Source organism: Nitrosomonas sp. sh817 (assembly GCF_030908545.1).
Lineage (GTDB): Bacteria > Pseudomonadota > Gammaproteobacteria > Burkholderiales > Nitrosomonadaceae > Nitrosomonas.
Genome location: NZ_CP133083.1, coordinates 2,017,731 through 2,075,401, shown reverse-complemented (window position 1 = coordinate 2,075,401; position 57,671 = coordinate 2,017,731). Strand labels below are relative to the sequence as shown.

50 protein-coding genes, 4 tRNA genes and 1 other RNA gene (1 of these 55 only partly in view) are annotated in these 57,671 nt (G+C 49.6%); 27 read left to right on the top strand and 28 right to left on the bottom strand.

Annotated features, from left to right (window positions below; genetic code table 11):
* Window positions 1-44 precede the first annotated feature (44 nt).
* The 3 genes from RBH92_RS09735 to aroC form a co-directional block, all read right to left on the bottom strand.
* Window positions 45-120, bottom strand: a tRNA-Phe gene (locus RBH92_RS09735).
* A gap of 64 nt (window positions 121-184) precedes the next feature.
* Window positions 185-261: transfer RNA gene (locus tag RBH92_RS09730), tRNA-Arg, on the bottom strand.
* A gap of 223 nt (window positions 262-484) precedes the next feature.
* Window positions 485-1,654, bottom strand: coding sequence for a chorismate synthase (aroC, locus tag RBH92_RS09725; protein ID WP_307931875.1), 1,170 nt, complete (start codon window positions 1,652-1,654; stop codon window positions 485-487).
* 226 nt (window positions 1,655-1,880) lie between these two features.
* On the opposite strand from aroC, the gene hemF reads away from it, so the two are divergent.
* Both hemF and RBH92_RS09715 read left to right on the top strand, forming a co-directional pair.
* Window positions 1,881-2,777 carry an oxygen-dependent coproporphyrinogen oxidase gene (gene hemF, locus RBH92_RS09720; protein WP_307931874.1) on the top strand — a complete coding sequence of 299 codons (897 nt, stop codon included), beginning with the start codon at window positions 1,881-1,883 and terminating at the stop codon, window positions 2,775-2,777.
* A 7-nt stretch (window positions 2,778-2,784) separates the two neighbouring features.
* Complete coding sequence (locus RBH92_RS09715) at window positions 2,785-4,032, top strand: dicarboxylate/amino acid:cation symporter (protein ID WP_307931873.1); 1,248 nt, start codon at window positions 2,785-2,787, stop codon at window positions 4,030-4,032.
* Window positions 4,033-4,051: 19 nt separating this feature from the next.
* Here RBH92_RS09715 and RBH92_RS09710 read toward each other — a convergent pair whose 3' ends face one another.
* The gene (locus RBH92_RS09710) at window positions 4,052-5,200 is read right to left on the bottom strand and encodes an HD domain-containing phosphohydrolase (RefSeq protein ID WP_307931872.1); all 1,149 of its coding nucleotides are present in this window, start codon (window positions 5,198-5,200) and stop codon (window positions 4,052-4,054) included.
* A 347-nt stretch (window positions 5,201-5,547) separates the two neighbouring features.
* Here RBH92_RS09710 and RBH92_RS09705 point away from each other — a divergent pair, with 347 nt between their 5' ends.
* The 3 genes from RBH92_RS09705 (at window position 5,548) to RBH92_RS09695 (ending at window position 8,618) form a co-directional block, all read left to right on the top strand.
* Window positions 5,548-6,414: a PA4780 family RIO1-like protein kinase gene (locus tag RBH92_RS09705; protein ID WP_307931871.1), complete on the top strand. Its 867-nt coding sequence runs from the start codon at window positions 5,548-5,550 to the stop codon at window positions 6,412-6,414.
* Between the two features lie 78 nt (window positions 6,415-6,492).
* Window positions 6,493-6,569: transfer RNA gene (locus RBH92_RS09700), tRNA-Met, on the top strand.
* A gap of 735 nt (window positions 6,570-7,304) precedes the next feature.
* The gene (locus RBH92_RS09695; protein WP_307933954.1) at window positions 7,305-8,618 is read left to right on the top strand and encodes a putative bifunctional diguanylate cyclase/phosphodiesterase; all 1,314 of its coding nucleotides are present in this window, start codon (window positions 7,305-7,307) and stop codon (window positions 8,616-8,618) included.
* 46 nt (window positions 8,619-8,664) lie between these two features.
* Here RBH92_RS09695 and hpnA read toward each other — a convergent pair whose 3' ends face one another.
* The 10 genes from hpnA to tsaE form a co-directional block, all read right to left on the bottom strand.
* On the bottom strand, window positions 8,665-9,654 hold the full coding sequence (gene hpnA, locus RBH92_RS09690) for a hopanoid-associated sugar epimerase (protein ID WP_292925101.1): 990 nt from the start codon (window positions 9,652-9,654) through the stop codon (window positions 8,665-8,667).
* Between the two features lie 58 nt (window positions 9,655-9,712).
* On the bottom strand, window positions 9,713-10,771 hold the full coding sequence (locus RBH92_RS09685; protein ID WP_307931870.1) for a phytoene/squalene synthase family protein: 1,059 nt from the start codon (window positions 10,769-10,771) through the stop codon (window positions 9,713-9,715).
* A 66-nt stretch (window positions 10,772-10,837) separates the two neighbouring features.
* On the bottom strand, window positions 10,838-12,094 hold the full coding sequence (lysA, locus tag RBH92_RS09680) for a diaminopimelate decarboxylase (protein ID WP_307931869.1): 1,257 nt from the start codon (window positions 12,092-12,094) through the stop codon (window positions 10,838-10,840).
* Window positions 12,091-12,219: an LPS translocon maturation chaperone LptM gene (lptM, locus tag RBH92_RS09675; protein WP_307931868.1), complete on the bottom strand. Its 129-nt coding sequence runs from the start codon at window positions 12,217-12,219 to the stop codon at window positions 12,091-12,093. The genes lysA and lptM overlap by 4 nt, the downstream gene beginning before the upstream one ends.
* Before the next feature lie 75 nt (window positions 12,220-12,294).
* Window positions 12,295-12,936, bottom strand: a complete 642-nt coding sequence (locus RBH92_RS09670; RefSeq protein WP_307931867.1) for an ABC-type transport auxiliary lipoprotein family protein — start codon at window positions 12,934-12,936, stop codon at window positions 12,295-12,297.
* Window positions 12,933-13,832, bottom strand: a complete 900-nt coding sequence (locus tag RBH92_RS09665) for an MlaD family protein (RefSeq protein WP_307931866.1) — start codon at window positions 13,830-13,832, stop codon at window positions 12,933-12,935. The genes RBH92_RS09670 and RBH92_RS09665 overlap by 4 nt, the downstream gene beginning before the upstream one ends.
* Window positions 13,805-14,614, bottom strand: a complete 810-nt coding sequence (locus RBH92_RS09660) for an ABC transporter ATP-binding protein (RefSeq protein ID WP_307931865.1) — start codon at window positions 14,612-14,614, stop codon at window positions 13,805-13,807. The genes RBH92_RS09665 and RBH92_RS09660 overlap by 28 nt, the downstream gene beginning before the upstream one ends.
* Window positions 14,615-14,618: 4 nt before the next feature.
* Window positions 14,619-15,758 (bottom strand): MlaE family ABC transporter permease, encoded by a 1,140-nt coding sequence (locus RBH92_RS09655; protein WP_307931864.1) that lies wholly within the window; start codon window positions 15,756-15,758, stop codon window positions 14,619-14,621.
* Window positions 15,759-15,934: 176 nt separating this feature from the next.
* Window positions 15,935-17,395, bottom strand: a complete 1,461-nt coding sequence (locus RBH92_RS09650) for an N-acetylmuramoyl-L-alanine amidase (protein WP_307931863.1) — start codon at window positions 17,393-17,395, stop codon at window positions 15,935-15,937.
* Entirely contained in the window at window positions 17,362-17,865 is a 504-nt protein-coding gene (tsaE, locus tag RBH92_RS09645; protein WP_307931862.1) for a tRNA (adenosine(37)-N6)-threonylcarbamoyltransferase complex ATPase subunit type 1 TsaE, read from the bottom strand. The genes RBH92_RS09650 and tsaE overlap by 34 nt, the downstream gene beginning before the upstream one ends.
* Here tsaE and queG point away from each other — a divergent pair.
* The 5 genes from queG (at window position 17,860) to RBH92_RS09620 (ending at window position 22,887) form a co-directional block, all read left to right on the top strand.
* Complete coding sequence (gene queG, locus RBH92_RS09640) at window positions 17,860-18,975, top strand: tRNA epoxyqueuosine(34) reductase QueG (protein ID WP_307931861.1); 1,116 nt, start codon at window positions 17,860-17,862, stop codon at window positions 18,973-18,975. The genes tsaE and queG overlap by 6 nt on opposite strands.
* Window positions 18,972-20,183 (top strand): formate-dependent phosphoribosylglycinamide formyltransferase, encoded by a 1,212-nt coding sequence (gene purT, locus RBH92_RS09635; protein ID WP_307931860.1) that lies wholly within the window; start codon window positions 18,972-18,974, stop codon window positions 20,181-20,183. Before queG ends, purT begins: the two co-directional genes overlap by 4 nt.
* 47 nt (window positions 20,184-20,230) lie before the next feature.
* On the top strand, window positions 20,231-21,139 hold the full coding sequence (locus tag RBH92_RS09630; RefSeq protein ID WP_307931859.1) for a D-hexose-6-phosphate mutarotase: 909 nt from the start codon (window positions 20,231-20,233) through the stop codon (window positions 21,137-21,139).
* A gap of 85 nt (window positions 21,140-21,224) precedes the next feature.
* Complete coding sequence (locus tag RBH92_RS09625; protein WP_307931858.1) at window positions 21,225-21,461, top strand: hypothetical protein; 237 nt, start codon at window positions 21,225-21,227, stop codon at window positions 21,459-21,461.
* 442 nt (window positions 21,462-21,903) lie between these two features.
* Window positions 21,904-22,887 (top strand): IS5 family transposase, encoded by a 984-nt coding sequence (locus RBH92_RS09620; RefSeq protein WP_307931813.1) that lies wholly within the window; start codon window positions 21,904-21,906, stop codon window positions 22,885-22,887.
* A 179-nt stretch (window positions 22,888-23,066) separates the two neighbouring features.
* On the opposite strand, the gene RBH92_RS09615 is transcribed toward RBH92_RS09620, so the two are convergent.
* From RBH92_RS09615 to RBH92_RS09600, 4 genes are all read right to left on the bottom strand, one after another.
* Complete coding sequence (locus RBH92_RS09615) at window positions 23,067-24,260, bottom strand: IS4 family transposase (RefSeq protein ID WP_307931857.1); 1,194 nt, start codon at window positions 24,258-24,260, stop codon at window positions 23,067-23,069.
* A gap of 370 nt (window positions 24,261-24,630) precedes the next feature.
* Window positions 24,631-25,824, bottom strand: coding sequence for a response regulator transcription factor (locus RBH92_RS09610; RefSeq protein ID WP_307931856.1), 1,194 nt, complete (start codon window positions 25,822-25,824; stop codon window positions 24,631-24,633).
* Window positions 25,825-26,228: 404 nt separating this feature from the next.
* Window positions 26,229-26,660, bottom strand: a complete 432-nt coding sequence (gene tnpA / locus RBH92_RS09605) for an IS200/IS605 family transposase (RefSeq protein WP_307931855.1) — start codon at window positions 26,658-26,660, stop codon at window positions 26,229-26,231.
* Between the two features lie 713 nt (window positions 26,661-27,373).
* Window positions 27,374-27,784, bottom strand: a complete 411-nt coding sequence (locus RBH92_RS09600; protein WP_307931854.1) for a hypothetical protein — start codon at window positions 27,782-27,784, stop codon at window positions 27,374-27,376.
* Window positions 27,785-27,978: 194 nt separating this feature from the next.
* On the opposite strand from RBH92_RS09600, the gene RBH92_RS09595 reads away from it, so the two are divergent.
* Window positions 27,979-29,343, top strand: coding sequence for an NAD-dependent succinate-semialdehyde dehydrogenase (locus tag RBH92_RS09595; protein ID WP_307931853.1), 1,365 nt, complete (start codon window positions 27,979-27,981; stop codon window positions 29,341-29,343).
* A gap of 63 nt (window positions 29,344-29,406) precedes the next feature.
* Here RBH92_RS09595 and RBH92_RS09590 read toward each other — a convergent pair whose 3' ends face one another.
* The 6 genes from RBH92_RS09590 to RBH92_RS09565 all read right to left on the bottom strand — a co-directional run bounded on the left by RBH92_RS09590 (window position 29,407) and on the right by RBH92_RS09565 (window position 34,838).
* Entirely contained in the window at window positions 29,407-30,402 is a 996-nt protein-coding gene (locus tag RBH92_RS09590) for an IS30 family transposase (RefSeq protein WP_307931565.1), read from the bottom strand.
* A gap of 335 nt (window positions 30,403-30,737) precedes the next feature.
* Complete coding sequence (tnpA, locus tag RBH92_RS09585) at window positions 30,738-31,169, bottom strand: IS200/IS605 family transposase (RefSeq protein WP_307931618.1); 432 nt, start codon at window positions 31,167-31,169, stop codon at window positions 30,738-30,740.
* Between the two features lie 31 nt (window positions 31,170-31,200).
* A complete protein-coding gene (locus RBH92_RS09580) occupies window positions 31,201-32,046 on the bottom strand; it encodes a type IIL restriction-modification enzyme MmeI (RefSeq protein ID WP_307931852.1) in 846 nt (281 codons plus the stop codon).
* A 15-nt stretch (window positions 32,047-32,061) separates the two neighbouring features.
* Window positions 32,062-33,276 carry a tyrosine-type recombinase/integrase gene (locus RBH92_RS09575; protein ID WP_307931851.1) on the bottom strand — a complete coding sequence of 405 codons (1,215 nt, stop codon included), beginning with the start codon at window positions 33,274-33,276 and terminating at the stop codon, window positions 32,062-32,064.
* A gap of 198 nt (window positions 33,277-33,474) precedes the next feature.
* Window positions 33,475-33,567 (bottom strand) — tRNA-Ser (locus RBH92_RS09570).
* A gap of 41 nt (window positions 33,568-33,608) precedes the next feature.
* Window positions 33,609-34,838, bottom strand: coding sequence for an aspartate kinase (locus RBH92_RS09565; protein WP_307931850.1), 1,230 nt, complete (start codon window positions 34,836-34,838; stop codon window positions 33,609-33,611).
* A 205-nt stretch (window positions 34,839-35,043) separates the two neighbouring features.
* Between RBH92_RS09565 and RBH92_RS09560 the strand changes: the two genes are divergently transcribed.
* Window positions 35,044-35,658, top strand: coding sequence for a DsbA family protein (locus RBH92_RS09560; protein WP_307931849.1), 615 nt, complete (start codon window positions 35,044-35,046; stop codon window positions 35,656-35,658).
* Window positions 35,659-35,683: 25 nt separating this feature from the next.
* On the opposite strand, the gene dapE is transcribed toward RBH92_RS09560, so the two are convergent.
* On the bottom strand, window positions 35,684-36,886 hold the full coding sequence (gene dapE / locus RBH92_RS09555) for a succinyl-diaminopimelate desuccinylase (RefSeq protein WP_307931848.1): 1,203 nt from the start codon (window positions 36,884-36,886) through the stop codon (window positions 35,684-35,686).
* Window positions 36,887-37,061: 175 nt separating this feature from the next.
* Here dapE and RBH92_RS09550 point away from each other — a divergent pair, with 175 nt between their 5' ends.
* Complete coding sequence (locus RBH92_RS09550; RefSeq protein ID WP_307931847.1) at window positions 37,062-37,355, top strand: hypothetical protein; 294 nt, start codon at window positions 37,062-37,064, stop codon at window positions 37,353-37,355.
* Window positions 37,356-37,457: 102 nt separating this feature from the next.
* Here RBH92_RS09550 and RBH92_RS09545 read toward each other — a convergent pair whose 3' ends face one another.
* A complete protein-coding gene (locus RBH92_RS09545; RefSeq protein WP_307931846.1) occupies window positions 37,458-38,897 on the bottom strand; it encodes a TM0106 family RecB-like putative nuclease in 1,440 nt (479 codons plus the stop codon).
* A gap of 91 nt (window positions 38,898-38,988) precedes the next feature.
* A complete protein-coding gene (locus RBH92_RS09540) occupies window positions 38,989-40,983 on the bottom strand; it encodes a metallophosphoesterase family protein (protein ID WP_307931845.1) in 1,995 nt (664 codons plus the stop codon).
* Between the two features lie 132 nt (window positions 40,984-41,115).
* Here RBH92_RS09540 and RBH92_RS09535 point away from each other — a divergent pair, with 132 nt between their 5' ends.
* On the top strand, window positions 41,116-41,331 hold the full coding sequence (locus RBH92_RS09535; RefSeq protein ID WP_307931844.1) for a hypothetical protein: 216 nt from the start codon (window positions 41,116-41,118) through the stop codon (window positions 41,329-41,331).
* On the opposite strand, the gene RBH92_RS09530 is transcribed toward RBH92_RS09535, so the two are convergent.
* Window positions 41,322-42,449 carry an HD domain-containing phosphohydrolase gene (locus RBH92_RS09530; protein WP_307931843.1) on the bottom strand — a complete coding sequence of 376 codons (1,128 nt, stop codon included), beginning with the start codon at window positions 42,447-42,449 and terminating at the stop codon, window positions 41,322-41,324. The genes RBH92_RS09535 and RBH92_RS09530 overlap by 10 nt on opposite strands.
* A gap of 144 nt (window positions 42,450-42,593) precedes the next feature.
* Between RBH92_RS09530 and ffs the strand changes: the two genes are divergently transcribed.
* From ffs to RBH92_RS09465, 13 genes are all read left to right on the top strand, one after another.
* Window positions 42,594-42,692: signal recognition particle sRNA small type (ffs, locus tag RBH92_RS09525), an RNA gene on the top strand.
* 75 nt (window positions 42,693-42,767) lie between these two features.
* Window positions 42,768-44,375: a DNA polymerase III subunit gamma/tau gene (gene dnaX, locus RBH92_RS09520; RefSeq protein ID WP_307931842.1), complete on the top strand. Its 1,608-nt coding sequence runs from the start codon at window positions 42,768-42,770 to the stop codon at window positions 44,373-44,375.
* Between the two features lie 14 nt (window positions 44,376-44,389).
* Window positions 44,390-44,713, top strand: coding sequence for a YbaB/EbfC family nucleoid-associated protein (locus RBH92_RS09515; RefSeq protein WP_307931841.1), 324 nt, complete (start codon window positions 44,390-44,392; stop codon window positions 44,711-44,713).
* A gap of 185 nt (window positions 44,714-44,898) precedes the next feature.
* Window positions 44,899-45,195, top strand: a complete 297-nt coding sequence (locus RBH92_RS09510) for a hypothetical protein (protein ID WP_307931840.1) — start codon at window positions 44,899-44,901, stop codon at window positions 45,193-45,195.
* Window positions 45,196-45,281: 86 nt separating this feature from the next.
* Window positions 45,282-45,800: a DUF2939 domain-containing protein gene (locus RBH92_RS09505; RefSeq protein ID WP_307931839.1), complete on the top strand. Its 519-nt coding sequence runs from the start codon at window positions 45,282-45,284 to the stop codon at window positions 45,798-45,800.
* Window positions 45,801-46,123: 323 nt separating this feature from the next.
* Entirely contained in the window at window positions 46,124-51,616 is a 5,493-nt protein-coding gene (locus RBH92_RS09500; protein ID WP_307931838.1) for a beta strand repeat-containing protein, read from the top strand.
* A gap of 113 nt (window positions 51,617-51,729) precedes the next feature.
* Window positions 51,730-52,605, top strand: a complete 876-nt coding sequence (gene rluB, locus RBH92_RS09495; RefSeq protein WP_307931837.1) for a 23S rRNA pseudouridine(2605) synthase RluB — start codon at window positions 51,730-51,732, stop codon at window positions 52,603-52,605.
* A gap of 95 nt (window positions 52,606-52,700) precedes the next feature.
* A complete protein-coding gene (gene rpsT, locus RBH92_RS09490; protein WP_292923557.1) occupies window positions 52,701-52,964 on the top strand; it encodes a 30S ribosomal protein S20 in 264 nt (87 codons plus the stop codon).
* A 118-nt stretch (window positions 52,965-53,082) separates the two neighbouring features.
* The gene (locus RBH92_RS09485; RefSeq protein ID WP_374049933.1) at window positions 53,083-54,798 is read left to right on the top strand and encodes a multiheme c-type cytochrome; all 1,716 of its coding nucleotides are present in this window, start codon (window positions 53,083-53,085) and stop codon (window positions 54,796-54,798) included.
* On the top strand, window positions 54,795-55,826 hold the full coding sequence (gene haoB / locus RBH92_RS09480; protein ID WP_307931835.1) for a hydroxylamine oxidation protein HaoB: 1,032 nt from the start codon (window positions 54,795-54,797) through the stop codon (window positions 55,824-55,826). Before RBH92_RS09485 ends, haoB begins: the two co-directional genes overlap by 4 nt.
* Window positions 55,827-55,994: 168 nt before the next feature.
* On the top strand, window positions 55,995-56,708 hold the full coding sequence (cycA, locus tag RBH92_RS09475) for a cytochrome c-550 CycA (RefSeq protein ID WP_307931834.1): 714 nt from the start codon (window positions 55,995-55,997) through the stop codon (window positions 56,706-56,708).
* Window positions 56,708-57,397: a NapC/NirT family cytochrome c gene (locus tag RBH92_RS09470; RefSeq protein WP_307931833.1), complete on the top strand. Its 690-nt coding sequence runs from the start codon at window positions 56,708-56,710 to the stop codon at window positions 57,395-57,397. The genes cycA and RBH92_RS09470 overlap by 1 nt, the downstream gene beginning before the upstream one ends.
* A 130-nt stretch (window positions 57,398-57,527) precedes the next feature.
* Window positions 57,528-57,671, top strand: the beginning of a protein-coding gene (locus RBH92_RS09465; protein WP_307931832.1) for a hypothetical protein. It continues 612 nt past the right edge of the window; the window shows 144 of its 756 coding nt (coding positions 1-144); the start codon lies at window positions 57,528-57,530; its stop codon lies beyond the right edge, outside the window.

Here is a 57,671-nt window from a genome sequence, read left to right as displayed (position 1 = left end):
GATTCAGAAAATCGCTGAGAACAGCTTAAATCCGGATTTTAGAATGGTGGCCAAGGGCGGAATCGAACCACCGACACAAGGATTTTCAGTCCTCTGCTCTACCGACTGAGCTACTTGGCCATTTTTGAAACTGCTGATAAACGGACAATCCGTAAAATTCCAACGTAAAGATTATCCGGTGAAGTGGCGCGCCCGGCAGGATTCGAACCCACGACCCCTTGGTTCGTAGCCAAGTACTCTATCCAACTGAGCTACGGGCGCAAAGTACAATCTCTTTACTAGCAGCTTGTAAGCAACCGGGGGATTATATCAGATTGAAGCTAATGCGGGATTCGAAGTTACGCTTTTGTTACGGTATTCGATCTCTTCAAGCTGTAATCGACCAAGTCGACTCGAGTTGCCAACCATCACATTTATTTTGCGGGGGCGATGATGGTCGATTTAGCCGATCTTGTCAAGGCTAACTGCTGCCGATCTGTTCGTTTTAGACGTCTTCTTCGGGTTCCGGATCTTCCTTATGCGGTATCGGCGCGGTTATCCCCGAGCTGTGCGATGCATCGATTTTTCCAGGTATTTTCGGTGTTTTACAAACCACATCGGCATTTTGAGCGCGATGCCGTAAGGCGTGATCGATCAGTACGAGGGCCAGCATCGCTTCGACGATCGGCGTTGCGCGGATGCCGACGCATGGATCATGGCGGCCGTGTGTTTCGACAATGGCCGGGTTGCCGTCTTTGTCGATGGAGCGTCGTTCCAAGCGGATGCTGGAGGTTGGTTTAATGGCCACATTAACGGTGATGTCCTGGCCGGTAGAGATACCGCCCAGAATGCCACCGGCATTGTTGCTTATAAAACCTTCCGGCGTCATCTCGTCGGAATGCTCCGTGCCGCGTTGCGCCACGCTGGCGAATCCGGCGCCGATTTCAACGCCTTTGACGGCGTTGATGTTCATCATGGCATAGGCGATTTCGGCGTCGAGGCGGTCATAAACCGGTTCGCCCCAGCCGACCGGCACACCTTGGGCAACCGCGCTGATCCTGGCACCGACCGAATCACCGGATTTGCGCAATTGATCCATGAATTTTTCCAATTGCTCGACGGCGTTGTTGTCGGCGACGAAGAAAGGATTAGTGCCGACATCTTCCCAGCGTTTGAAGGGAACAGGAATGGGGCCGAGTTGCGCGAGGTAGCCGCGGATGACGATGCCGTATTTTTCATGCAGCCATTTTTTTGCAATGGCGCCGGCGGCAACACGCACCGCCGTTTCGCGCGCCGAGGCGCGCCCGCCGCCGCGGTAATCGCGGATACCGTATTTTTGCCAATAGGTGTAATCGGCATGGCCCGGGCGGAAAACGTCCATGATTTTGCTGTAATCCTTGCTGCGCTGATCTTCATTGCGGATTAACAGGGCAATTGGTGTGCCGGTGGTTTGTCCTTCGAATACTCCGGAAAGAATTTCGACGGTATCGGATTCGCGCCGTTGTGTCACATGCCGCGAGGTGCCGGGTTTGCGCCGGTCCAGTTCGAGCTGAATATCTTCCGTGCTGATTGCGAGTCCCGGCGGACAGCCGTCAACAATGCAGCCAATGGCGGGGCCATGCGATTCGCCAAATGAGGTGACGGTAAAGAGCGTACCAAGTGTGTTTCCAGACATACAGTTGCATTTTCGGATGAGTTTATGATGCATGAGTCTATCATACGCACACGGGTTTTCGACAGTTTGAATATTGCTTTGCCATGCCGGTCAAGCTGCCAAAGATTGAGACACATCAACAATCAAATTCGGTCATCGTGTTATACCTGCGCTAAAATGCGAGGTATCGCAAATGGGTCTTGAAATTTGAAGCCCTTGTCATAAAAAATTAATCCTGGGAGTTTGCATGAATACACCACGAGTCAAAGAATTTCTTTTGAACCTGCAAGATAGCATTGTGAAAGGGCTGGAGCAGGTCGACGGTAAAACCTTCAGGCGCGATCAATGGGATCGCCCGGAGGGGGGCGGCGGCATGAGCAGCGTGATCGAAGAAGGCAATGTGCTGGAGCGCGGCGGCGTTAATTTCTCCCATGTATATGGTGCGGGATTGCCCGCGTCGGCGACGGCAGCACGGCCGGAATTGGCCGGACGCTCGTTTGAGGCGATGGGGGTGTCGCTGGTGCTGCATCCGCGTAATCCTTACGCGCCAACCGTGCATATGAACGTACGCTACTTTGAAGCGCGCAAAGAGGGTGCGGAGCCGGTGTGGTGGTTCGGCGGCGGCATGGATCTGACGCCTTATTACGGTTATGCCGAAGACGCGGTGCATTTTCATCAAACTTGCAAGGATGCGCTTAAGCCTTTTGGCGATGATTGTTATCCGCGTTTGAAAAAGTGGTGTGATGACTATTTCTATTTAAAACATCGCAAAGAGCCGCGCGGTGTCGGCGGTGTGTTTTTCGACGATTTGAACCAGCCGGATTTTGAGAGCTGTTTTCAGTTGACGCGCAACGTTGGGGAGAATTTCCTCAATGCCTACCGGCCGATTTTGGAGCGTCGCAAGGACGAAGCCTATGGCGAACGCGAGCGCGATTTTCAAGCGTACCGGCGCGGGCGTTACGTGGAGTTTAATTTGGTTTGGGATCGCGGCACGTTGTTCGGATTGCAAACCGGCGGGCGCACCGAATCGATTCTGATGTCTTTGCCGCCCATCGTAAAATGGCGGTACGACTGGAAACCGGAAACAGGTACTCCGGAATCGAAATTGTATACGGATTTTCTGATCGGTAAGGATTGGGTGTGACTGGCCGGTGAGCAAAGTGTCGCTCAATAACCAGATCTTGCTGGGGGTGATTTCCGGTGCGTTCCTCGGTTTCTGGCTGGCGGGACTGGAACAACAATCCGCGGTTGCGCAAAGCGGTTTATATGCCGCAAAGCTGATCGGTTCGCTGTTTACCGATCTGCTGCGGATGGTGCTGATTCCGCTGGTGTTTACTTCGATCGTGGTGGGCGTTGCCAATCTGCGTTCGCACCGGCAAATGAATCGCGTTTGGCAAGTGACGCTGGTTTTTTTTGTGTCGACGATGGCCTTTGCGGTGTTGCTGGGCTTGACGGCTGCCAATCTGCTGCAGCCGGGCGGCGGTTTGCAGATCGCTATGTTTCAGGATGCAATACAAGGTTTTCAAGCGACGCAGATGTCACTCGCCGATTTCTTTGCGCAATTCTTGCGATCGTTGTTTCAGAATCCAATCGCGGCGCTGGCGCAAGGCAATGTGCTGGCGGTGGTGATTTTTGCTTTGTTGCTGGGTATTGCTCTGGTCATAGGTGGTGAACGCTACCGCAATATCCTGGTGTTGATGCAGGAATTTTTAGAATTGATCCTGATGCTGGTCGGCTGGATTATGCGTTTGGCGCCGCTCGGGATTATGGCATTGGTATTGCAATTAGTGGCTTCGCAAGACGCCGGATTGTTGTCGACATTGATTAAATTCGTCGGAATCGTCATTGGGACCACATTGCTGCACGGGCTGGTGGTGTTGCCGCTGATTTTATTTTTGATGGCGGGCATGACGCCGCTCCGGTTCTGGCGTGGCGCGCGTGAAGCATTAATTACTGCCTTTGCAACCAGTTCGAGTGCTGCGACCCTGCCGGTGACGCTGCGTTGCGCCGAGCAGCACTTGCATGTCAAACGCGATGTGGCTGGTTTTGTCATTCCGGTCGGAGCGACCATGAATATGGATGGTACGGCGCTTTATGAAGCGGTGGCTGCGTTATTTATCGCCAATTTGGTGGGCATTGAGCTCAGTTTGACGCAACAGCTGATCGTGTTCATGACGGCCATGCTGGCCGCCATCGGTGCGCCGGGTATTCCCAGTGCCGGCATGGTGACGATGGTCGTGGTATTACAGTCGGTCGGATTGCCGGTGGAAGCCATCGCAATTTTATTACCGGTCGACCGCCTGCTCGATACATTTCGCACGACAGTCAATGTCGAAGGTGATCTGGTGGGAAGCCTGGTCGTACAGCATTGGACCCGGAGTGACGGTCCGGGCACATAGAATTTGTAAAACTCTATTATTAAATCAGATCATTATCGCGGAAGCGTTGTTGAATTTCCAACACCTTGTCGGCGTTATTGATCAGAGCTTCAACGCAATCACGGTCCAGCTTGGAATTGGACATTTGCCGGAGCAATGCAAAAGCTTGTTCATTACTCCACGCCGCTTTATACGAACGGCGTGATGTCAATGCATCGAATACATCGGCAACGGCGCTGATGCGCGCTTCAATCGGTATTTCATCGCCTTTCAGGCCGCTCGGATAACCGCTGCCGTCAACCGCTTCATGGTGAAATTCGGCGATATTGCGCAGGATATTCGTATGCCCCAATGCACCCAACCCAAAGTCTTGCAATACCGAGTCGATGATCTCGCGGCCTTTGACCGGATGCGTTTTCATGACATCGAATTCGGTATCGTCGAGCTTGCTCGGCTTGCGCAGGATGTTGTCCGGAATGCCGATTTTGCCGACATCGTGCATCGGCGAAAACAGGAAAATATGTTCAATTTGTTCATCGCTGATGCCGTAGCCGGCCGCCAGTTTTCGAGCGATTAACCGGGCGTAGTGCGCGGTGCGGTCGATATGCGATCCGGTCTCGAGGTCGCGATAATGCGTCATGCTGCGAGCGGCCCGGACCGCCGCCAGCAAGGTTCGAATCGCGGCCAATTCGTTGATGACCATCAGCGCGATCAGGTGGCCGTAAATGTCAATTTGCCGCAATGACTTCGGGTCAAACGGGTGTTCTTGCAGCGAATTAAAAAACAAAAAGCCGATAAAAATACCGCTTTGATACAGCGGCATGGTATAGCTGGACTTGTAGCCTTTGGCGGCAACGCGCTGGGTATGCTCGTGTGTGCCTTTGGAAAAAATATTGAGGTCTTGCACCAGGCGCGGACGGCGATGCTCAATAATGGCATGCAGCGATGGCGCGGCGCTCAACGGCGCTTCGTAAGTCGTGACCGGACTATCGCTGCCTTCGGTGCTGTGCGTGTACGTTTTCAGCATCTCGGTTTTTTCATCGTATAGGGCGATTGCCAGGCGATCGATGAAGGGGAAATCCTGACGGATAATTTGATGCAAGAAACGTAGTTTTTCCGTTAAGGGTATATTTTCATGCAAGTTAGCCAGGGTATCCTGGTGGGTAAAAAGATCTTCTTCCGATTGCATAAAATTCCTTTGGGCAAATTGCGGCGATATCGACAAGCGGTTTCTCAATAGGCTTGACTGCACTGTACATCTATTGCAGACGATTGCTTTATTTTTTCCACATTCTAAACGATTTGCCGCTGTCACGGCATGAAGGTCTATCAATCCATTCAGCCGGCAATATCGTCATGTGACAATTTGCCGCGCGACAATTTGTCACATTCCCAAACGAAATCATTCTTTTTACAATTTTGGCAACGTGAATCGATCGAGTTAGAGCAGTTTGTGATTATCACGGCGAATCCACATAGATTGTAACGCCTACGGAGGGTGATGAACGGACAACAACGTTCGTGCGCATAAAACTTATGAAGATACCAGCAAGACTTGAACCATTAATTGAAGAAGGTTTGATCGATAGTGTCATATGCCAGCTCATGAGCGGTAAAGAAGCGATGGTGTATATGGTCCGCAGTGGCGAGCACGCGCTATGTGCCAAGGTGTATAAGGATCGGAATAAACGGAACTTTCAGCATTTTGCAAGCTACACCGAAGGCCGCCGTATCAAAAACAGCCGCCGTGCCCGGGCGATTGAGAAGGGGAGTCATTACGGACGTATTGCACGTGAGGAAGGCTGGCAGAATACCGAAGTTGACATGTTGTGCCGGCTTGGGATGGCCGGAATCCGGGTGCCGAAATTCTATAACTTTTTTTCCGGTGTTTTGTTGATGGAGCTGATTACCGATGCCGAAGGGAATGTTGCGCCGCGATTGAACGATATGTCCCTGACACCGCAACAAGCACGGTCTTATCATAAAACTTTGATTAGCCATGTGGTGCAGATGCTGTGCTTGGGAATTGTGCATGGAGATTTGTCGCCCTACAACGTTCTGGTGGATCGCGAAGGGCCGGTTATTATCGATTTACCCCAAGCCGTCAATGCTGCGGGCAATCAGCAAGCCCGCATGATGATCAAGCGCGACATTGATAATCTGACAAGTTTTTTTAACCGGTTTGCTCCGGATCTTGCGCAATCCGACTACGCCTCTGAGATTTGGAGTTATTATCAGCGTGGTAAATTGCCGCAAGCGCATCTAACCGGTCTGGTCAAGTCCCAGAACAAACCGGTTAATGTAGGCAACATTTTGCAGGCAATCGATAGTGCAAACCGGAAAGAGCTTGCCTGGCAGCGGCACAAACAGGCAAAATTGAACGGATATTCAGCGCACTACTGAAATCGAATACATATTATCATCCACCCAGGAAGTTCATTGACCTGAGCGTGCAGGCTTATGCTATAATCCCCCTTCTGACGCGGGGTGGAGCAGTCTGGCAGCTCGTCGGGCTCATAACCCGAAGGTCGTAGGTTCAAATCCTGCCCCCGCAACCAAGTAAATTGATTGATTGTCGTGCTCAATTCAGTTTGCTGCAATGTTGTAAGTTTTGTGCAATTCCTTTCTTTGGCTGATCGGTAACGTAAAATAGGACTCAACCGAATCAGACGCTCTATTTCCCGGTTTTAAGCGCAACCATCCATTCTTTTTATTAATTCCTTTGTTCTTCTAAAGGGTTAATTGAATACCCAATTAGTCGTTAGAAAACTGCGATTAAATCAGGTGAAAACCGATTCTCAAGTAAATCCATCGATCTTCCGTAGATATCAATCTCCCGAAAATGAAGAGTTTTGGGTAAATACAAAAGAATAATTAATTTTTAAGGGTATTGGGTTGCGGTCGAGCAAAGCCAATATTGTTTCTGTCATAAATAAATTATCGGTTTACTTAGGAGGCCTTTTCTTGTGAAACAGAATGGTCCATTTGGTTTACTCTCAACGATCAGTGATTTCGTCGTTTGTATTGATCCGCAGGGCATAATTCAGCGAACATCTACATCCTCGCAAACGTTTCTACAAGTATCGACGGGACTGTTAAAAGAATCGATTGAAAGGTTCGTTCAGCCGGAAGATCTGGTACTTCTTACTGAAGCCCGGAAAAACGCAAAAGAAAGTGGTGAGAAGCAAGTTTTTGTGTGCCGTTTGTTACGCCAAAGGGTACTGCCGGTTTGGGTCAACTGTTATTTGTTTTATTTGTCCGACGATTCCTTTCTGGTTGCAGCGTTTGATGCCATGCATTGGAAAGAAAATGAAGATCGGTTAATTTATTTATCGACCCACGATGAATTGACAGGCTTGCCTGGAAGAGTGTTGTTGGACGATCGTGTCACAATGAACATTGAAATGGCGCGACGGGAGAAACAATTTTTGTCGTTAATCGTTTTGAGTTTGGATGGTTATAGAAAGATTAATGACTTGCTTGGACATGCTGTCGGTAACGAACTCATCAAATCCGTTGCTGAACGCTTGCAGATTTGTGTACGTCGCAGCGATACGGTGGCGCGTGTAGGTGAGGATGAATTTGCCATGATCATGATGGGTGTTGGTCAGGGCAATATCGAGATGATCGCTAAAAAGATAATGACCGCCATGCAACGGTCGTTTCGTATTCAAGAACATACGTTGCATATCCGCACTAATCTCGGGGTTTCGATCTATCCTGAGCATGGCGAAAATTTCCTGCAGTTATTCCGCAACGCGGAAACGGCAATGTATCGTTCGAGATCATTCGGCAAAAATCATTGGGGTATCTATTGCGATCAGATCAGTGACATCGAAAGAAGTGATTTGTCGCTTGAGTCCGCAATGTATGAAGGGATTGAAAAAGGCGAATTCATGCTGCATTATCAGCCGATATTTTGCGCGCGAACTGGTCAGTTGAAAGGTGCTGAAGCTTTGATGCGTTGGTTAAGTCCTAAGCAAGGATTCATTTCACCGATGAAGTTTATTCCATTGGCGGAAAGTAGTGGTTTAATAAAGGTTCTTGGCGCTTGGGCATTACGAAGTGCATGTCTCCAAGCAAAGCAATGGCAGGATTCAGGTCTCAGAGAATTTTATATTTCCGTAAACGTATCACCGCATCAATTTGTGCAAGATGATTTTCTCGAGTTGACTAACAGGACGCTGCATGAAACGGGTTTGTTACCATCGAGTTTGGTATTGGAAATTACAGAAACGATGCTGATGGATAACCCGCAGAAATCAAGAGATACTTTGTCTAAACTGCATGCGGCGGGGATCAAAATCGCTATTGATGATTTTGGTACCGGTTATTCCTCGCTAGCTTACTTAAAAAAATTTCCATTATCAGTTTTGAAAATCGATAAGACTTTTGTGGATGATGTAGTCAATAGTTTAGAAGACATGGCAATTATCGGCGCCATTCTTAGCTTGGCCGATGGCCTGAATTTGCAGGTAGTAGCGGAAGGTGTAGAAAATGATGCACAGTTGGGTTTCTTGCGGGAGGAAGGTTGCGATTTGATCCAAGGGTATCTGACTGGTAGGCCGATCAATGCCGAAGCCTTTAAAGAGCAACACATCGCATGACTATGAAAATCCGGGAAAATTCTTTTCCTTCACATTCTTTTGTCACTCAATTGCAGTAATCGTTGTCCTTAAACCATTTAACCGCATCTTTGAGCGCCTCGACTGCGGGGCGATACCGGTAACCTAATTCGCGTTCGGCTTTTTCACTGGAGAAAAACATTAATTTCTTTGCCATGCGGATGCTATCGAGTGTTGCGCGAGGTTCGGTATGTGTCAGAAGAGCAATCTTCTCCATGCACCAAGCCATCGGAAGCATTACGCTGATCGGGATATTGACGCGGTAATGCCGGGTGTTATTAATCTCATCGATGGTTTGCAGGATTTGCAGAAGCGTCATGTTATCGCCACCCAGGATATAGCGTTCTTGGGGTTTTCCATGTTGATAGGCCAATAAATGACCGTATGCGATGTCATCTACATGTGCGATATTGAGACCGGTATTGACATAGGCCGGCATGCGGCCAGCGATTGTATCCAAGACGATACGCCCGGTCGGAGTCGGGCGGATATCGTTTGGACCGATTGGCGTTGAAGGATTTACGATGATCAAAGGCAATTGATGATCGACGGTCAATTGTCTGACTAACTGCTCAGCCTGATACTTCGAACGCTTGTAATAACCATTGACGGCCGCCGGGTCGCTTGGCGTTTCTTCATTTGCGGGGGTTCCATCGGGGTTTAAGCCCAGCGTGGCGACACTGCTGGTATATACAATCCGGTTCAGTCCTGCTTGATGGGCCGCAATAATGAGTGCGCGGGTGCCGGTGACATTGATTTCATGCATGGTTGCCGGATCCGGCACCCAAAGCCGGTAATCGGCTGCCACGTGAAAGAGGTTATCGCATCCCCGGACCGCGCGTTTGAGTGATTCAAAGTCTCTCAGATCGCCTTCGATGATTTCAACTGGATAGTTTTTAAGGTTCCGGCGATCGCTGTCGGGTCTGGCCAAGACGCGAACTTCATGCCCGGCTGTGAGCAGGCAACGCATGACGGCCGAACCGAGAAACCCGGTAGCACCGGTGACTAATGATTTCATGGTGCCTTTGAGTCGAAATAGATAGTTGGAATGCCCGGAATGTGCATTAATCGATTATTTACGAAGTACCTGAAAGCGCTTCATTATGCGGTTCAACAGCGGGCAGATTCCGTGAGGTTAATTTGAATAATAACTCCAATATCCAATCGTTACTCGCAAATAAACTCGTTAATGCGACGGTTGTCTTGACGCTGTTGCGGCTGATTTTTACTTGGGTACCTTCAGAAAAATCCCGGCGGCTATTGATTTTATTCAAAGTCAGAATGGCCATGCCAATCGCCCAAAGGCAAAAACGCCGGATGCCTTTTTCGTGGAGCGGTATCAAACTGGTATAGATCAAGGCATTCTGCAAGTGTCCTTTGGCTATTCCTAATAGCTCCGCTAAACCCGCTTGAAAGTTTGTATCTTTCATACCTGGTTGCATATCAGTAAGATGAAAACCATACTTTAGAAAAATGTCTTGCGGCAACCAGCAAGCGCCGCGTTTACGATCATCCCAGATGTCTTTGAGGATATTGGTCATCTGCAATCCCTGGCCGAAAGAGACGGACAGTTTCATCAATGTTGGCTTATGCAGATTAATTTCTTCCGAATAATCACAAAATAATTCGGTCAGCATTTCACCCACGACACCGGCAACGTAATAGCAATATTGATTCATTGCGGGTAAATCCTTTAGGCCATTCAGTGACTCTGTTTCTTGGTAGTCGGCCATGCCTTTAGCCATGATTCGCACACACCGCTCCAGAGCTTTGCGCTGCGCCGCATTAAAACTGTGAGTGACACGGATAACAGCCGGTGTATTTTTGATCAGATCATGTTCGGCAGGGATGGTATGGCTGGATAAAAGCGGGTAGAGCTGCTGCGCGAATTCTTCCGCGGATGCGCTGCCACAGACGACATCCGCAAACATGTCCGACAGTTGCCGGGTTTGCTCGGATGAGAGCGCATTATCGTCTTCAATGGTATCGGTAATGCGGCATAGCAGATAAGCATTGCCGATTACGCGGCGCAAAGCTTCCGGCAATTGCGGAATGGTCAATGCAAAAGTACGTGAGACCCCTTGCAGGATATGGTCCTGATAAAGCTCATCGTCGATACTGGGTTGGCTTGTCATTACAAATTCATCATAGGGCGATACCGCATCTTACTATAATTGAGCGTATCTCCAAATGTAGATTATTTATTGTGGCAGCGTTTGCTCGGATGCGATGAGTTGATCGATGGTTTCACGTTGCCGGATGACGTAGGTTTTATCCTGATCCACCATAATCTCGGCGGCGCGTGGCCGGGTATTGTAATTGGAACTCATGCTCATGCCATAAGCACCGGCTGACATCACCGACAATAAATCACCGGTTTCTACAGCAAACTCCCGGTCATGCCCCAGAAAATCACCGGTTTCGCATACTGGACCGACGACTTGGTATTTTCTGAGTTCTGCCCGGTTGTTAATGACCGGAAGGATTTCATGATACGCGTCATACAATGCCGGGCGCATCAGATCGTTCATCGCTGCATCGACAATGGCAAAATTCCGGGCGGATGTGTGTTTGAGGTACTCGATACGGGTTAGCAGAATGCCGGAATTTCCTACCAAGGAGCGTCCTGGTTCTATCAGTAAGCGTTGTTTGATGTGCTGAGTGCCGGCGCAAAGTGAAGCAACGTAATTCTCAATGGTTGGCGGCGTTTCGTGGGCATAGCGTATACCCAGCCCGCCGCCCAAATCCAGATGCTCGATCTCCAATCCCTGCGATTGCAATGTATTAAGCAATTGGAGCATCTTTTCACCGGCTTGCATAAAGGGGCCGAGTTCCGTTAATTGCGAGCCGATATGGCAGTCGAGTCCTGTAAAACGGATATTCGAATACTGATGCGCGGATTGATAGATGCTTGCGGCGGCACTGGCCGGGATGCCGAATTTGTTTTCCTTCAAGCCGGTAGAAATGTACGGATGGGTTTTGGCATCGACATCCGGATTAACGCGCAGGCTAACCGGAGCAATTTTGCCCATTGCTTGTGCTACTTCGTTTAAGGTGATTAATTCAGCTTCGGATTCCACGTTAAAACACAGGATATCGGCATTTAGCGCCAGTTGCATTTCAGCACGGCTTTTTCCGACACCTGAAAAGACAGTTTTACCCGGATCGCCGCCGGCTTGGAGCACGCGCTGCAATTCTCCGCCCGACACAATATCAAAACCGCTGCCAAGTTGTGCGAAGAGATTCAGTATGGCGATATTGGAATTGGCTTTTACCGCATAGCAGATTAAATGATCGCGGCCGGCAAAAGCTGTTTCAAATTTTTGATAAGCTTTGGTGAGAGCGGATCGGGAATAAACATAACAAGGTGTTCCGAAGGTTTCAGCGATCTTTCGCAACGGCACCGATTCCACAAAAAGCTCATTGCCACGGTAATTAAATTCGGGAAAGCCGCTCATTTCTTTTCGATGTCATGGGTTGTTGCGGGGTTCTCATCGCCGGTTTTGGGTAAATGCAGCGGGCCTTTATGGCCGCAGGCATTCAAAAGGTAAGCTGAAAAAATCATGATAATAAGTAAACGCATGTGAATCCGTTGTTTTGGGGTTGATAAGATACTAACATAACAAAATGTCACGGCTAATAGGATCGCAACGCAGCGCTAGTCGTTAAGCGATACAGAATTCAACCAATCGATTAGCTCGTTGATGATCCGGTTACTGGCGGTACTGATGGCGGAGACAGCCCCAGCAGCATCGGGAGAGGGTGCTTTTGCTGTAATGCTGAGATCTTTTTGCGCCAGCAGCCTGCGTGAATTGCGTTCGATCAAGCTGGCGCGTAATCCGAATGCAACGTGGCTGTCGGTCGTGGTTTCGAACAAATGTACAAGCTCTTTCAACTCGATGTCCAATATCCGGTCGGTTTTTGCGGTGCTGCTGTCCTTAATGACATATTCATTCAACCGGGAGGCAATCCGGTCGCGCAACTGCTGCGTAAACAACGCGGCGGGTGCCGCGATCCAGCGGCTGTTTCCATAAGTGAATGTTTGCGCGGGATTGTGATACATCAAACGATAATGAATCGCGGTGTTATCAAGCCATGCAGGGGATGACACATCGGCTATCAGTAAGCTTTTTTTGGCAAACTGGGATTGCGGTACTTGTGTTGTTGCCGTTTCCATTTCCATATTGGACGGATAAAGCACACCAAAATCATAAGTCGATATCGCACCGGGTGTTTTTTGCAGCGGCGTACAACCCGAGATTAATGAAATAAACAATATTGATTGCAGCATTCTGATCATTGCTGGATTCCTTTCGGTGGCACAAATCCTTCCTCTCCCGGTCCGGGTTGTATCGATGGGCGCCCAAATATCAAGCTTTGCGGATTCTCTTCCAATTGCTGTAACACCCGGTCAAAGTTGCTTGAGTTACGTGCAATGTTGTTACTCAATTTTCTCAATTCGGGAATAGTGACGGCGAGTTCTTGAGCGCTTTCCGCCAAGCTGTCGAAAATACCTTCTTTTTGATTGGCTTTATTTACCGCCAGATTAATTTCCCCCAGCAGTTGATCAAGCCGTTTTACCAGAAAGCTTGATTCGGTTGTCAATTCCGTGAACGACTCCAATACCGGTTGCAAGTGACTGGCGATACCTTCAAAGTTTTTGGTGGCTTTATCGATATTTTGCAGAATTTGTCCAATATGCGTTTGATTGTCATCGTTAAGCAGGTGGTTCATTTTCAACACTAATTTGTTGACATTCGTCAACAAGTGCTGGCCGGAAACCGTGACTTCATCGAATAGCGAGCGACGCATCGGAATGCGCGCATGATCCGGCAGCTTGCCGGTGCCGATGCCGTCATCGTTCAATTGGATATAGGCAAGACCGGTTACCCCTTGATAGCCAAGCTGCGCGTACACGGTATTTTGCAAATTGACGTTTTCATTGACCGCGATATGTACGAGAATTTGCTGCGAATCATCGGGATCGAATTCAATATCTTCAACTTTGCCGATGAGTACGCCGCGGTAATGCACGGAAGACTGAGGATTGAGCCCGCTCACGGATTCCTTTGTGACAACCAGATAGGAAATGCGCTGGATATTGTCGCCGCTAAACCAAGCTGCAACCAAGCCGGCGGCGATGCTGAGAAAAATAACAAAAATGCCGGCTACAAGGGCATGGGCGCGGTTTTCCATGAATGCTCCGAGTGAGTGTTTTGTTCAAGTTTGTGTCGAATGCTTTTGAAAAAGCTGGTGATAAACGGATGCTGGAACCGGCATATTTGCTCCAGCGTGTCGGCGATAATCACTTTCTGATCGGCGAGTACGGCAATGCGGTCGGACAGCGCCACCAGCGTATCCAGATCATGCGTCACCATCACGATAGTGAGATTCAATTCCCGGCGCAGCGAAAGGATCAATTCAACAAAGCTTTCGCTGAGTTCGGGATCCAAACCGGCGGTCGGTTCATCCAAAAAAAGCAGCTCGGGATCCAGCGCTAACGCACGCGCTAACGCGACGCGTTTGATCATGCCGCCTGACAAAGCGGCCGGCATTTTGTCGGCGTGTTCCGCGCCGATGGCAACCATATCGAGTTTGATCATTACCAATTCACGAATCAGATCGTCGCTCAACAAGTGAAGTTCTCGCAGTGGCAGGGCGACATTGTCGAAAACAGTCAGCGCGCTGAACAGCGCACCTTGCTGAAACAGAACACCGGAGCGGTTACGGATATTACTTTTCAGATGATTGCGAAGCATATCATCCCGGGGTTGGCCAAAAATCTTGACGCTGCCTTGCGACGGCTGTTCCAAGCCCAGCATTTGCCGCAACAAGGTGGTTTTTCCGCTGCCCGAGCCGCCGATAAGCGTGAGAATTTCGCCGCGATAAACGCATAAATCAATGCCGCGATGAACCACATGGCTGCCAAACCGGGTATGGAGAGACTCGATCTCAATGACACATTCGGGATTCGGCATGGCGCTAGGTGATTCCTACATCTGAGAACATGACGGCAAATATTGCATCGATAATGATCACCATTGTGATTGCGGTAACCACGGAAGTGGTGGTGCCTTCTCCCAGACTCTCCGTGTTAGGTTTGATTCTTAACCCGAAATGACAAGCAATGAGCGCGATCACCATGCCGCACACAATCCCTTTTCCTAATCCGAGCCATAAATTTGCGATCGGCACGACATCCGGCAATGCCCGCAAGAAATGGTGATAACTCAACCCTAATTGTAACTCAGCCGCAACCATTCCGCCGATTAATGCGATGGCGCTGGTCCACAACACTAATAAAGGCATGGCGATGCCGAGGCCCAAAACTTTGGGCAAAATGAGGCGCTGGCTGTGCGAGATGCCCATGACGGTTAAAGCATCCAATTCCTGCGTGACCCGCATCACCCCTAATTGCGCGGTCATCGACGAACCGGAACGGCCGGCGACAAGAATAGCGGCCAGCATGGGGCCTAATTCGCGGATAATGCTGATGCCAAGGATATTGATGATAAAGATATCCGCGCCGAATATCTGTAATTGCTTGGAAGACAGATAGCTCAATACGATACCGATCAGAAAACCGACCAATGCTGTAATTCCCAGAGCCTGCGCCCCGGTGCGGTATAGATTCGCGGAGATTTCGCGCCAAGGGATTAAGACAGGATGCCGTATCAAATACAATACATCCAGCAGCAATTGACCAATCAGCATGACCAATCCGAGCGCATTACTCCACAATAGCAACGCCAGCCTGCCAAGAGTTGTGATGGGCCATGCTAAATCCCGGCGGCGGGTGCCTGCGCGCAGAACCGGGGTGTGTTCAAGCCGGGCAAACATCTTTTCATGTTCCGGGCGCAACTGCAGATGCGCGGGACGTTGCCCCTTCCAGGCTCGCCAGAGGATCGCTGTTCCGGCGGTATCAAGCTGTTGAATGCGGGTCAAATCCCAGCGGAGGTCTTGATTCTCGGCTTGTTGCGTCAGTTCAGCGGTTAACGATTCCAGGTAGTGCCCCAACGCGGTCAGCGTGTAATTACCCGTCAAAACGATTTGCGTGAAACCATCAGCAATGGTGAGCTGGTACCAGGTATTGAGCGATTTGTGAACAAGTTCAGAGTGCATACATTGCTGCTGGGTTGAGCATATTAAAGTAGCGGCCAAAAAATGATGCGATATCAGATCGGAATTAAAACTGTTGATTCAAGACTCGCGAATTTACAATGAAACCTATTATTTACGATCTATATTAAAACAAAACGGCTGGAATGATCGTGAATTTCGGGGAATTGGAGCGAAGCCTACTTGACTTGAGCCATTTCAGAACGCGCTAATGCAGGATTATCCGAAAAGTATTTTTTGATACCTAGAAACATGGCATCCGCCATCCGGTTTTGATATTGCGTGCTGCGCAATTTGACCTCTTCCTTGGGATTGCTCAAGAATGCGGTTTCGACCAAAATTGACGGGATATCGGGCGACTTGAGCACAGCAAAGCCCGCTTGTTCAACATTGCGTTTGTGCAGATGATTGATGCCGCCAAGCTGCTTTAACACGTATTCGGCCAGTTTGACGCTATCGTTAATGGTCGCGTTGAGCGACAAATCCAGCAGCAATTCTCTGATATCCTTGGATTTTGAGGTGATATCGATGCCGCCCATCAGATCGTTGTCGACGCTGTTTTCCTTATTCGCAAGCCAACTGGCGGTTGTCGAAGTCGCGCCATGTTCCGAAAGCGTGAAAACCGAAGAGCCGTGCGCATGGGATTTGGGATTGGCGTCGGCATGAATGGAAATGAACAGGTCGGCATTGGCGCGCCGGGCGTTGATGCGCCGCTGCGGCAATGAGATATAGTAATCCCCGTTGCGCGTCAAAACGGCGCGCATGTTGGGTTCCTTGTCGATGCGCTCTTTCAGTTTGCGGGCAATCGCCAGCGTGACATCTTTTTCATAAGTGCCTTGTTGACCGACTGCACCGGGATCCTTGCCGCCATGCCCGGGATCGATTGCGACGATTAAAATGCGCGGAACTTTGACTTTTTCAGGTTTGCGATTCTGTGTTGCCGGGATGTTGCCGGGTTGCTTGGCAGGTGTCACGGCAGTTGTCAGTTGTTGCGGTTTCGGCCCGTGCGGGAAAATCCATTGCGCCGGTTTTTCTTTCTTCTCAGCAGTTCCGCTTTGCATCAGCGTCGCGACCAGTTCATCCAGCACATCGGTTTCAAATCCACTGGGAGCGTTGTTAATGACGTTGTCAGTTGCCGCGGTTTGGATTGCCTTATCGGGGTGATGAATATCCAAGATCAAACGATGTGCAAAGTTATCCTTCGGTTCCATCACAAAAGCACGCGGCACGACATTCGACTTCAAGTCGAAAACCAGCCGGATCACATCAGGCTTAAACTGCCCGACACGGATTTTCTGCACGTATGGATCAATCGCATCGACTTTATCCGGCAAAGCGGCGAGTGCTGGGGTGATCTTGGTTCGGTTGAGATCGATGACGACGCGATGCGGATTGCTCAGCATGCTTAGCTCGTAATCCAATGGTTGATTGGATTCCAAAGTAATACGAGTGTAATCGGGTGTGAGTCCCATGCGGGCGGATTTAACCGTCGCATCTGCTGCGATTGCCGGCTGTAGCGCCAGTATGCAGAACAATAGAACAATCAGCTGAAAGACTTGCAGATATGTCCTTGCGGACGCGCAATATGGAGTTCTGAAAAGAGGCGTTACCGGCTGATTGCTTTCCAATGCGTTAAACATTGTTTTCCTGTCTCGGTGCAAGCCTGAATTTCGATTTGCCGGCCAGCATCGAGAACGCTAATAATGCACCGCAGATCCGGCGGTGGTAATAAATCACCCGCTTTTTCAGGCCATTCAACCACGCAAATCGAATCTGCATTAAAATATTCGCGGAAACCTGCTTCTTCCCATTCAAGGTAATCATTGAACCGATAAAAATCAAAGTGATAGAAGTATAACCCAGAGATTTCGTAGATTTCAACCAGATTATACGTCGGACTCTTGACGGCATGCGGGTATCCAAGTCCGCGCAGCATGCCTCGGGTTAGGGTTGTCTTGCCGGAACCCAAGTTGCCGGTCAGATGAATGGCCATGCCGGGTTTCAGGTAAGCCGATAATTTTTCACCAAATTTTAGGGTTGCTGTGTCATCGGCAAGATAACAGGAAAAATTGCGCGCTGACTCAACCGCTGTCGAAAGTTCGTTATGCAAGTAAATACCATTAATACAAAAAAGATTTCAGATTTTGCTGTTTTAGCAACAGCGATCAAAGCCTGGGGCAAGGAACTCGGATTTCACGATGTCCGCATCGCCGATGCGCAGGCGGATATGTCGGCAGTGGAATCCGGCTTGTTCCGCTGGCTGGAACAAGGATGCCATGGCACCATGGATTATATGGCAAAACACGGCACCAAGCGTACCCGGCCCGCGGAATTGGAACCCGGCACGCAGCGAGTCATTTCCGTTTGTATCAACTATGCGCCGCCCGCCGTCAAAAGCAGTTGGGAAGTGATCCACGATGGCAATCGCGCGTTTATTTCGCGCTATGCATTGGGACGCGATTACCACAAGGTGATCCGCGCGCGGTTGCAGAAACTGGCCGACAAAATCACCGAAGCGGCCGGTCCGTTCAATTACCGCGTATTTTCCGACAGCGCGCCGGTGATGGAAGTCGCCTGGGCACAGAAATCCGGTTTGGGCTGGCGCGGCAAGCACACCTTATTACTGAATCGCCAAGCCGGTTCGATGTTTTTCCTCGGCGAAATGTACGTCGATCTGCCGCTGCCGGTAGACGAAGAAACCGCAAGTTATTGCGGCAGTTGCACCCGCTGCATCGACATTTGTCCGACGCGGGCGATCATCGGACCTTACCAAGTCGATGCGCGCCGTTGTATTTCCTATCTGACCATCGAATTGAAAGACAGCATTCCCGAGCCATTGCGGCCGCTGATCGGTAATCGCATCTATGGCTGCGACGATTGCCAATTGGTGTGCCCGTGGAATAAATACGCCAAAATCACCCAAGAAAACGACTTTCACGTGCGTAACGGTCTGGACGATGTCTCGCTCGTCGAATTGTTCGGCTGGGATCAGGCTACATTCGAGACCAAACTAGCGGGTAGTGCGATCCGGCGCATCGGCTATCAGCAATGGTTGCGTAATATCGCCGTCGGTTTGGGCAACGCGCCGTATTCCGCGGAAATCGTCAGCGCACTGCAAGCGCGCGCGGATGATCCATCGGACATGGTGCGCGAACATGTGCAATGGGCACTGCAACAACAACATCAAAAAACAACCGCCATTCGGGAGTCATCAACATGAAAACATCATCAATCATCGGTACGCCGCTGAGTGCATCGGCGAAAAAAGTCATGCTGCTCGGCAGCGGCGAACTTGGTAAGGAAGTCATCATCGCATTGCAGCGCCTGGGTGTTGAAACCATCGCAGTGGACCGCTACGCCAACGCGCCGGGTCATCAGGTTGCGCATCGCGCGCATGTGATCAATATGGCGGACGGTCAGGCGTTGCGGGCATTGGTTGAACAGGAAAAGCCCGATATCATCGTGCCGGAAATCGAAGCGATCGCCACCGACATGCTGGTCGAAATCGAGCAAGCGGGCATTGCCACCGTGATTCCGACCGCGCGCGCCGCCCGGTTGACGATGAACCGCGAGGGCATTCGCTGCCTGGCGGCGGAAACCTTGGGGCTGCCAACGTCGCCGTATGCTTTTGCCAACAGCTTGGCGGAATTGCAAGCGGCAATAGACAATACGATTGGCTATCCGTGCATCGTCAAACCGGTGATGTCGTCGTCCGGCAAAGGCCAATCGCGCATCGATCACGCCGGTGAAGTCGAAGCAGCTTGGGATTATGCCGCCAGCGGCGGCCGCGTCGATCAGGGGTGGGTCATCGTTGAAGGCGTGATTCATTTCGACTATGAAATCACGCAACTGACGGTGCGGGCGCTTGATGCCGGTGGCGGCGTCAAGACCCATTTCTGCGAACCGGTCGGGCATGTGCAAGTGCATGGTGATTACGTCGAAAGCTGGCAACCGCAAGCCATGTCGGCGACGGCGCTGCAACGCGCGCGCGAAATCGCCAAAATTATCACCGATGACTTGGGTGGGCTGGGTATTTTTGGCGTGGAATTGTTCGTCAAGGGCAACGATGTGTGGTTCAGCGAAGTCAGTCCGCGCCCGCACGACACCGGCATGGTGACGATGTGCAGCCAGAAGCAAAGCGAATTCGACTTGCACGCGCGCGCGATTCTCGGGTTGCCGGTGGATACGTCATTGCTGGCACCGGGTGCCAGCGCGGTGATTTACGGGCAACTCGAAGCCAAAGGCATTGCATTCTCCGGCATCGCCGAAGCGCTCAGCGTGCCGCAAAGCGATGTACGTCTATTCGGCAAACCCGAATCGTTTACGCGTCGTCGTATGGGAGTTGCTTTGGCCAATGGCTCGGATACGGATGAAGCGCGAAGCCGTGCTAAACTTGCGGCCAGCCGGGTGATACCGATCAAAGATTAAAACAGCCTGTTAAATTTCAAATTAATTAACAATCAAGGAAAAATATTATGACTATCGAACAATTGAATGCCAATTTCGGCATTACGGGGCAACTGGAATTTATCGCCGGTAACGGCGGCTTGCCGATGATCCAGGTGAAAACCGCCAAAGCCAAAGCGCTGATCTCGATCCATGCCGGTCAGGTATTGTCGTATCAGCCCGCCAGTGAAGCGGAAGATGTACTATTTTTGAGCGCGAAAGCGTATTACCAAGACGGCAAAGCGATCAAGGGCGGCGCGCCAATTTGCTGGCCGTGGTTCGGCGCCGATCCCGAAGGCAAAGGCCGTCCCGGGCACGGCTTCGTGCGCAATCGTGGCTGGAATGTGGTCGTCACCGAAGCGCTGGCGAACGGCGACATCAAAGTCACCGTCGGACTCGACGATACGCCGGAAACGCAAGCCATTTGGCCGCATGCGTTCAGCCTGCGGCAGGAAATCGTCGTTGGCGACAGCTTGAGTCTGTCATTGATCACGCGCAACACCGGCAAAGAAGCATTCACCATCACGCAAGCGTTCCATACCTACTTCAAAGTCGGCGACATCGCGCAAGCCAAAGTACTCGGTCTGAACGGCTGCGACTATCTCGACAAAGCCGGCGGCGGCAACACGCAAAGACATCAAACCGGTGATGTAACCATCGACGCCGAAGTCGACCGCATCTATCTGAACGTCGGCAATAACTTAACCATTGACGACGCGGCCTTGAATCGCCGCATCCAAATCACCTCACAAGGCAGCAAAACCGCCGTGGTGTGGAATCCGTGGGAGAAAATCGCCAAGGATATGGCCGATTTGGAAGATCACGACTATCAGCGCTTATTGTGCGTGGAAACCACTAACGCGGCGGACGATGTTCGGGAAGTTGCACCAGGCGGGGAGTGTCGATTGGTGGCTAATTACAGAGTGGTGCGTAGTTGATTAGTTGATTGTGAATAAGTGATGTGATGTGACCCCTTGTGTGCCTCGCTAGTTGCATAATCAAGTCATAAGGCTTTGCATAATCATGTCAGATGAAGAAAAGAAAGTCGAAAAGATTACTTCATTTTCACTTTTGGCTTTCGTTAAGCCTAAAGAAAAAATTTCAATCAGAGATAAAACGGTTTATCTATACGATCTAAGTTCTGATGCCCTGGAAAAATTAAGTAAGATATTGAAGGGAAAAGAAGATTATGAAATAAGATTCAGAAAGGTACTGCCACTCATATCGAGTCTAAATGAACTAAACAACCACCGGCTTTAGCCGGTGGTTGTTTAGTAAGCTGTAGCCGGTATATTGAAATGAATCCAGTTCGTGCTGATATGGTTAAGCATCCGGCGGATTTCCTTGGCCCAGTTATCACTTTAATGCGTTGGGTGTGAGTAATTCCCTGATCAAGGCGCACACAATTTACACGGCTCTCGGGCAAGATGCTTCTAGCCGTCAATCGGCTTATCGTGCTTTATTTGAGCATCAAATTCCAGAACGAACGGTGGATGAGATCAGAGCTGCAACTAATAAAGCTTGGGCGTTAGGAAATGAGTGGTTTCTTCAACAAGTTACAGATTTGGCACAAAGATAGTCTCAACCAAAGCCACGCAGAGGCGACAAACGATCTAAGGAAACACTGATCTATTCGATCAAATAGATAGACCTGCAAAGGTTAGATAAAATACCTTGCTATTGATAAACATGGAATAGAGCGATGCAATCAAGCTTTTCTGAGCTGGAATATGCGGCAAAGAAGAAACAAACCCGGCGTGATCGTTTTCTGGTTGAGATTGAAGCTGCAACACCGTGGACATCCCTGCTGAATGTTATAGCTCCGTATTATCCGGTTAGCGGTAGGCGAGGTCATCCACCGATTGGTTTGGAACGGATGCTGAGGATGTATATTGTGCAACAGTGCTTTGGTTTTTCGGATGAAGGCGCGGAAGATGCTGTATACGACAGTCAAGCAATCCGCTGCTTTGTTGGTATTGATCTGAATCGGGAAGCAGTACCGGATGCGACGACTCTGCTGAGATTTCGCCATTTGCTGGAAGCGCATCATCTGACGGAATCCATTTTTGATGCAATCAATGCACATTTGGCTGAACGCGGACTATTTCTTCGCGAAGGTACGATTGTTGATGCTACGCTGATCTCAGCGCCTCCTTCGACCAAGAATAGAGAAGGAAAACGCGATAGCGAAATGCATCAAACCAGGAAAGGCAAGCAGTGGCACTTCGGCATGAAGGTACACATCGGTGTCGATGCGCAATCAGGGCTTGTTCATACCCTGATCGGAACGGCAGCCAATGTCCACGATGTTACTCAGGCACAGGCGCTGCTGCATGGTGATGAAACCGATGTATTTGGTGATGCGGGCTATCTGGGCGTTGAGAAACGAGAAGAGAATCTTGAATTGCCCGTAACCTGGCATATCGCGATGCGCCCTTCCAAGCGCAAGGCATTGCCCAAAACAACAGCAGGCGAACTGATGGAGAAGCTTGAACATGCAAAAGCCAGCATTCGTGCCAAAGTTGAGCATCCCTTTCATGTCGTAAAGAATCTGTTCATGCATCGCAAAACTCGCTACAAAGGAATGGCCAAAAATAATGCTCAGATGTTTTCACTGTTTGGGCTTGCCAACTTGCTGCTGGCTCGCCGGTGGTTATGTAGCTCTGACAGCCAGATTGCGTCTTAAAGACAAGAAATGAGCGGAATAAGGCAAGAAATAACGCAATTCAACCCAGAATATGGCAAATTTTAACCCAATATCCCAGAACTGCTCGCTTTGCCCTTGGGGTGTGGCGAATTAATCAGCGTTTCCCTAAAAAGGCTAAACGGGGAAAGATCAATCGAGTCCGATCCTGAGGTCTCCCCTCAAAGTTGCAGCGCAGGATGATCATAACGTAGTCGCTCAAGAGCTTCACGAAATTCGCGCGGCGGGAATGCCGCCATCCCATGCTGCACAAGCTGTAGCGCCAAACTAATCACCGACAGCACGGGCCGAGAGCGGCGCGTGTTGCTCTGGAACTGGAATTCAAGTTGCATCGCCTTTCCCACTTCGCCAATCAGGCGCAACACAAACGAGGCGAGACAGGCGACCAGCAACAGCACGCCCAAGCGGTTTTTCAGTGTGGTGCGGTTTTCGGAGAACCCCAAGCCGAAACGTTCACTCTTCAGGTCGCGGAAAGACTCCTCGATCTGCATGCGCTGGGCATACACGGCAACTACTGCTTCAGCGCTCAGATGCCCGAGGTTTGGGCTTGATGCCAGCAACCACGGCTCACGTTGAGCGCGTGCATTCTTCAGGCTGCGGCTCGATCTTACACGCTTACCAAGACGGCTCCTCTTGTGGCGTTTTTGGCTGGCGCGTTTGACCAACACCAGACGGCACAGCACCGGATGCTTGCGCACATAGTCGTATTGGCCGAGCGACTTCGCCTTGGCGGTGGCGAGCGGATAGAGTGTTTTGCAACCAACCCAGGCATCATCATTCGCCGGGCTGACCATGTCGCGGTTGCGGATGCGTCCGACCCAATACCAGCCCATGCGGTTGACCAGCCTGAACCACGCGCCACGGAAGCCGGCGTCGGTAACCAGGATCGGCACACAACCGGGCGGGAGCATGGCGGCAAGTTTGGAGAGGAATGCCTGATGCACGCGCGGCGATGTCGCGCGCGACTGCGGGTGCACTTGCTCATACAGAGTTACGCTACGGCCTTCGATGGCGACCGATGCTCGCAACAATTGCCATTGCCGGTCAGGCGTCAAATCAGACCAGTCAATGACGATCAGCGGCATGGAGATACCCGCCAAACACTGCCGGGCGAGCGCTTCATACAGGCCCGGGATTTCAGCGAGCAGCGAGCCGTTGCCGAGCAGGCGGTCGATGCGTTTGATGTTGTGCCTGACCGCAACTGCGCCCGACAGGCCGCGCCCCATATCGCTCAGCGTCAGACGGCTGCCCGTTACCACAGCCTCGACAGCGGCCAGCAGACTAGCCAAACGTTTGGCATGAATTTCAGGGAAGTTTGTGGAAAGAATGCGGTGTAAGATTGTGATCGCATGCATGGCAGGTTCTCCTTCGCAGTTTGGTCGCTACGAAAGAGACACTAAACCTGCCTTGCATGTGCTGTTTTGGATGAATAATACGCCCTAGTTTATTGAAACTCAATGAGGTTTTGTGGGGAGACCTCAGAGTCCGATCCCTTTGTTGGGTGAAAGGTTTTTTGGAGAACTGGTGGAGAGTATTTGCCCGTGGTACCGGGATGCGCAGAAAAAGCATAAAAAAGTGAACTCGATGTAATTCCACCAGCGCAGTTCGCTATGGCAAAATACCATCAACCTCTACTTTAGATTGGATCGAAAAAACGAGGAGACTACACCAAGGCATTCGGGCTGTACGGTTTCAAGGAACCACTTCAGCAGTAAATGGCTTGTTTTACTTATGTGCTTCAACCTTGATGCCGCCACTTCCTTTGTAAGAATCGCCTACAGTGGATTCTAATTGGTGATAATGCTGTTTTGCATAAGCAAAAAGACTAAAGCGGTTTTTAATTCCAAGTTTACTGAAAATCGAAGTTAAATGATTACGTAATGTATGCTCACTCATGCATAGTTTAGCAGCAATCTGCTTATTCTGCTCCCCGCCAGTACCATCAGAGAATGCCCTGAGAATCATGCATTCTTTGCGAGTTAACATGGTTATTTTTTCACTACTAGAGTCGGACGGGATTTTTCCTCGAATTCGTGAATTCTGTAATAAAATGCGACCTGTCGTAATTCGATCCAACCAGAGTTCACCTTCATGAATTTTCTCAATGGCTCGGAGTATCGTTTGCATCGATTCTCTTCGGTGCAATACTCCTCTTGCGCCATTAAGTATTGCTCGATCAATTATTTCTTTATCTTGTGTCTCAGTGAAAACTACAACTCGAGTTTTTCCATTGTTTGCAAACTCTGGGATATGGCTTACACAATCAATATTATTAAGAAAGATATTTAATACGATAACATCGGGCTGTTTTTCTATTGCAATTTTTTTAGCATCAACAATGCTTGTCGCAACACCAATAACTTCCATTTTTGGCTTTTCGGCATTTATAAGTTTCTCTAATCCCCATAGGACAATTTGTTGATCATCGACTATCAACACCCTAATTTGTTGCATAGAAAATTGAGCAATCATGTTTTTTGTTTTGTCAATGCCATGATATTGGCAGAAACATGATTCAAAATCAGAGTAATCTTTTCCTTTAGCTTTGCTAATGTTATGTCCAAGTGCCGTTGCAATAGTCATGGTGCGCTGAATTACTAAATCAGACGCATAAGCAGTGAAATAAATGCAGAGATTCGAACGATCAGTTTGTAAATTCAATTGCTGAGCTAAATGAATTCCATCACAATCATTTAATTCCATATCAGTTAATATAAGGTCGGGTTTGTCTTTCTTTACCCTGACTAAAGCTTCTTGGCTAGAGGTGCAAATGCCTGTGATATCATATGCCCATTCTTCTAGCATATTTTTTAATGTTTTTCCAGATATATATTTCTCAACAACAATTAATATCTTGGTTTCACCAAATCTACTATTGTGGGAGATTCTTGTAACTACCCGCTCTGTTTTGTTGGCCATCTAGCGTTACCTTTAAACAGTTACTTTATATAATTTTATCACACTCTAATTTGAGATCAGATAAATAAACCAATGAAAAATATAATATATATTAAAAATTTTAATGCATGCCATGCTTCTGCTTGCTCTATTACTCTATTCGTGATCCGGAGTTTTATAATCAAACTAATGATTTAAAAATTCATACTGTTGCTAATTAACGTTTTCCTGACTTTATTGCGGTTTTAATGCTCAAAACTTTAGTAATATGTTCATGATTATTTATTTTCTATATTATTTTTATCTAATTCTTAATTTTTTGATAAAGATAATCATGTACAAGCGAATTAATTACCACCGGCTAAAGCCGGTGGGTTTGAGTTACGGACTGAAAGTCCGGATACGCGTCGACTAAACGACGCGTCTTATTCCGGCTCCATTTTAAAATTGTCGTTTGGATTTGGCTCAAAATGATGCTCCAAGTATTGTTTGATCATCTCTTCTGTCATCTGACCTACTGTCACGCAGAAATACCCTCGCGCCCAAAAATGCCTTCCCCAGTACCGCTTCTTCAAGTGAGGAAATTCTTCAAACAGATAGCTCGATGTTCGTCCTTTTAGCCGCCTCATGATCTCACTCGGAGCCATCTCCGGCGGACAACTCACCAGAATATGCACATGATCCTTACTTACTACACCCTGTACAATTCTCATTTCAAATGCTTCACACGTCTGACGAACCAACTCTCGTACTCGTTCTGCTACTTCTCCCTTCAGAATCTTATATCTATACTTCGTTACCCATACAAAATGATATTCAATCTGATAAACCGTATGACTTCCATGTCTATAATCCATGCCACACCTCCTGTGTGGCATATTCTCGCAGCTAAAGCTAACCGGCTGAAGCCGGTGGTTTTAACCTTATGATGGACAATAAAAGAAGTGATATCCCTTTAATTAGATTCATGCATTCATTGGCTTTATGCTAACAAGAAAAATATGATGAAGGTATGACAAAACGCACATTTCCCAAAAAATCATGACGGTGTTTCATCGCTTATGAAATGGTCTTACTGGATTGGATAATTTTTCCCAAATCATAAATGGAAGTCGAGCGTTAATGCCTACGCTGTTTTTTTGATTGCAGGCAGGTTATTGAAGCACTCATTGGGCGTTTTATCGTCAAGTGTGGTGTGAGGTCTACTTTGGTTGTAGACATGAATATTTTTCTAAGCCTCGCTCTGCATTACATACGCTGTCGTAGGTATGCAGATACATCTCTTCGCTATTTGATGCTCTTCCAAAGGCCGCTCGACAAACACGTTGTCACGCCAGCTATCCTCGCTATGCTTGTTCATGACTCCTTGCACAGCTTTAATGCAGAAGTCGATAGTCAACGGTGTTAGACAATCGCCATAACAGCACTCGGAGCTTTGCCTAGTCAGGCACGGCGAACAGATAAACGAAATCGCGCTTCATTGGGATGTACGTGATATTACTGCTCAGACATGGCTTGAGCGCGTGAGCTTGCAAATGGAGGTGCAGATGCAATCCATCTACCAGGCGCATCAGCGCACGGAATAGCCCGTCACCTTGAGAATTTCCCATTTAAAGTCATGCACGTCGGCAACATCATCGGGCAACGCCATGGATAATGCGCCTTTAGACGAGGGCGGTAAATCAAGCGTGATGTGATGCACTTTCGGATCGTGCGGCATATTCGGGTGCATATGCATATGATGATGGTCGTGAACCGGCGTCATGCTGACAACCAATTGCGTGATATGGTAATTGTCGTTGCCGTTGTAAATTGTGCCGCTGAATATTCCCCAGCCGAATCCGGCGTCGATTTGCAGCTTGCGGACGGCGTCTTGCGGTAACTCTACTAAGTCGCCGGCGATTGTGTGGAGTGGCAAAATCAGCCATGCTAACAATGCTGGCAGACAAGCCAATTTAATAAATTTTGACGAAGCGGTCATTCGATATCCTTTAAAGTAGCCATTAAAATTTGAAATGATGCGGAATTATAAATCCTGTTGTCGTGCTACGGGGTGCGAAAAACATCATAATCGGTTACGCGTCATCTTCATCCGGGCTTTCATTGTCCGGGAGCCAGCGTGCGGTTGTCGGCGCTTGTAGCAAACACTCAATCTTTTGAATCAGGGATCTCATTATGTCAATGCAATCGATCAATCCGGCCACGGGCCAAATTATGCAATCGTTTTCTACATGGCAGGCTGACCAAATCAGTATCGCATTGGATCAAGTGGAGCCAGCGCAAGCAGGCTGGGCGGCGCTGGGTTATGAGCAGCGAGCTCAATTCTTTCGGCAATTGGCGCAAGTATTCCGGCAAAATAGCGAAAGCTATGCGCATCTGATCACCGAAGAAATGGGGAAATTGCTTAAGGAAGCGCGCGCCGAGATTGAGAAATGCGCGATTGGTTGCGAGCACTATGCAGATCATGCGGCATTGTACCTGCGCGATGAAGTCATCGCATCCGATGCCAGCCGCAGTGTCGTCGTTTATCAACCGCTGGGCATTGTTTTATGTATTATGCCGTGGAATTTCCCATTCTGGCAATTGATTCGCGCCGCTGCACCGGCGATGATGGCGGGTAACGCGGTGGTGTTGAAACACGCATCGAACGTGCCGCAATGCGCTCTTGCATTGGAAGTAGCATTTCAACAAGCGGGATTTCCGGCCAATACCTTCCGTACATTCATGATCAGCGCTGCACAAGCAGAGTCAATGATAGCCGATCGCCGTATTGCTGCGGTCACGTTGACGGGCAGTTGCGCGGCGGGACGCAAAGTCGCCGCGATGGCCGGGCAGCATTTGAAAAAGTGTGTGCTGGAATTGGGTGGATCGGATCCATTCATCGTGCTTGACGATGTCGATATCGAATCGACAGCACAACAAGCGCTGGTAGCCCGGCTGCAAAATATGGGGCAAAGCTGCATTGCCGCGAAGCGCTTTATCTTGCAGGAAACCATCGCAGATGTGTTTGTGGAGCAGCTGCAAACGCTCATCAGCCAGTTGCGCAGCGGCGATCCCAAGGATACCGGAACCACCATCGCGCCCATGGCGCGAATGGATTTGCGTTCGGAATTGCAGGCACAAGTGGAACGAAGCCAAGCATTGGGCGCGCAGCTGGTAACCGGCGGCTTCCCAATTGGCGAACAGGGTGCTTATTACGCACCGGCAATCCTGGATCACGTGCAACCGGGCATGCCGGCATTTGACGAAGAATTGTTCGGTCCTGTGGCTGCCATCGTGCGTGTCAAAAATGCCGAGGAAGCGGTTCAATTGGCGAATCGCACCCAGTTTGGCCTGGGCGGCAGCGTATGGACGCGCGATCCGGCCCGCGGCGAAGCGCTCGCGCGGCAAATTCATGCCGGTTGCACGTTTGTCAACGGCATTGTCAAAAGCGATCCGCGCTTGCCGTTTGGCGGGATTAAGGAATCCGGTTATGGCAGAGAATTGTCTTATCACGGCGCTCGCGAATTTGTGAATATCAAAACCGTTTGGGTTAGATAAGGGATTTGGGATTATTGGAGAAATTGCAAAAAAACAGAAGCTTTCAAGCTAAGATTCGCGGATTCAACTTCGAAGTGCAACACCTAGCGGTGGCTTGGTATAGCGCACCGTCTTTCCGAAGAACACCTCAAACGGGGTTCTGAATCCAAGCACCTTGCGCGGTCGATGGTTGAGTCTATCCACCGCCCATTGTACTTGTTCCTGGGTCACCTTAATCAATTCCATTCCCTTGGGGAAATACTGCCGCAGCAGACCATTGCTGTTCTCGTTCAAGCCGCGCTCCCATGAATGATAAGGATGAGCGAAGTAGATATCCACATTGAGTTTCGCAGCAATGGTTTCATGCTCCGCAAATTCTTTCCCGTTGTCGAATGTCATGGTGTGGCACTTGCGTTTATGGGGGCGCAGCAATCGCGTTACCGCCGCCGTTACGCCCGATGCATGTTTGCCGGGCACTTGGGCTGCCAGAATGTAGCGCGACTTCCTCTCGGCCAGCGTAACCAATGCGCCTTGATGGTTCTTGCCGATTACGGTGTCGCCCTCCCAGTCGCCTATGCGGTTCTTCTGATCCACGATCCCCGGACGCTCATCAATGCCGATCCGGTTCTTGATCGTGCCCCGGCGCTCTTGACCGCTCGCATAACGCTTCCTGCGGGGCTTCTGGCAACGCAAATGCCGCCACAGGTCGCCACCTCGACGCTTGTCTGCATATATGTGCAAGTAGATCGTCTCGTGACTGATCTGCAACACACTTTCCAAAGCAAGTCGACGGGCCGCTTGCTCCGGACTCATGTCCAGCCGAACCAATCGCTCAACTTCCGTCCAGTCCGACATTGATAAACGCTGGGCGTTGGCGCATTGTTTTCGGCGCTCGTTCCGTAATTCCTGCGCCTGCTTGGGATACCAGTCACGCCGACCCTTGTTCCGCCTGAATTCCCGCGAAATCGTCGACTTGCTCACGCCCACTGCATCCGCTATTCGCGATTGGTTCAAACCCGCCTTCTTCAAGCCGGAAATCTGGTATCGTTGCTCGCTGGTGAGCTGCTTGTAGTGCTTCATCTGTGCTCCTTCTACTTGGTCGTTTAAGAAGCTCCGATACTACCGCAGCTTGCTTCCTAAACTTCCTTACAAAAGTTGCACTTCAATTTTGAATCCACCATTTTTTACTGCATCTCATTTCCCATCAGGAATAGGGGATTGCGTCTTGATGATGAAACCAGGTTGCATAACAGTACCAGATGATCGACATCAATCGATAGAGGAAGTCATAAAATTCTCTGAAATCCCCTATTTAAGCTAGTATAACTTTTAAAAACTAAACAACCACCGGCTAAAGCCGGTGGGTTTGAGTTACGGACTGAAAGTCCGGATACGCGTCGACTAAACGACGCGTCTTATTCCGGCTCCATTTTAAAATTGTCGTTTGGATTTGGCTCAAAATGATGCTCCAAGTATTGTTTGATCATCTCTTCTGTCATCTGACCTACTGTCACGCAGAAATACCCTCGCGCCCAAAAATGCCTTCCCCAGTACCGCTTCTTCAAGTGAGGAAATTCTTCAAACAGATAGCTCGATGTTCGTCCTTTTAGCCGCCTCATGATCTCACTCGGAGCCATCTCCGGCGGACAACTCACCAGAATATGCACATGATCCTTACTTACTACACCCTGTACAATTCTCATTTCAAATGCTTCACACGTCTGACGAACCAACTCTCGTACTCGTTCTGCTACTTCTCCCTTCAGAATCTTATATCTATACTTCGTTACCCATACAAAATGATATTCAATCTGATAAACCGTATGACTTCCATATCTATAATCCATGCCACACCTCCTGTGTGGCATATTCTCGCAGCTAAAGCTGACCGGCTGAAGCCGGTGGTTTTAACCTTATGATGGACAATAAAGCGCCGTTGATATAAGGAAAGGGTCGCCGATGCTCGGCCAGGTTCTTAAGGCGTTTGGGGCCTACGTAATCGGGGTGTTTTGCGAGATAACCGTCATCTGGTTTATTTAAGGTATCAAACAAAGCGGTTAATTCACCATGTAAATCCGAACCGTCTTGTTTGGTATGATTGATCAGATAATTAAGGAACAGTCCTTTTTCACCGAATAACCCGGTATCGTCGGCAAACAAACAAAACAGCAAGCGTACCAAATAAGTTTCCAGGTCTTTGCCGGTATAGCCGGTAGTTTTGATTGCATCATGCAGGCCAGCCATTTTTTCGGCGGCGGCCTCATTGGCTTGCTGTTCTTGTTGTATAGCTCGTTCTTCGTAGCCTGCCAGGAATTTAATTTTGTCGATTTCTTGCGGTAAATCGCACAAATTAATCTCGATGCGTTCACCAATTTCACGTTGATGCACATGAATTCGCTGAAAGTCACTGACGATCACGGTTGATGGCAAATCTTTATCTTTTAGCTGGGCAATATATCGAGCAGCTTGCCCGTAAGCTTCATCCAGATTCTCACCGGCCGATTTCATTTCAAACAGCAGCATACCGGGAATAAAACCATCCACCCATGTAACGGTCTTGGTTTTATACTGCCATTCGATGCGCCTAGCGTTGATGCCGAATACTTCACAAAAATCTCTCATGAAATTCTGATCGTGTTGTTTCTCAGATTTTATGTTTTCATAGCTTTTCGCAAACTTGGCAGCGCGTTTTCTAATTGCATCAATAGTTAAGGTTATTGCCATATGGTGTTTTTGTGTTTATGCAGCAGTTAACGGTATTGTGATTGGTGCATTAACTTTAGTTGCATCTAAATAATTTGCCCAGTCTTGCATCATCTTTGCTCGTGGTTCCAAATATAGCGCATGATTATATGCCGCCGATACTGCATCGCGTTGAGTATGCGCAAGCTGCAATTCGATATGGTCATGATTGAATCCCTGTTCGTGAAGTATCGTTGAAGCTATCCCCCTGAAGCCGTGTCCGGTCATGCGGGAGTGGTAGCCCATTCGGTAGAGTGCATAAAGAATAGTGTTATTGCTCATTGATTTACCATCCCGGCGCTCGCTCGGAAATATCAATATATCATCGGCTGCCAGTTTGCGGATTTCTTCCAATACCGCTATTGCCTGTTGACTCAGTGGCACAATGTGCGGTGTCTTCATCTTCATGCGCTCCGCCGGTATGCGCCATTCACGCTTGATCAGGTCGATTTCATCCCATTGGGCGCCAATTAATTCACCAGTTCTAACGAATGTTAAAGCCATCAGTTGCATTGCCAGGCGGGTGAGGGGCTGCCCGTCATAACCATCGATCTTGCGCAATAACTCAGGCAATTCTTTTTCACTCAATCGTGCGCGATTGGTCTTGATTGCCGGTTTCAGCACATCAGCAGGCTTTATGTCAGCTGCCGGATTCCGTTCCGCCATGCCATGCGCCACGGCATAGCGCATAACTTGCCCGCATAGGGTCAAAACCCGCTTGGCTATATCCAGCGCACCGCGAGATTCCACCTTGCGTATCATCGCTATAAGCTGGGTTGCGGTGATTTCATTTACGGGCTTATGGCCAATGACAGGGAAAACATCCGCTTCCATGCGCCGGATCGTGTAGCCTGCATGGCGTTCGGTTTTGTCATGCTTCCAGTGATTCCACCAAAGACGGGCAATCGATTCAAAACTGTTAGCCGCGGCTATCGCTGCCTGCTGCTTCTCTTCCTTGCGGTTCTCTGACGGGTCTATACCGTTGCTCAGTATTTCCTTGAAGCGTGCCTGTTCATTGCGCGCTTCTTTCAATGTCACATCAGGATAGACACCCATTGAAAGCATTTTTGGCGTGCCATTAAAACGGTATCGATACCGCCACCATTTCGCACCCGAAGATTTCACTAATAAAGCCAGTCCATGACCGTCTGCTAGTGAATAATCTTTCTCTTTGGGCTTTGCTGCTTTGATGATTGAATCGGTCAGCTTCATGTGAATGCCTTTATCCTGTCGGATTGCTCAAAAATGTGAGTAACTTTTTTGCGTGTATTATAGTTACTCACAAAGTTACTCACAAATTTTGCTTGTTACTCACATTTCACATGATTGGCTACAGATAACAAAAAACCCGCCAAACTTATCATTCATGCGGGTTTCTTTGGTGTTGCTAGGTATCTATTGGTGCATCTGTGGCGGAGAGAGAGGGATTCGAACCCTCGATAAGCTTTTTGAGCCTATACTCCCTTAGCAGGGGAGCGCCTTCGACCACTCGGCCATCTCTCCGATTGATGATTCTTTTCGTTTCTTAATGCGCTGATTGGTGTTTATAGTGCTTGTTCAAGGTCGAATGCCTTATGCAGAACCCGCACAGCCAATTCCATATATTTTTCGTCTACGATAACTGATATTTTAATTTCGGAAGTTGCAATCATCTGGATGTTAATGCCTTCTTCCGCTAATACGCGGAACATTTTACTGGCAATTCCCGCATGCGAGCGCATACCAACGCCAACTACTGAAACCTTGGCAATTCTATCACCTCCGAGCACGTCACGGGCACCAATATGCGGTTGAATCTGCTCTTTCAGGATATTCATCGTGTTTTTAAACTCATTGCGGTGAACGGTGAAAGAGAAATCCGTCAGGCCATCGTGCCCGACATTCTGAATAATCATGTCGACATCAATATTGGCATCAGCGACAGGCCCAAGGATCTGATATGCAATGCCAGGATGGTCTGGCACGCCCAAAACTGTAATTTTTGCCTCATCACGATTGAATGCAATACCTGAAATAACCGCTTGCTCCATATTTTCATCTTCCTCAAATGTGATCAGCGTACCATGCCCGTCTTCTTCAAAACTGGATAAAACTCTGAGTTTGACTTTATATTTTCCGGCAAACTCGACTGATCTAAGCTGTAATACTTTCGAACCCAGGCTTGCCATTTCCAGCATCTCTTCGAAAGTAATGGTGTTTAATCTTCTGGCTTCGGCAACTACACGGGGATCGGTAGTATAAATTCCATCGACATCGGTATAAATCTGGCATTCATCGGCTTTAAGCGCAGCCGCAAGCGCAACGCCGGTCGTATCTGAACCACCGCGCCCTAAAGTAGTAATACTGCCTTTTTCATCGACGCCCTGGAATCCGGCAACAACTACGACATATCCGGCATCTAAATCCGCTCGAATTTTGTCTTCGTCTATGCTCAAAATGCGCGCTTTGGTGAATGTGCTATCGGTTAATATCCTGACTTGAGAGCCGGTGTAACTTTTGGCTTTTACATTCAGTTCCATGAGCGCCATTGCCAAGAGTGCAATTGAAACCTGCTCACCTGTCGAGATCATGACATCCAGCTCACGCGGGCTGGGATTTTCCTGTACTTCATGCGCTAAAGCAATTAACCGGTTGGTTTCACCGCTCATTGCCGATACGACAACAACGAGTCGATGTCCCTGTGAATGGAACTTCGCAACCCGACGAGCTACATTTTTTATTCTCTCGGTACTTCCGACCGAAGTGCCGCCATATTTTTGTACGTAAAAAGCCACGAAATTAAAAATCCATTAAGATTATTGAATGGAAAAAGCGCATAATTTTACACATTTCTCTTATAGAAAACCAGTTGTTGCTTCGCAGAGGGCCTACAGCAAAGCGCTAACGAGCGTGTATAAACTGTATGGATTAATTATTCTTGCAGATTATGGCGGAAAGAACCGGTATCCAAAATGGTAAAAATTGTTACGTAAAAGCGCAATGACTCGTTTATATTATATTCATGATCCGATGTGCAGTTGGTGCTATGCATTTAGTGAAGCATGGTCGTTGTTACAGAACAATCTATCAGGTGAAGTTAAGGTTGTTTATTTGCTGGGCGGTTTGGCTTCCGATACAACAGCACCGATGCCGCTCACAGTTCAGCAGAGTATTCAACAAGCATGGCAAAGAATCGAACAAACGATACCCGGCATCCGGTTTAACTGGGAATTCTGGTCGCGCAATAGGCCGATCCGCTCAACCTATCCGGCTTGCCGGGCAGTTATTGCGGCAAAAAGACAAAGCGCGGATGCGGATCTGAAAATGATCCGTGCGATTCAAGATGCTTATTACCAAAAGGCAAAAAATCCCGCATTACTGGAAATATTAGTGGAGTGCGCCGAAGTGATCGGTCTCGATGCCGACACTTTCAAAGTGGATTTGGTCAGCACGGATGTCGAGAACGAATTACAGCTGCAAATCCAGTTATCGCGAAGCATGGGCGTCGATTCGTATCCATCCTTACGATTGATGCGGAGTGAAGCGATATATCCGATCGCGATCGATTATCGAAATTTCCGAACCATGCTGGATGAGATTAATATCCACCTTTAACTTGCATTTCGGTCGTGCACTTTCCCTAATCAAAGAAAGTTTTTCTTAATCTATCCCAGAAACCGTTTGCTTCACTGGTATGTGATTTAGGATCCTTGCTCACTAGCAAATTTTCCATGGTTAATTGATAAATTCTTGATAATTTATCCAAATCATCGACATTAACATGTTCATTCAGTTTGTGAATCGTGGCATTGCAGGGGCCGAATTCGATGACTTGTTTACAAATGTCGGCAATGAACCGTCCGTCCGAGGTGCCGCCGGATGTAGAGAACTGTGGCTCGAGAGTGGTAACTGACGCGATGGCTGCATGCATTGCATTCGCAAGCTCGGCTTTCTCTGTCAAAAAAGGTTTTCCCGACAATTCCCATTGCAATTCATAATTTAAGCCATGCTTATCAAGAATTTGATGCACCTTGGTTTTTAATGATTCAACGGTGCTGGCGGTCGAGAATCGAAAATTAAATAACAAATTCAGTGTGCCGGGGATAACATTGGTAGCGCCGGTACCGGCGTGGATGTTGGAAATATGCCAGGTGGTCGGCGGAAAATATTCGTTGCCTTGATCCCATTCCGTCTGCGCTAATTCTGCAATCGCCGGGGCAACAAGATGAATGGGATTTTTTGCTAAATGCGGGTATGCGATATGACCTTGAATACCCATTACTGTCAGATTGCCGGACAAGGATCCGCGGCGGCCGTTTTTAATGGTATCGCCCAGTTTATCGGTGCAAGTCGGTTCACCCACGATACAATAATCAATCAATTCTTCGCGCGCCTTTAAGGTTTCAACGACCTTGACCGTACCATCGATTGCAACGCCTTCTTCATCCGAGGTGATTAATAGTGCAATCGATCCATCATGATTCGCATGCTGCTGTAAAAATGCTTCAATGGACGTTATAAATGCCGCCAGCGAAGATTTCATATCCGCCGCGCCGCGGCCATAAAGGCGATTGTCTCTAATTGCCGGCGTGAATGGATCGCTGTCCCATTCTTCCAACGGACCCGTTGGGACGACATCCGTGTGCCCGGCAAAACACAACACCGGTGAACTGTTGCCGCGCCGTGCCCATAAATTGTCAACTTGGCCAAAACGCATTGTTTCAATATGAAAACCAAGCTTTTCGAGCCGATTGATTAAGATATCCTGGCAACCGTCATCGGATGGTGTCAAAGATTTTCGTGCAATCAGTGCTTGGGCGAGGGCTAAAGTATCATTGGACATAGCAATTTTTAATATAAAGAGTTATTTGAGATTGTGCCGGAAATTGTTGCGGTTATACGAGAATGGCTGAATTTTATTGCAATCCGTCCGTAATAGGAAAACAAATAAAGCCGTCAGACTTTTCTGGCTTTGAAGGATTGGTATATTACGTTGATTTATAGAAAGGAAGATCAAAATGTCTTTAAAAAATTCAATTAAGGAATTCAAGATTCATTTAGGTGATAAAGAATCGTTACTCGATACCCAATATCAAAGAGTGGCTGGGATGATTGAATTGCATTGGGGGTATAAGGAATTCTATTCGTATATCAACAAGCTGCTCGTGGTCGAAAGAGATCATAGCAGACAGGGGTTTCCATTGGATGTGCTGCAAGAGATTTATACCTTGCAAGAAATTCATGAAAAAGCTTTTCCTCATTTGGAAAAATTATTACCGAATGATAGCTTGGAAATGGTTTCTTTTAGGTAGTGATATTGGAATTCAATGACAAGCTACTACTCAAGTCGATTGATTTTTTAAACGCCAGTGCGGTGGGTGGCGGCAGTTTGTGGTTCGATTTCCCGCCGCCAATCAACGAAACAAGTTTCTAAGCCACATTTCCAGTTTTCTGGTTGCAATCACGTCATCCCGGTTATATCTCAAAATTTCTGTTTTTAGCCGCTCCCGCTCAGTTTCATTTTTTTCTGCGCGGAAGCGGTGGAACTGCACCACCGACCATTGAGATCCTGACTCCTGATTCTGCCATTGGAAGTTAACCAATGCCGGATGCTTGCAAATATCTTTAAGTCCGTATCCTTGCAGTGGCAACACCAAACAATCCAGCACCGGATTCTGTATATCGAATAACGGGCTGTCCTGGCCGAGTAACCAGGCAACCGTGGCATGCGTTTCCATCGCATAGCGTTCGGCATATTTGCGGATCGTGGCTTTTTCATGATTAGAATAGTGCGTCAGTATCATGGATGGAAATTTGGACCGATACGCTTCAATCTTTTTCAGGAAACCCAGCCAGCCGTCAAAATCACGGGATTCATCATCCGTCCACACATAATCAAAACTCCCGGTATCGTAATCCGGCAGTAGAAACCCCCAAAGATACACATGACGTTCACGGTTGGGCGTTAACGGATTATCTTCGATGTCGAAATGAATCCAGGCGCCTTCAGGAAGCGCGGTTCGAGCAAGCTGAAACACTTCTCCGGTCAGATGGGATTTGGCCTGTAGGATAGCGCGATGTTTTCGTTTGTAACCCTTGAGATAAGGCGCGTCGGGAAGCAATTCGGCTGAGCTGGCCGCGAGCTGAGAAATGGTACTGATCCCTGATTCGGCCAAATGATCGGCTGCCTTGCCATGGATACCATACAATAATGAAATGTCTTCTGATGATTCAAATTCCGGGAGACAGTTGTCAATATACGGGCAGATGCGGCACTTGCTATGACTGTATCGAACCGATGGCGGCTGCGGCAAATCAAGGATTGCCCGCATGCTGGCAATGAATTCATCGACCACAGCGTCAACCTCATCGCCAAGCGTTGCGGTACGGCCGTCCCCCAGAAAAACCATCGCCGGCAACTTATTTGCTAATAACCGCCGGTAAATGCCGAGTTGAATTTGGATGGCTTTCTTGTTTTCGCTGGATGAAAGCTTGGCATCGGCAGGTTGATAATGACCGCTTTCATGCCGGATCAGAAAATCAGGATAACCGGCCAGGCCTAATTGTTCGTTTTTCAATTGTCCCTGGTAAATGACCGGCACGCCTTGCTGAATTAAAGTTTGGGTGTGTTCAAAGGAAGTCGCCGTAGTCACCGGGTATTGGCTTTCCAGTTTTGCGAGAATTGCAGCTTCGTGTTCGAGACCCAGGGTGCTGAGCATTCGATTGAAATCATCGGGTTCGTGTGCGGTTGGTTGATGTTGATCAAACCACACCCGCCTGGCGCAAGCTACCCATGCCGAAGCATCGCTTGGCCGGATCCAAGTGGATAATGTTTGCTTGCCTTTACTCGTCATTGAGAAACACTGAAGGTCATGCGGGCTATTGTTTTTCTTTCGCTGATTTCGGGTGACATTAAGCGCAGAATAGACGCCTGCCCGAAATTAATTAATCGGAAGGCGGAAATTTCGGCAGCTCATAAGCGGGCCATGCGGTACTGTCTTCGCCGGTAAGCAGTATATTTTTTTCCGGGGCGCCACGATCGAATCTGACCAATCCGAGGTTACATTGCGCGGTCACGCGGCATGCCCGGTTTTGCGCGATCAGCAACTCCATTCCGGAGCGCCAGTAAGACCAATTGATAAAACCGCGCCGGCTGAAAGGCTTGGTTTGCTTGTTGCCGATTTCCAGCAGCTTTTCGCCCTGGTCATGTAATTTGTTGCACAGCGCGGAACTGGTGAATTGATAGCAATCCAGACGTTTGCCAGACAGTTTGAACCAGCCGGTAGCCGCGAATGAATGATGCACATCGCCGGACAAAAATACACAGCGCCGGATGCTCATCGCATCGGTTAATGTGCTGAGAAAAGCGGCGTAACCATCTTTATTGGTGGCTTCAACGTCCAGTTTTTCGACAACCCATCCGGTAATAACACCTTCTTGCTTCAACAGTTTCTCAATAAAATAGATCGGCTGCCATCCTTCCAGCTTGCCGGCTAACCAAACCGCCAGTTGCTTTGCGGTTGCAACCGCAGTGAATCCCATGACCGGTATCGCCGTCATGATAATAGGACAAACATCCGTTGCGAGATCGAGATCGCTTTTAAGCTTGACCCACTCAACGCGTAACCAGTCTAACGCGTATCGATCCATCAACCGAGGCGGATGATGGTCATGATAACCATGATCCGGTTGCCGCTGGGTACGGCAATCAATGGCGATAACTGGTGGATTGGTCGGTATGGAAAAACCCCAGAGGCGATGTTTCCAGGTGAAAAGATCGAAACGGTCGGCGTCATCGGCCCGAATTTGTTCGTTGCTGAGATGCTTCGAAATGGAATAAATAAAATCCTTGTCGAAATTGTCCGGATCGTTGCCCCATCCCTGGAATAGCCAATACGCCGCCAGCGCATTGCTGACGATTCGCCGTCCCAATACAGAATTCCGTACTTTTTCGTGCCAAGCGCCCGTGATATTCCAATCATCGGTGACTTCATGATCGTCAAAGATCATGTAAGTTGAAACATTTGCCATTATTCGCCTGACTTTCTTCAGGTTTTCGTGAAACAGGCATAAGGACTTATGCTCATGCGTAAAAACATCGCGCGCTTTGTCTGCATTCTCAAGTCCCAAGGACTTAAGGTTCTCCCAGTCAAAAACTGGCTGCCAGTCATCATGATTGCCGAAAACATAGAGATACATCGCGGCAAATTCGCCGAAACTCAAGAGATGGTTATGGGATAGATCGGAAGTAAAGCCGGTGTTGTGTTCCTTCAGAATTGACTTGCGGTTTCCGATGGAGATTTTGGTTGGATCAAATGTGGCGCCGCCGGGCAAAGGCAACAGTTCCGGATGACCGGTTAACCGGATTGCTTCCTGGCGCAGCATGGCAAATAGTGAAATGCCTACGTCGTCGGCATAAATCTGATCGCCGCCCAGCAGCAAAATACCCGGACGTTGGCGCAAATCGCGATGATGCGCGTTCAATAAATCATCTGCGAAACCTAGTGCATCCGCGTGCTCCGCATCTCGGGGTTTACGGTAATGATGCGGTTTCCGGCAACTACCATAAAGCACTTGTGATAATTGATCGGGGATAAAAAAAGTGGGATATTCTTGATCGCCGTAAGTCAATCCCGATGCGCGAAGATCCCAGTTCTGCTCGGTATCGTTTTTCAATTCGACGATCCGGTAACTGAGTAAACGATCAACCGGGAAGCTATTTTCAGCCGGGCGTGCTTGCAGAAGGTAGATATGCAGATTCTTTCCGGCGGTTATGCGTTGCAATTTCAAGTCTGCGGGATTGCTTGAAGCAAGAACTTGCCGGTCTTCATTCAAAATTTCTAATTTAAGATTAACCGGATGGCTTGTCGCCAGCCACACGCACACGCGATTTTTAGTGACTCGGCGAACGATTGGACCTGCCAGCAACGTGGATGTCATCGGTATCTCCTTTATCTGGGTTATTGCTTGAACCGGCTCGACGCGTCTTATCGAATGCTATTCAACAAGCCGGAATGACATTAAGCCGGGACGCTTGCCGATTATATAGGGAAATGCTGATTAATTGACTGCATGAGCGAATCACTTCGTTACGCGGTACTCGCATCCTCGTCTATCTTATTGATATGTCTCGGTTGCTGCGTTCCGTGCGCCTCGCGCTTCATCTCATTCGTTGAATTAATCAGCATTTCCATAGAGAAACAGCGTTTTGAAGTGAAGAAGTGGCCGGGCGGCATCAGAGGAAGAATGGCGATGCGGGAGCGCCCGGAATTGTGCTATCAGCCGTAAATATTTTCTTTAAATTGCTGTTGAATCAATATGATTGATTCTTCATTTTTAATCAATGCATTAACGCAATCCGAATCAAGTTTTGTCCCGGCCATTTGCTTCAGCATGTCGAATGCTCGTTGATTACTCCAGGCTTCCTTGTAAGGGCGTTGCGAAGTGAGCGCGTCGAAAACATCGGCGACTGCGACGATCCGCGCTTCCAATGGAATTTCCCGCCCTTTTTTCCCGGTAGGATAGCCGCTGCCATTCATCGCTTCATGGTGAAATTCCGCGATATTTCTCAATATGTCGATGTGATCGATACTTTCGAAACCGAAGTTCATCACGATATCGTCAATCATCCGCCTGCCTTTTTGCGCATGCGTATTCATGATCGATCGTTCATTGGCATCGAGCTGGCCCGGTTTCAGCAAAATGCTGTCGGGTATCGAAATTTTCCCGATATCGTGCAACGGGGAGAACATGAAAATATGCTCGATGTAGGCATCGTCCAGATCATATTGCCCGGCAAGCTCGGCGGCTATCAGGCGGCTGTAACGCGACATCCGGTCCAGGTGGCTGCCGGTTTCCGGATCGCGGACATGGGTAATGCCGCTGGTGGTTTTTAACGCGGCGCCCATGACTTTAAGCGTGGTCAGTTCATTGATGATCATGAGCGCAATTAAATGCCCGTAAATATCGAGGATGCTCAAGACATTCTCGGTGAATACATCGCTTTCATGTGAATTAAAGAATAAGAAACCGACGAATTCCCCGGCATGAAAAATCGGCATCGTATAGCTGGCGGCATAGCCGGAGCGACCGATTCGCTGAGTATGCACATGCGCGCCATTCTCAAAAGTGACCAAATTATTGACAACGCGCGGCAGTCCCCGGGCCAGAATTTCTTTCAGCGAGGGTGCGTCATCGAGCGCCGCTTGATAATTCGCCAACGGTTTATCGTTGCCGCTGCTGTCGAGATAGGTTTTGAGAATGCGTGTTTCCGGATCGTACAACGCAATCGCGATACGGGAAATAAACGCAAACCGCTGCTGGATGGAACGATGCGCACTGATGATTTTATCTTTGACCGGCAACGCCTTATCAAGATCGGTGAGTAAATCGTGGTGATGAAACATAGCTGTAAATCCGGATAAAATTAGCTTAACGGTTCCAGCGGATTTGGATTTGAATTATTTTTTGATGCGCAGTAAATGCCGCATCGACTGAGAATGGAGTAATCCCTCATCTACTGGTATACTTCCGCAACTTTTTAGTTTTATGGCGGGCCACCCCGCATCGTGAGGTAGTGAACCTGGTCAGGTCCGGAAGGAAGCAGCCACAGCTATTTATCGCGAGTGCCGGGGATCTGGCTCGCCGCCCAACACCAGCCGGGATCGGCCTTTCCGGTATTTTTCTGATATTGAAGACTGTTTTCGCTTTCTCCATACGGTAACGTGTCGCAAACACAAGTCCTTGCGCGCAAGTGGCGCCCCAAAAAGTTTTCCGAATTGACAGGGCAGGAACATGTTGTCAGAGCCTTGACCAACGCGCTGGAGCAAAACCGCTTGCATCACGCGTATTTGTTCACCGGCACTCGCGGCGTCGGCAAAACCACCATCGCCCGCATTCTAGCCAAGTCGCTCAATTGTGAAACCGGCGTCACCGCGTCACCGTGCGGCGTCTGTCCGGCTTGCCTTCAAATCGACAGCGGCAGTTTCATCGACTTGATCGAATTGGACGCGGCCTCCAATACGCAAGTCGATAACATGCGCGAATTGCTGGAAAATGCTTTGTACGCGCCGACCGGCGGGCGTTACAAGATCTACATCATCGACGAAGTGCACATGCTGTCGAAGTCGGCGTTCAATGCCATGCTGAAAACCCTGGAAGAACCCCCGGCGCATGTCAAATTTGTGCTGGCCACGACCGATCCGCAGAAAATTCCGGTAACGGTGCTGTCCCGCTGCTTGCAATTCAACCTGAAGCAAATTCCGCAAGCGCAAATAGCCGGGCATCTCAAAAACATCCTGCAGCAGGAAAACGTTCCGGCGGATGACGTTTCGTTGCAATTAATCGCCCGCGCCGCGCAAGGCAGCATGCGCGATGCCCTCAGTTTGCTGGATCAGGCGATTGCTTTCGGCGAAGGAGCAATTGCCGAAACCGGCGTGCGCGACATGCTCGGCATCATCGATCAGGGTTACTTGTTCGACCTGCTGGAAGCGTTGGCGCAAAAGAATGGCGTGCAACTATTGACGCTGGCGGATGAAATGGAAGCGCAATGCCTGTCGTTCGATCTGGCATTGCAGGATCTGGCCGCGTTGTTGCATCGCATCGCGCTGGCGCAGACCGTGCCGCAAGCGATCGGCGAGGATACGCCGGATTATGCGCGCATTTTCGAACTGGCGCGGCTACTGCCGCCGGACGACATTCAATTGTTTTACCAAATCGCGTTGCACGGCCGCAGCGATTTGAGCCTGGCGCCCGACGAATACGCCGGTTTCACCATGACGCTGCTGCGCATGCTGACGTTCATGCCAGATGACATGACAACTGACCGGCCAGCGCAACCCGCTAAGCAACCGGCAGCAACAATCGCGCAGCCGCAAAAGCCCCCATCGCCGGTTAAACCCGCGCCGGTAGCGGCGGCGCCGGTTGAGAATACCCGAAATGCCGATGCATCCAATCTCGGCTGGCCGCAACTGAGCCAGCAACTGAAACTGACCGGCATGGCGAAAATGCTGGCGCAGCATAGCGAAGCCAAGGTGTTGTCGGCGGACAGTGTTGAACTGTATGTGCCGGAAGTGCATAAGCACCTGTTGGATAAGAAGTATCAGGATAAAATCCAGGCGGCATTGGATACTTATTTTGGCAAACCTGTTAGACTGAGTTTCACCGTCGGCGCGTTGTCCGGGCTAACCCCCGCCGCGTTGCAGCAACGCGAAGAACAGCAAAAACAAGCCGATGCCATCGCCGCGATCGAGCAAGATCCGGTGGTGCAAGAATTGATCGAACAATTCGACGCGAAATTAATCGTTTCCACCATAAAACCAATCGAACAATAAAGGAGAAATCAGCAATGAGAGGAAATCTGGGTAACATGATGAAGCAGGCTCAGATGATGCAGGAAAACATGCGCAAAATGCAGGAAAATCTTGCCAGCATCGAAGTCGAAGGCCAATCCGGCGCGGGCATGGTGAAAGTCACCATGACCTGCCGCCATGACGTCAAACGCGTCGACATCGACAATAGCCTGATCGGCGACGACAAGGAAATGCTCGAAGACCTGGTCGCTGCGGCTTTCAACGACGCCGTGCGCAAGGTCGAAGCCACCACGCAGGAAAAAATGTCGGCATTGACCAGCGGCATGGGGCTGCCGCCGGGATTTAAATTGCCTTTCTAAGGTTGATGATAATAATACCCACAGAATGGCGATGGGCTTGGTAAGCTTGTTGTACGAGAAGGGCACTGCTATGGTTCAAAAGGAGATTTGCTTTGTTTCAATCAATAACTAGGTTATGAATGATGGATGAAAATAAACAAAGTTATGACTGGAATAAGTACACGATGCCACAGTAAGTCATGCAAATGGCAGGAAATGAGCAACGAAAAAAGACAGAAAGGTATTATGATGAAGAACCAAAAGAACGTATTGATTCAAACCATCCGGTGGACCATTTGTTTCTTTATTATCTGAGCTTTCTCGCGTTCATCAGCTCGATTTATAAAATTTTTGATCTAGGCATAACACAGAAAGACATCCACAGAGTCAGGCAAGTATATGGAAGCTATGGTATCGACAAATATTTCATCAGTGATCCTAATGGTTCTGGAAAAAATGATTTAGAAACATTTGTCAGCTGTGATAGCTTTTCTATGAAATGAACTGATTTTAATCGGGAAAATACTGTGCTGGTACTGCTTTCATCGGCAGAATCTGTAACCGCTCTGCTATTAGAAAGGGATCGACCATGAATAAACTGACAATCGCAACCATGGCGTTGATTATCCTGGCAATTGGTTACATTGCCGCTGGGCCGTACCTCGCACTTTCCGGCACTAAGGTGGCGCTGGAAAATAACGATTCGGTTAAGCTGCAAACACACATTGACTTCCAAGTGCTCAAGCAGAACCTGAAAGATCAAATAAATGCTTCTGCTTTTCAGTCTTCTATGGGAGATGCAAACAGTCCGTTTTCAGCACTGGCTGCTGGTATCGTCACCACCATAACAGACAAGGCCATCGATGCAATGGTTACACCGAGTGGGATTATGGCTGCTTTGAGTAATAAAGGTTTTGAAGGTAGTGTGTTCGACAAGAAACATAAGCTTTTCAAGGATGCTACGATCAGTTTTGATTCACACGATATGGCATCGATCTGGGTACCAGTTGAAAATTCTGAAAATGCACGTTTCGTCTTAAAGCGCGAAGGCATCGACTGGAAGTTGATCAATATCATCGTACCAAATCTGCATCAAATTTTTCACTAATAACATTTAAGAAGTCAATCCTGAAGATGATTGTAATGGTCAGTAAATAGCTCACTAGAATTCCTGGAGCCATTCAACATAGCGCTTGATATCGAGTTGGGAACGGACTGAAGGAATTGAATTAAGTGACGAATGCGATGCAGAGGTTAAATTCGGTATTAGTTTACCGCTAGAGTTGAATTGTTTCTTTTTTATTTAAATCAAAGAATTAATATAGAGTAATTTTTTTACCCTATTCGGGTCATTCGTTTACCTGGCTGTTGGGTAGAATCGGAAGATTGGCGTCTTTTTAAGCATCTTCTAGGTTAAGAGCAGAATTACTCATGAATGACAGACAACTTGAAATCATCCGGACGGTGGTGGCAATGTTCGATGCGGCGCCCGGCGCGCGGTATTTAAGGGAATTCGAAGCATTCGCTAATAACGCCGGGACTGTAAAAGCGCTTGCCGCTGCGCTTGCGCAAACCGGAGTTTTTCAAAACTCATTTTATTCCGATACGTTATCCAACAACACATTCGCCCGGCAGTTTGTGGAAAATATCGCCGGTTCGCTGGTGGCCAGGGAGCATAAATCCTGGGCAATCGCAGAAATCGAGAAGTTGCTGAATGCCGGTGAATCACGCGGCGGCGTGATGCATTGGGCGGCTGCGGCGCTGGCGGCGGTTGATCCGGACAATGCTGCATGGGGAGCGGCTGCCCGGCAATTGAATAACAAAATCGAGGTGGCGGCTCACTACTCCGTCGATCTCAAGGGAGCGGCGGTCAGCCTGACGGTTTTGCAAGCGATTCTCGCGCAGGTGACTGACGACCCGTCAACGGTTGGTTCGGCTAAAGCGCTTGTTGAGTCGGGCATTGCCGGAAAAGCCGTCGATGGCTATATCAAGGATGCCGTGGTATTTGCGGATCTGGACGGCAATGGCAGCATCAGCCCCGGAGAGCTTTCCGCTACGACCGATGCATCGGGCGGTTTTACGTTGCCGGGAGTCAACGCGTTTGGTCAATTGATCGTGTCGGGCGGGATCGATATTGCGACCGGGAAAGCGTTTGAAGGGCGCATGCTGGCGCCGCCCGGCGCTACCGTCATCAATCCGCTGACGACGCTGCTCGTCAAGCTGGAACAGGCTGATGCCAAGGTTGCCGGGGATGCGGCGGCCAAACTTACGGCAGCGCTGGGATTGCCGTTCGCTTTTCCATTCCTGCATTACGACCCCATCTACGAAGCCAACCGCACCGATACCCCAGCCGCTGAAACCGCGGAAGCGGTGGCGATTCAGGCAATGATTGCCAAGATCCAAATTGCAGTCAGTCAAACAGCCGCTTTTCTAAGCGGCACCGGCGTGCCGGCGGACGAAGCGGCGCTAATCGATTTGGCCTATGAGGCATTGGCCGCGAACATCGCCAGCGCCGCCAAGCCGGTCGATTTAACCGCCAGCGGTTTCATTGCGCAAGTGATTCAAGATACCACGGTGCTGGCAGGCGCTGACAATGCGATGCTGTTTAAAGTCGGCGCGATGCTGGATGAGGTCGCGGTCGCGATTGCGTACCTGAACCGTGCAGTCGATAACGAGGTGGCCGACAGTGACACGATAGCGCACAGTCTGGCGAGCATTGCAGCGATACAGATCGTGTCCGAAAATATCGAAAATTTGTTACAAACGGGCGCGGCGCAAGAGAGTATTCGCAGTGCGACAGCCTTGGCCGAAGGCACGGCGCTGACCAGTGCGATTGAGGCGGCAGGTGCATTGGTTGGCGATGTTACCGGCGACGGCAAAGCTGATCCGCTGCCGTCCTCGTCGATCCCTTCGAGTGGCGGTTCGGCGCCCTCTGCGCCATCCACTACTTCCTCGGGATACTTGGCAACCGATGCAACGGCGTTCAGCGGGACTGCGGCGGACGATACCTTATCGATTTCAACGTCGGCGGCGTGGACACCGCTAGTAATGACGGCAGTGCTATTGGACGGCGGGGGCGGCAGTAATACCTTGAGCGTCCAGGACGGATCGAGCATTGCTGCTGCATTGGTCGTCAATTTTTCCAACTTGAGTTTCGATGCAACCGGCGTGGCCGGTACGCATGATGTCACCCTGTCGGCGTCGCAAAACCAGATGTTTACCGGAACCATCACTGCAACCGGCAGCGGCGTCAACAGCGAAAGAATCATCATCACCGGCGACGGCGCGGTAACCACGTTATCCGGTGTGGAGCAATACAGCATCGGCGATGACTCCACCAATGCGCGAACAATCACCGTTAGCCAGGCGGGGACCAGCGTTACGGCTGATTCATCGAACGATGCCGTGACCTTCAACGCCGGCGCGTTAGCAATTACAGGCACGCTGACCGGCGATTCAACCGTTGACGACGTGTTGAGTTTGAGTAACGGCGCGGACATCAGCGGCGCCACGATTACTCAAATCGAAGCACTGACGTTGGCATCCGGTGCTACAGTGACGATGAAAGCCAGTCAGAATCAGGCGTTCACCGGTGCTGTCACGGCGCCGGGCAGCGGTGCGAGTGGAGAAAAAATCATCGTCACCGGCGACGGCGCGGTAACGGCGTTATCCAGTATTGAAACCTACGAGCTGGGCGACGACAGCACCAATGCGCGATCCGTAACCACCGGGTCGGCTGCGGTGAATCTGATTGCCAATCAAGCCAGCGACACGGTGACTGTCAATGCGGCATCGCTGGCGCAGAATACGGCATTAACCATCGCTGATACCAGCGCTTCGGCGTTGACAGTCAGCAGCCTGGTGGGCGATCTGATTGCGACCAAATTGACCGGCGCGTTGACCGTAACCACTGCAAACGCCGCCGATAACGGCATCAGTATCACCACCGGTTCGGCGGCGGCTTCGATCAATGTTGCTGCCGGCGCGGCATCCGATACGGTCAGCATCGATGCGGCTGCTTTGGCTAACAATACCAGCCTGACTGTTACTTCCGGCGGTGCGGCTGCGGGTACCGTGAATGTTACCGGTCTGAGCGGCAATCTGACGGTATCGAATCCCACCAGCGGTATGATTGGCGTGGCTGTTACCGATAACACGGTGGATAACGGCATTGCGATTACTGCGGCGGCGGCCAACCTTGCGATTACCGGCGTCGCCGACGGCGATACCGTGACAGTGACGGGGTTTACCGGTTCGACCTTGACCGGCGCGATCGGCGGCACCACCGGAAAATTTAACATTACCGCCGGTACCGGCACCAGCAGCATTTCTACCGGCACAGGTGATGACACCTTTACGTTTGCCGCCGGAACCGGGCTCACCAGCGCGGATACTGTCGATGGCGGTACCGGCACCGACACGGTGGCGCTGACCAGCAATACCGCAGTGGCCGCGACCAACTTCAACAACGTCAAGAATATCGAGGTCATCACGGTTGCCAATACCAATACGGCCGTGGCGATTACCACGCAGGACACGCTGGTCGCGGCTGGTGCGACTTTAACCCTGTCGAATGCGGCTAATTCCGGCATTCTGACTTTCAACGGCAGCGCCGAAACCAACGGTCAGTTCAAGATCACCGGCGGCACCGGTGTCGATAACATTACCGGCGGCGCCGGTGATGATATCTTCACATTTGTTGCCGGAACCGGTCTAACCACGGATACGGTCAGCGGCGGCACGGGAACCGACACGGTGACGCTGACCGGCACCACCGCGGTGACGGCTACGCATTTCAACAATGTCAGCAATATCGAAGCGATTACGCTGCCGGATATGGTGAATACTTCGGTGGCTATTACCACCGTCAACGCACTGGTTGCTTCCGGCGCCACATTGACGTTATCGAATACGGCCAATGCAGGTGTCTTGACGTTTAACGGCGCCGCCGAAACCGACGGGCATTTTAAAATAACCGGCGGCTCCGGCAATGATACGATTACCGGCGGTTCCGGCAATGACACCCTTACCGGCGGCAGCGGTGGCGATAGCATTACCGCCGGTACCGGCAGCGATACGCTTTCCGGGGAATTGGGTAACGATACGTTCACGCTGGCGGCGGTCAGCGGATTGACGCAAGCGGATGTCATCGACGGCGGGGCGGGCAGTGACACGGTGGCGTTGACCGGCAACACGGCATTTACCGCCAGCAATGATTTTGACAATGTCAGCAACATCGAAACCATCACGCTGGCGAATACCAATACCGCCGTTTCAATAACGACCAAAGATACCCTGGTGGCTGCCGGGGCAACATTGACGCTTTCCACTTCCACTACGGGCGGTCTGACATTTAACGGTGCGGCGGAAACCGGCGGCGCTTTTAGCATCACCAGTAGCGGCGCATCCAATGACACGATTACGGGTGGCAGTGACGCCGACAGCATCACTTGCGGTACCGGCACGGATTCCATTGCGGGTGGCGGCGGTGACGATACCATCACATTTGCTGCAGGTACCGGTTTAACCACCGCGGATACCGTGGATGGCGGCAGTGGTGTGGATACCGTCGCATTGACCGGAACCACTGCGGTTGCGGCGACCAATTTTGATAATGTCAGTAATATCGAGGTGATCACCGTGGCAAACACCACGACGGCAGTGGCGATTACCACGAAAGATGCACTGGTTGCGGCAGGAGCTACGCTAACGTTGCAAGCGACTACCTTGACCAGCGGAGTGCTGACGTTTGACGGCAGTGCAGAAACCAACGGCACATTCATCATTACCGGTGGGGGTGCTGGAGATACCATCAAGGGCGGATCGGGTAACGATACGCTCGACGGTGGTGCGGGCAGTAACAATATTACGCCGGGTTTGGGTAATGATACGGTTACCAGCGGCTCCGGCAACGATATTTTTTCGTTCGCGGCGGTTGCCGGTTTAACCAGCGCTGACAGCGTCGATGGCGGTTCTGGCACGGATACCGTGGCACTGACTGGTAATATGGCATTCACTGCTGTCAATGATTTTGATGCCGTCAAAAATATCGAAGCCATTACGTTATCGAATACCAATACCGATGTATCCATTACCACTAAAGATACATTGGTTTCCGCAAGTGCTGCCTTAACCTTAACGAATGCAGCGAATTCCGGGGTTTTGACTTTCAACGGCAGCGCGGAAACCGACGGTACGTTCACCGTTAGCGGCGGTACCGGGAATGATGTCATTACCGGCGGTTCCGGTAATGACACGCTGAGCGGCGGAACCGGCAACGATACCCTGGTGGGCGGGAGCGGTAATGATACGATCACCAGCGGCGCCGGCAGTGACAGTATTACCGGGAATGGCGGCGCTGACAGCATAACGCTGGGCAGCAGCGCCAATGATAATACCCGGCAGACAATTATTTACAGCGCGGCAGCGGATGGCGCGGCCTCCGGTGCAAGCAGCGGCGCCGATTCGGTTATCCAATTCGATGCGAATGCCAACGATGCTACCGACGATTGGATTCAGATTATTTCTACATTAAAGGCGCTGCTCGATGACGATAGTGATAATAGTCTCGATTATTCAGCGGCGGATGGTGCCGATGGCGGCAACCAAGCCATCGTGGGAGGCGCCGATCAGGAAGCGACCGTGCTGGCGGATGCCGAAATTGAAATTGCGTTATCGGCATTCACCACACCCGGGCTGGCTAATGTCATCGCGGAGCTAAATGAAGAAATCGATTTCAGCGGTATTGCAACCGGAGGGGGACATCTGTTCATTCTCAATTTCTCCACAACACAATCGGCGGTGGTGTTGTATACCGCGGCTACCGGCGGGGATGATACCGTTGATGCTGCGGACCTGCAGGTCATGGGGATTGTTACACATAATGATGGTACCGGCCTGGCAGCTGGCAATCTGACATTTTAATCAATCGGCGCTTGTACGATTTATGGCGATGGCAGCAACAGTTAGCCTGCGTAATAGTTTAGAATTAGGCATTTTTGATTGCTTCAACAGCATTCATCGCGAATTAGCCATCCATGAAAGTCAACAAACCATTCCGCCTCCCGAGGAAAAAAACACCGGCAGCCTCGCGTGTTCCCGCTAAGGCGATCGCAACGGCGCCAGATAAACAACCTCCGGAAACACCCAAATCACTCGCCAAGCAGCCAGCGGCAAGTTTTAAGCTGCAAAAAGTGTTGGCGCAAAAAGGATTGGGGTCTCGACGGGAGATGGAAGAGTTGATTGCCGCCGGGCAAGTTACTTTGAATGGCCAGGTTGCGCAACTCGGTGACCGTGCCGGACCGGACGATGTGATTCGTATCGGCAGGCGAACCATCCGTGTTCATTTCAATGAAGAATTACCCAAAGTTCTGTTGTACCACAAGCCTGAAGGAGAAATTGTCAGCCGGGACGATCCGCAAGGCCGCTCGTCGGTGTTCGATAAATTACCGCATCTGCGGTCATCGAAGTGGATTGCAGTCGGACGCCTCGATTTCAACACCAGCGGTTTGCTGATTTTCACCAGCGATGGCGTGCTGGCTAACCGCTTGATGCACCCCCGGTTTGAGATGGAACGCGAATACGCGGTACGGATACTCGGTGAGTTGACCGAGGAACAAATGAAACAATTAACCACCGGCGTACCGCTCGATGATGGGCAAGCGGCGTTCACCTATCTGGCCGACGAGGGAGGCGAGGGCGCTAATCACTGGTATCGTGTCATTTTAAAGGAAGGCAAAAACCGTGAAGTGCGACGCATGTTTGAAGCGATTGGCATCACCGTCAGCCGCTTGATGCGCGTGCGCTTTGGACCAATCAATTTGCCGCCGCGTCTTAAACGCGGGCAATGGTTGGAGCTCGATGAAAAAGAAACGCGACGGTTATTGGCGCTGATCAAACGCGATGTAATGTAAAAAGCAGCGATACACCGCTTACTTACAAGTTGCGCTAGAAAAGAAAAGAAAGTAACATTCGTGCTTTTCCAAAGATAAGGGTTTGGGGGTTATTAATGGCTAATAGTGCACAAGCGAGAAAACGTGCTAGACAAGCTATCAAAAGAAGAGCGCATAATGTTCATTTGCGATCGCAACTGCGTACCGCCATTAAGTCGGTAAGAAAAGCAATTGCGGGTGGCGATAAAGAAGCGGCTAAAAGTGTGTTTATTGATTCAGTGGGAACGATCGATTCAATAGCCGGTAAAGGTATTATTCATAAAAATAAAGCATCACGTTACAAAAGCCGATTGTCTTCAGCGATTAAGTTGATGAATTAATTGGTTGAAATATAATCTTCAATGATTCATTGATTACGCTAACCATATAATCAAGATATCCAAAAGAAGATATTTAAGAGCAAATGAAGAAATTAATGGAAAACCAAAGGAGAGAGAGATGAATGCCAAGAGCTGGCTGAAGAGAGGGGCGCTGATGTTAGGGCTCGTGATAGCAGGGGGATTGCAAGCGGGGAACATACCGAGTGTGCCGAACGAGCTGTACGAAGCGCTGAAGCTGGATCGGGAGAAAGTATCGCCGAAGGAATTATATGAAGCGGTAGTGAAGCGTTACAAGGATCCTGAACAAGGAGCCGGGCGCGGCACACTGGCGCAATACTGGGAACCGATACCGTACGGGATTTATTTAGACCCGGCGACATTTTACAAATCGCCGACCACAAACAAAGAAATAGCGAGCCGTAAGGAATGCGTGGAATGCCATACGGACGAATCACCGGTCTGGGTACAAGCATGGAAACGCAGCACCCATGCGAACTTGGACAAGGTGCGTAACTTAAAACCGAGCGATCCGACTTTTTACAAGAAAGCCAAACTGGAAGAAGTAGAAAAGAACCTTCGCTCGATGGGCAAACTGGCGGAAGGTGAGAACCTGAAAGAAGTCGGCTGTATCGACTGCCACGTAGAACCGAACGCGAAGAAAAAAGCGGATCACACCAAAGACATCATCATGCCGACAGCGGATGTGTGCGGCACCTGTCACTTGGCGGAATTTGTCGAACGTGAATCGGAAAGAGACACGATGATCTGGCCGCATGACCAATGGCCGGATGGACGTCCATCGCACGCGCTGGACTACAAAGCCAACGTAGAGACCACGGTATGGGCGGCGATGCCACAACGAGAAGTAGCGGAAGGCTGCTCGATGTGCCACACCAACCAAAACAAATGTGACTCCTGCCACACCCGCCACGAATTCTCGGCAGCGGAATCGCGCAAACCGGAAGCCTGTGCTACCTGTCATAGCGGTGTAGACCACAACAACTGGGAGGCGTACTCGATGTCCAAGCACGGCAAGATGGTATCGATGCTGGGCGACAAATGGAACTGGGAAGCACCGCTGAAAGACGCCTATGCAGTAGGTGGACAAAACGCACCGACCTGTGCGGGCTGCCACATGGAATACGAAGGCGAATACAGCCATAACATGGTAAGAAAGATCCGCTGGGCAAACTATCCGTTTGTACCGGGCATAGCGGAAAACATCAGAAGCGAATGGTCGGAAGCGCGATTGGACTCATGGGTAGTCACGTGTACCCAATGCCACTCCGAACGTTTTGCACGCTCTTACCTGGAACTGATGGACAAAGGCACCCTGGAAGGGCTGGCGAAATACCAGGAAGCCAACGCAATCGTACATCAACTGTATAAAGAAGGCCTGTTGACAGGACAAAAAACCAACCGTCCTGCACCACCGGCACCGGAAAAAGAAGGTTACGCCTACTTTGCGCAACTGTTCTGGTCGAAAGGCAACAGCCCAGCGGCGATCGAGCTGAAAGTACTGGAAATGCACGAAAACGACCTGGCCAAGATGCACGTAGGATTGGCGCACGTCAACCCAGGTGGATGGACTTACACCGAAGGTTGGGGACCGATCAACCGCGCGTATGTTGAAATTCAAGACGAAAACACCCGCATCCGTGAAATGGTTGCACTGCAAGAACGTGTTAAAAATCTTGAAACCAAGAAAACCAGCTTACTCGACTTAGACGGCACAGCAGAGAAAATCTCTCTGGGCGGTTTAGGTGGTGGCATGCTACTGGCCGGAACACTGGCATTGGCAGGCTGGCGCAGACGTAAGCAAAGCGAAGCTTGATAGGCGCTGACACGACAGATCGCACTACCAAAGTAGTGCGATCGGGAGACAAGCTGCTCCCGTCATTAGGGATACTCCTGGTGACGGGAGGTTTGCTTTTGTTAGGCTGGTTTGCCTATCTTTGGTTTAAACCGATACCGGCGCCTTATCAATACCAACTGATAGCGGAAGGCGATGTGCAAAAATTCGGCAAAATGGGGCTGGAAGACTGGCCTGAGCTGAAGCTAAGCGAATACAAAGTCAAAGCGGAAGGAATCGACAAACCGATCGCGGAATTTATCGTCGCCCAACAAAACGCTGAGCCCCCGGTATTGATTTACTGGAAGAACAGCACCAACGAAGTACTCTATAACTTCGACCGCAAGCCATCGGAACTGACGGTACTGGCAACCGCAATCAGCAAATACGCACCGAAAGACGCATTGATACTCAGCTGGTGGGACACCTCACGGCAAATCAAACTGCTCACCGGACGCGACACTTTCTTTACCAACCACCTGAACGAACCGCTGATGATACCGGTTCCATGGCTGGAACAAAGTGAAGCGATACGCGCGTATGAAAAGCAATTCTGGGAAAGCAAACCCGACGCCAAAGAACTGGAACGCTTCAAACAATTCAGCGGGGCACTAGCGGCGCCAGCGGAAGAAGGCATCAAACAACTGCGGCAACTGATAGGATCCGACCGGGAAACCTACCTGATCGTACACGTAACCGACTTATACAAACTGGGACTCATGTACCCGGAAGAAATTGGCGTCGCCTATCAAAACTTCCCGATGACAGGCAACATGCACGGCCTCATCAACCAAATGAAAGTACAGGTGAAGGAAAACAACTTTGACACCTACACCCTGCAATCGTTGTCGGACAATGAAATCCGGGTATTCTTCCTAAGCGACGAAAAGAGCAGCCAAACATTGCTGGCCAGAATGTTGCCGTTTGTAGACAAACCAGCACCGACAGAACTGGAACTGGCGCAGCTGATCTATCAACAAGGCGGCTACTGGGTATACAAACTGCCGTAGAGAACAGCAAGGACTCAGGGAACACAAAAGAACGCAAAGAAAGTACAACACCGGCACAACAAAAAAGGCGCAAAGCGGCCACATAGTCATTTACACAAACGGACGATAGCGTACAATACGAAGCCATCGGAATTGGATTAAAAAAGCATAAAGCATAAAGGAGGAAGGATGAAACACCCGATCGCATACATACTATCAATATTGGCAGCGGCATTATTTTCCAGTGCGGCACTGGCGGATTTTGAAGGACGCACCAAATGCAGCTCCTGCCACAAATCGCAAGCGAAATCCTGGAAAGACACCGCGCATGCCAAGGCGATGGAATCATTAAAGCCTGGCGCCCGCAAAGAAGCCAAGATCAAAGCGAAGCTGGATCCGGACAAAGACTACACGCAAGATAAAGACTGCGTAGGCTGTCACGTTGACGGCTGGGGTAAGAAAGGCGGCTACACCATTGAAACAGCGAAAAAGCCACTCGCGGCGGTTGGCTGTGAATCCTGTCATGGCGGCGGCAAGAACTACCGAGGAGATCACCGCAAAGCAGGTCAAGCATTTGAAAGCAAAGGCACCACCACACAGCGTAAAGTGGTTGCAGACAAAGGACAAGACTTTCATTTTGAAGAAGCCTGTGCAGCCTGTCACTTAAACTACGAAGGTTCACCGTGGAAAGGCGCGAAAGCACCGTACACACCGTTCACACCGGAAGTAGACGCGAAATACAAGTTTGACTTTGACAAGATGGTCAAAGACGTCAAAGCGATGCACGAACACTACAAACTGGACGGCACTTTCGTAGGCGAACCGAAATTCAAGTATCACGATGAATTCCAAGCAAGCGCCAAGGAAAAAACAGCGGACAAAAAAGGTAAAGGGAAAGAGTAATGACAGGGATACAAAAAGGAGCGATAGGCACGCTACTGACAGGCGGGTTACTCGGGATATTGCTGGTAGCGGTAGTATTTGGTGGAGAAGCGGCACTCTCAACCGAAGAATTCTGCACCAGTTGTCACTCGATGACCTACACGCAAACGGAACTGAAGCAATCGACGCATTATGGCGCGTTGGGCGTCAATCCTGGCTGCAAGGACTGTCATATACCGCAAGGATTCAAGAACTTTCACTTAGCGCTGTATACCCATGCGGTGGATGGTGCGCGGGAACTGTACTTAGAACTGATCAATGACTACTCGACGCTGGAGAAGTTTAACGAGCGGCGATTGATCATGGCGCATGATGCGCGGATGAATCTGAAGAAATGGGACAGTGTGACGTGCAGAGACTGTCATAAAGACCCGAATCCACCGGGAGCGGATGCACAGGAAGCGCACAAGAAGTTAAAGACGGAAGGTGCGACGTGCATAGACTGTCATCAGAATTTAGTACATGAAGAAGCGCCGATGACGGACTTGAATGCGAGTTTGGCAGCTGGCAAGATGGTGCTGAAGAAAGATGAAGACAGTGATGAAGATGGGGACGAGGAAGACGAAGAGGATGAAGACGAGGGGGAATCTGGCGCAAATGAAGCCGGAGAATCCCAAAGTGATGAAGATGACGAGGATGACGAGGAGTAAGTGGCAGTTATTCTTCTGAAACAGGTTTTCTTCGATTTTTTCAGTGTTAAGTAATAATATTAGAAACTGATATCTGTAAGAATTAACAGCCCGCCTTTGGCGGGCTTTTTGTTAGAGCGAGGTTGTTTTAATGTTGGATCATTTTCCAAAACCTGATGCGAACTATCCACACAGAAATAGAGATTATTTTATTGCGGGGTTTACTTTTTTTTGTGTCGCAGTCAGTTTGGTAATTGATGGTAGTGCTAGTTACGAGACTCAAAATTTGCTTGGC

Coding starts and splice junctions, on each gene's coding strand:
- RBH92_RS09575 (WP_307931851.1), bottom strand. CDS start 33,276: ATGAAGCTGACCGATTCAATCATCAAAGCAGCAAAGCCCAAAGAGAAA.
- RBH92_RS09595 (WP_307931853.1), top strand. CDS start 27,979: ATGTCAATGCAATCGATCAATCCGGCCACGGGCCAAATTATGCAATCG.
- RBH92_RS09620 (WP_307931813.1), top strand. CDS start 21,904: ATGCAATCAAGCTTTTCTGAGCTGGAATATGCGGCAAAGAAGAAACAA.
- RBH92_RS09625 (WP_307931858.1), top strand. CDS start 21,225: ATGTCAGATGAAGAAAAGAAAGTCGAAAAGATTACTTCATTTTCACTT.
- RBH92_RS09560 (WP_307931849.1), top strand. CDS start 35,044: ATGACTCGTTTATATTATATTCATGATCCGATGTGCAGTTGGTGCTAT.
- RBH92_RS09515 (WP_307931841.1), top strand. CDS start 44,390: ATGAGAGGAAATCTGGGTAACATGATGAAGCAGGCTCAGATGATGCAG.
- RBH92_RS09470 (WP_307931833.1), top strand. CDS start 56,708: ATGACAGGGATACAAAAAGGAGCGATAGGCACGCTACTGACAGGCGGG.
- RBH92_RS09630 (WP_307931859.1), top strand. CDS start 20,231: ATGACTATCGAACAATTGAATGCCAATTTCGGCATTACGGGGCAACTG.
- cycA (WP_307931834.1), top strand. CDS start 55,995: ATGAAACACCCGATCGCATACATACTATCAATATTGGCAGCGGCATTA.
- RBH92_RS09530 (WP_307931843.1), bottom strand. CDS start 42,449: ATGTTTCATCACCACGATTTACTCACCGATCTTGATAAGGCGTTGCCG.
- RBH92_RS09550 (WP_307931847.1), top strand. CDS start 37,062: ATGTCTTTAAAAAATTCAATTAAGGAATTCAAGATTCATTTAGGTGAT.
- tnpA (WP_307931618.1), bottom strand. CDS start 31,169: ATGGATTATAGATATGGAAGTCATACGGTTTATCAGATTGAATATCAT.
- RBH92_RS09505 (WP_307931839.1), top strand. CDS start 45,282: ATGAATAAACTGACAATCGCAACCATGGCGTTGATTATCCTGGCAATT.
- RBH92_RS09615 (WP_307931857.1), bottom strand. CDS start 24,260: ATGCATGCGATCACAATCTTACACCGCATTCTTTCCACAAACTTCCCT.
- RBH92_RS09545 (WP_307931846.1), bottom strand. CDS start 38,897: ATGACGAGTAAAGGCAAGCAAACATTATCCACTTGGATCCGGCCAAGC.
- RBH92_RS09685 (WP_307931870.1), bottom strand. CDS start 10,771: ATGACAAGCCAACCCAGTATCGACGATGAGCTTTATCAGGACCATATC.
- lptM (WP_307931868.1), bottom strand. CDS start 12,219: ATGCGTTTACTTATTATCATGATTTTTTCAGCTTACCTTTTGAATGCC.
- hpnA (WP_292925101.1), bottom strand. CDS start 9,654: ATGAAATCATTAGTCACCGGTGCTACCGGGTTTCTCGGTTCGGCCGTC.
- tnpA (WP_307931855.1), bottom strand. CDS start 26,660: ATGGATTATAGACATGGAAGTCATACGGTTTATCAGATTGAATATCAT.
- RBH92_RS09710 (WP_307931872.1), bottom strand. CDS start 5,200: ATGCAATCGGAAGAAGATCTTTTTACCCACCAGGATACCCTGGCTAAC.
- RBH92_RS09580 (WP_307931852.1), bottom strand. CDS start 32,046: ATGGCAATAACCTTAACTATTGATGCAATTAGAAAACGCGCTGCCAAG.
- RBH92_RS09500 (WP_307931838.1), top strand. CDS start 46,124: ATGAATGACAGACAACTTGAAATCATCCGGACGGTGGTGGCAATGTTC.
- RBH92_RS09655 (WP_307931864.1), bottom strand. CDS start 15,758: ATGCACTCTGAACTTGTTCACAAATCGCTCAATACCTGGTACCAGCTC.
- RBH92_RS09705 (WP_307931871.1), top strand. CDS start 5,548: ATGAAGATACCAGCAAGACTTGAACCATTAATTGAAGAAGGTTTGATC.
- RBH92_RS09540 (WP_307931845.1), bottom strand. CDS start 40,983: ATGACATCCACGTTGCTGGCAGGTCCAATCGTTCGCCGAGTCACTAAA.
- queG (WP_307931861.1), top strand. CDS start 17,860: ATGCAAGTAAATACCATTAATACAAAAAAGATTTCAGATTTTGCTGTT.
- aroC (WP_307931875.1), bottom strand. CDS start 1,654: ATGTCTGGAAACACACTTGGTACGCTCTTTACCGTCACCTCATTTGGC.
- RBH92_RS09650 (WP_307931863.1), bottom strand. CDS start 17,395: ATGTTTAACGCATTGGAAAGCAATCAGCCGGTAACGCCTCTTTTCAGA.
- hemF (WP_307931874.1), top strand. CDS start 1,881: ATGAATACACCACGAGTCAAAGAATTTCTTTTGAACCTGCAAGATAGC.
- RBH92_RS09510 (WP_307931840.1), top strand. CDS start 44,899: ATGGCAGGAAATGAGCAACGAAAAAAGACAGAAAGGTATTATGATGAA.
- RBH92_RS09590 (WP_307931565.1), bottom strand. CDS start 30,402: ATGAAGCACTACAAGCAGCTCACCAGCGAGCAACGATACCAGATTTCC.
- RBH92_RS09670 (WP_307931867.1), bottom strand. CDS start 12,936: ATGATCAGAATGCTGCAATCAATATTGTTTATTTCATTAATCTCGGGT.
- rpsT (WP_292923557.1), top strand. CDS start 52,701: ATGGCTAATAGTGCACAAGCGAGAAAACGTGCTAGACAAGCTATCAAA.
- RBH92_RS09665 (WP_307931866.1), bottom strand. CDS start 13,832: ATGGAAAACCGCGCCCATGCCCTTGTAGCCGGCATTTTTGTTATTTTT.
- RBH92_RS09610 (WP_307931856.1), bottom strand. CDS start 25,824: ATGGCCAACAAAACAGAGCGGGTAGTTACAAGAATCTCCCACAATAGT.
- dapE (WP_307931848.1), bottom strand. CDS start 36,886: ATGTCCAATGATACTTTAGCCCTCGCCCAAGCACTGATTGCACGAAAA.
- RBH92_RS09600 (WP_307931854.1), bottom strand. CDS start 27,784: ATGACCGCTTCGTCAAAATTTATTAAATTGGCTTGTCTGCCAGCATTG.
- RBH92_RS09535 (WP_307931844.1), top strand. CDS start 41,116: ATGAGCGAATCACTTCGTTACGCGGTACTCGCATCCTCGTCTATCTTA.
- rluB (WP_307931837.1), top strand. CDS start 51,730: ATGAAAGTCAACAAACCATTCCGCCTCCCGAGGAAAAAAACACCGGCA.
- RBH92_RS09485 (WP_374049933.1), top strand. CDS start 53,083: ATGAATGCCAAGAGCTGGCTGAAGAGAGGGGCGCTGATGTTAGGGCTC.
- RBH92_RS09660 (WP_307931865.1), bottom strand. CDS start 14,614: ATGCCGAATCCCGAATGTGTCATTGAGATCGAGTCTCTCCATACCCGG.
- purT (WP_307931860.1), top strand. CDS start 18,972: ATGAAAACATCATCAATCATCGGTACGCCGCTGAGTGCATCGGCGAAA.
- lysA (WP_307931869.1), bottom strand. CDS start 12,094: ATGAGCGGCTTTCCCGAATTTAATTACCGTGGCAATGAGCTTTTTGTG.
- RBH92_RS09695 (WP_307933954.1), top strand. CDS start 7,305: ATGCATTGGAAAGAAAATGAAGATCGGTTAATTTATTTATCGACCCAC.